The organism is Thioalkalivibrio sp. AKL8 (genome assembly GCF_000380525.1).
GTDB lineage: Bacteria > Pseudomonadota > Gammaproteobacteria > Ectothiorhodospirales > Ectothiorhodospiraceae > Thioalkalivibrio > Thioalkalivibrio versutus.
This window is the reverse complement of the sequence record NZ_AQYF01000004.1, coordinates 56,469-112,192: the sequence shown is the minus strand read 5'-3', so window position 1 is coordinate 112,192 and position 55,724 is coordinate 56,469. Positions and strand designations below refer to the sequence as shown.

Here is a 55,724-nt window from a genome sequence, read left to right as displayed (position 1 = left end):
CGGCCGCGGGCAGCGGGCCTATCGTGGCTCCGACCTGCAGTACAACCTGGATCTGACCCTGGAAGAGGCCGTGTTCGGCACTGAGGTGAAGGTCCGTATCCCGACCACCGTCAGCTGCGAGGCCTGTGATGGCTCGGGCGCCGAGCCGGGGACCTCGCCGGAGACCTGCCCGACCTGTAATGGGGTCGGCCAGGTGCGCATCCAGCAGGGCTTCTTTTCGGTGCAGCAGACCTGCCCGCGTTGCGAGGGCGCGGGCAAGGTCGTCTCCAGCCCCTGCAAGTCCTGCCACGGCAAGGGTCGAGTGCAGGAGCAGAACACCCTGGACGTGAAGATCCCGGCCGGGGTGGACAGCGGTGACCGCATCCGCCTGGGAGGCCAGGGCGAGGCCGGCATGAACGGCGGCCCGCCGGGTGATCTGTACGTGCAGGTGCGGGTCAAGCCGCACAAGTTGTTCCGGCGCGAGGGCTCGGATCTGCACTGCGAGGTGCCGGTGTCGTTCGCCACGGCCGCTCTGGGCGGCGATTTGGAAGTGCCGTCGCTGGATGGCCGGGTCAAGCTGAAGGTCCCCGCGGAGACCCAGACCGGCAAGCAGTTCCGGGTCGGTGGCAAGGGCGTGAAGTCCGTGCATGGCGGCGGGGTCGGTGACCTGATCTGCCGCGTGGTGGTGGAGACGCCGATCAACCTGACCAAGGAGCAGAAACAGCTCCTGCGCCAGTTCGAGGAGTCCACCCAGGCTGGTGGTACCAAGCACAGCCCGCAGGCTCACTCCTGGCTGGACGGCGTTAAGGGGTTCTTCGAGGACCTGAACTTCTGGTCCAAGTAGTCCCGCAGGGCAAGGACGATGCTTCGCACAGGCGCCGGTTTTCACCGGGGCCTGTTGCGTTGGGGGCGTGCTCAGCCCTCCATGAAGCCCTTCGCTCTGCGGACTCGACTTTCGTGCTACCCAACACGGGGTTCACGGAGGACAACGCTGTGCAGGAAGACGGGATGGGCGGCCGCATGAGCGTCGCAGGGGCCGCGCTTCCCTGCGCGGCCGTCAGCGCGGTTCCTCACACCCCTGGGTCGGCTGTGAGTCGCCCTTGACCTGCCCGGCGCCGTGTCCTCTGCGCGTTCTGTGGGAGAAGCCGGAGTCCGCGAGATGGGGGCTCAGGTCGAGGTGAAATCGAAGGTGGGGGCGGGCATCGGTGCCTGCAGGAAGTAGCCCTGAACGAGGTTCACGTTCAGGCTGTAGAGCACGGCGAGCACGCTGGCGTCCTCGACATAGGGCACGATGACCTGCTTGCCCTTGGCATGCGCGGCATCGGTATGTTCGCGGATCAACTGCTGGTTCTCCTCGCTCTCGGCCAGGTTCTTCACGTAGGACGGGTCCAGCTTGATGTGATCCGCCTCCAGGTGCTGCAGGAGCTGGAACGGGTTCAGGCCGCTGCCGAAGTCGTCGATACACAGATGGCCGTGCATTTCCTGCAGCCCGCGGGCGACGTGGATCGCCGGCTTCAGGTGGGTAACTACGGTGGGTTCCTTCAGCTCGACGACCACGTTGTCGGCGGGGATGCGCATGCCGTGCAGGTCGTCGTGCAGCCAGCTGACCACGGAGGGGTCGCCCAGGGAGCCGTTGGTCAGTTTGAGGAAGAACTGGGTGGTCGGGTCTTTCTTCAGCTGTTCCGTCAGCATCTGTAGCGCAGTCTTCAGGACCCAGCGGTCGATGGGTGCCGCCATCTCGGTGCGCTCGGCACTGGGCAGGAAGGCATCCGGCTCGTGGATATGCCCCTCGGCGTCACGCAGGCGCACGAACACCGAGTAGCGCGGGCGATCGGCACCGTGCAGGTTCACGATCGGCTGATACAGCAGTTCCAGGCGGTCGTGTTCCAGGGCGTCCTGAATGCGCAGCTTCCACTGCTGGTCGTTTTGCGCCTGGGTCATCTCGCCCTCTGCGGGACGGAAGAAGCGGTGGTTTCCGCCCCCGGCCTCCACGGCCTCTTGCAGGGCGCGGTCGGCGTGGGTCAACAGTTCTTCGGTATCCACCGCCGTCTCGTCGGCGATCACGATGCCGGCCGACAGGCTGCAGTTGGTCGAGGCGTTGCCGAGTTCGAAGACACGTCCGGTGACTGCTTCCATCAGACCGTGGATGCGGGCCTCCACCTCGTTGCGCCGGGTGTCGGGGACCACGATCCCGAAGTGCTCGGCCTCCAGGCGTGCGGCGATGGCCGGGTCGGGAAAGTGATCCTCGATCAGCTTGCCAATATCGGCAAGCAGCAGATCGCTCGCGGACATACCGACGTTGGCCCGGATCTCGGGGAAACGGTCCACCGCAAGGGTGACCAGGGCGAAGGGCTTTTCCGATTGCGCGGCCTGGCTCTGCGCGGTCTCGATCATCCCGGAGAAGTGCTGGCGGTTGTAGAGCCCGGTGACCAGGTCACGCTGGGAGAGGTAGTCGATCTTCTCGGCCAGCTCCGGGTCCTCCTGGGCCGAGTCCAGCAGCACCTGGGTGCAGGCCTCCCCCTCGACGCTGGCGGTGGACAGACGCAGGTTGGCCTCGAACGGCGTGCCGTCAAACGCCTGCAGCTGGAAGGCCTGATGGGTCTGGTCACCTTCCTCGCCACTCTGGAAGCGGCGCAGCAGGCCCTTCAGTTCGTCGCGGCTTTCCGGGGCGATCAGGTCCATCAGCGGCAGGCCTTCCACTTCCTCCGGATCGGCAATCCCGAAGCGCTCGCGCCAGGACGCGTTGGCATAGATGTGCATGCCCTCGTGGACGTAGGCGATGGCGTCGCGCGAGTTGTCCAGCAACAGTTGGCAGCGGCGTTCGGACTCCTGCAGCGATGCGTCCATGCGCCCCATCCGCTGGCGCAGCTGGAACTGCTCGGCAGCGCGCACCGCAAGGATGCCGGCCAGTTCGTGCAGTTCGTGATCGACGACGGCATAGGCGCCGGCCTCGTAGTCATCTATGCGCGCGGGTTCGGGGCGCTCGGTCATGATGACCAGCGGGGTACGTCGACCGGATGCGTGCAGCGCCGCGTCGACGTGTTCCCGGGTCAGGGCCAGGCCGGGTTCGATCAGGACGATCACGTCGAAGCGCCGGCCCTCCAGCGCCTCGGCCAGGGCGTCGCTACCGGATACCTGCTCCGGGCGGATCGCGCTGCCGCGGGTCCGGATACTGCTGATGACCTCTTCAGCCCGGTTCGGGTTGCTGGTCACGAAGAGCGTGCGAATCGTTTCGTTCATGGGGCTAGTCGTCGCGGTTGCGGGTGGTGAATGGCGGTCCGTCGTCATCCGCGAGGGCCGGTCCGTCGGCGGTGTCGGGTGTCTCGCCAGCCGGTTGGCGGACCTCCAGGGCGGTCATGCGGCACCCGACCTCGGTAAACAGCGTAGTGCCCGTGCGCTCACTGTCCAGTTCCAGAACACGGGCGCGCCTGTTCAGCCAGCAGACGACACGTTGTTCATGATCGAACACCTGCGCTGGCAGGAACAGTACCGCCCCGTCGGCATCGGTGCGCTGCGGGGCGAACAGTCCTGATTGCGGGACGCCCGCCGCCATGCCATTGCGGAAATCCTGAATCTGCATGGGCAGGCAGCGATCGGCGAGAAATTCCACGCCGATGCTGATCAGGCTGCCGGCCTGGTCGTCGAAGCGAATCCAGCGCAGGACCCCGATGGTCCAGCGATGACCATCCACGGCCCGCAAGCCGACGAGATCCCCGATCAGCAAGGGCTGTTGGGGGCTGTCCAGGCGCAGACGCACGCCGCCGGCGCCGATGTCGTCCACCTGCCAGTGTTCCGGGGGGTGACGCTTGGTGATCGGCCCCGTGGGTTCATCGCGGGCGGCGATCTCGAGCCCGCGCCCGACATCCTCCCAGGCGGTCGCGGCGGTATTCGGCGAGTCGTCCGCAAGTGGCTGCAGGTCGCGTTCGCGGTCGGAACGGTGCGGGCTGTCTACCAGGGCGAGATCCGAACCGCGCCGCGCGGCCTTCGACATTTCGAACACGCTGACGCCGCGGTCGCGTTCGTGCAGGGATTTCAGGCCGGTCTCCGGCGCTTCCGCTGCCCCGGTGGTCTCGGACCCACGCCGGCTGCCCATCTCCATCAGCAGGAAATCATGGATACGTTCCAGGCCCATCACGCAGATCCGCTGCAGGTCGCTGGCGCTTTCGCGACTGTGACGGCGGGTCGGCAGGTTCGACCACAGGCGCAACAAGTGTTCGGCCAGCGGCTGTCCCTCGCCGCGGCCGCGCGGTTCCAGGTCGTCGGGGCGTTCACGAAGGGCGTCCAGCGCCGGCGTCAGCTCAATGAAGCAGGCGGGTTCGGTCGCCGGCGTCCCGCGCAGGGCCAGGCCCGGGGCGTGGTCGCGGTCGAGATCGCAGCGCAGCACGGGAAGGTCGGGGTGTTGTTCCGGGTCGGGGGCGGGGGTGCAGGCAAGGGGCAGGGTGTTGGCCCAGCGAGCCAGCAAGTCCATTTCGCCCATCTTCATCGCATTGGGGTCGGTGCTGCCCAGTATCATCAGCCGTGCGCTCATGGCTTCGACGCGGTCCACCTCCAGCGGGCCGAAGCGCTTGTCGGTGGCGGGCCGCTCGTCGGCGATTCCCTGCTCACGCGCCAGGCGCAGCACATCGAACAGCCGCTGCCAGTGGCCCGGCGGCACGGACTGGTACAGCCGCCAGTGGTGCATGCTCAGGGTCCCAAGCAGTGCGACTGCGGCCTGCAGGGGCGCCGTCAGGCGTTTCGCGTGGCGGTTGTCGTGCGCGTCCGCGCGTTCGCGGACCACCAGCAGCTCCGCGTTGAGGAGGGCGCGCACAGCGGCGCTGTAAACATCGGCACGCTTGCGGCTGCGGTTCCCCAGCGGCAGGGGCCGCTGGCGCAGCAGTCGCTCCATGGCCGGGAGTAGCGGCAGGAGATGATCTTCCAGTATTGCGACCAGCGTGGCTCGGGTTCCGGGGCGAAGTACGATCGCGTTCAGCCCGTCGAGGGCCTCGCGGATGCGCTGGATGCCGAGCTCCGGCTCGCTGCCGGGCAGCTCCGCACACCAGGCGTCCAGTGCTTGCGGGGTCTGGTGGGGGAAGCTGTCGGGACCGGCCGGTTGGGTGGGCAGCTCGGGCAGGGCTTGCAGCATGGGCGTGTCCAGTGGTTGCTGGGCCGGTTGCAGGATTCTGGCGCTACTTTAGCAGCAAACCGCGCAATCGGTGTGGGTGCCGGTGGGGCTCATTCATGCGCGGGAAACGGTGTCTGCAGGGTCTTGCCGGGTTCTCCGGCGATCTCGCGCGCCAGTCGCGGGACCAGGTAGCCCGGCAGGCGGGCGTGCAGGGCGCGGTAGAGTTCGCGCGCGCGGGCGTCCGGTACCTCGAAGTGGGCTGTGCCGCGGGTGCGGTCGAGCTGGTGCAGGTAGTAGGGCAGCACGCCCAGGCGGAAGCCGGCCTCCTGGAGTTCAATCAGGGTCTCGGTGTCGTCGTTGATGCCGGCCAGCAGTACTGCCTGGTTGAGGAGCGTGACCCCGGCGGCGCGCAGGCGATCGATCGCGGCATCGGCCGGTGCGGCGAACTCGCGCGGGTGATTCGCGTGCAGCACCAGGATGTGCTGCAGACGGCCCTTGCCGAGCCAGGCCAGCAGGCGGCCGTCGACCCGTTCCGGCAGCACCACCGGCAGGCGTGTGTGGATGCGCAGGCGCTCGAGGTGCGGGATGTTTCCGAGCCGGTCCGTTAGCCGTTCCAGGCGGGTATCCGACAGGCTCAGCGGGTCGCCGCCGCTGAGGATGACCTCGCGGATGTCCGGATGCGCGGCAATGTAGTTCAGCGCGGGTTCCCAGTCGTCCCGGGCCGGATTGTGGTCGGCATAGTCGAACTCGCGGCGGAAGCAGTAACGGCAGTGGATGGCGCAGGCCCCGGTGGTCAGCAGCAGGGCGCGGCCGTGGTACTTGTGCACCACGCCGGGGGCGGCCAGCGCGTCGTGGTCGCCGACCGGGTCACTGACGAACCCCGGGGACTCGATGGCCTCGCGCGCGTCTGGCAGGGCCTGCAACAGCAGGGGATCCCGCGGGTCGCCGGGATGGATGCGGGCCAGGTAGCTCTCCGGGATGCGGGTGCGAAACAGCCGGTGCCCGGCCTGCATGCCCGGCAGGGCCTCGGGCGGCAGTCCCAGGCGTGCGGCCAGGGTCTCGGGATCGGCGATCGCGCGCGCCAGCGCCTGCTGCCAGGCCGGCGTGGATGCCGGCTCGGGTGGCTGGGTTCCGCGCGGCTCGCGCGTTATCATGACGGGCTTTGTGGGCATGAATCGTTTCCGGACGGGGCGGCATGTCCGCGCCACGCATCATCGAGGGACAGCGCGCAATGGCAACCTACAGTACCAACGAATTCAAGGCCGGTCTCAAGCTCCTGCTGGATGGTGACCCGCAGGCCATCGTGGAGAACGAGTTCGTCAAGCCGGGCAAGGGCCAGGCCTTCAGCCGGGTCAAGCTGCGCAATCTGCGTACCGGCCGGGTGCTGGAGAAGACCTTCAAGTCCGGCGAGTCGGTGGAGGCCGCCGACGTGATGGATACCGAGATGCAGTATCTCTACAACGATGGCGAGTTCTGGCACTTCATGGTGCCGGACACCTTCGAGCAGTATGCCGTCGGGGAGGCCGCACTGGGTGATTCCGGGCAGTGGCTGAAGGAACAGGATATTTGCACCGTGACCCTGTGGAACGGCGAGCCGCTGTCGGTGGTGCCGCCGTCCTTCACCGAGCTGAAGATCACCCAGTGCGATCCGGGCCTGCGCGGTGACACCGCGCAGGGCGGCACCAAGCCGGCCACGCTGGAGAGCGGCGCGGTGGTCAAGGTCCCGTTGTTCGTCGAAGAGGGCGAGACGGTGAAGGTGGATACCCGCAACGGCGAGTACGTCTCGCGCGTGTGAGCCGCACCCCGGCAGGCGCTGCGACATGACCGACTGGCGTCCGGGTGCGGCGCCGGCCCGCGCGGCGCGCGCCCGCCTCCTGGCCGGGTTGCGGGCGTTCTTCGCGGCCCGCGGGGTGCTCGAGGTCGAGACCCCGATCCTGAGCCGGGGCGCGCCGCAAGATCCAATGCTGGAGAGCTGGGAGGCGCAGGCCCCCGGCGGCGAGCGCGGCTACCTGCAGACCTCGCCGGAGTACCCGATGAAGCGCCTGCTGGCGGACGGCGCCCCGGATATCTACCAGATCGCACGGGTGTTCCGCGGGGGTGAATCCGGCCCGCGGCACAACCCCGAATTCACTCTGCTGGAGTGGTATCGCCTGGGCCTGGATCACCATGCACTGGCGCGCGAGGTGGTGGCCCTGATCGCGGATCAGGCCGCGCAGTCTCCCGACTGGCACGCGCCCCGGGGGTGCGAGGCGATCGCCTATGCCGATCTGTTTCGCTCGACTTTGGGGGTGGACCCGGCGGAGACGAATGCCGCGGAGCTGGAACGGGTCGCGGGGGACCACGGGCTGGTCATCCGCGGCGGGCTGGATCGGGATGGCTGGCTGGATGCCCTGATCAGCCTGGTGATCGCGCCGGGCTTCCCGCCGGACCGGCTGACAATCCTGTTCGACTACCCCGAGAGCCAGGCCGTCCTCGCGCGCCCCTGCGCGGACCGGCCGGGCTATGCCGCCCGTTTCGAGCTCTACTGGGGCGACCTGGAGCTGGCCAACGGCTATCACGAGCTGACCGACCCCGCAGTGTTTCGCCAGCGCCGCGAGCGGGACATCGCTCAGCGCCGCGCGCGCGGCCAGCCCCTTCCGCCCGTGGACGATCACCTGGAGGCGGCGCTGGAGTCGGGTCTGCCGGACTGCGCGGGCGTGGCCCTGGGCGTGGACCGGCTGCTGATGCGTCTGTTGGGGGTGTCGCGTATCGATCAGGTGATCGATTTCCCCTGGGCGTGACGAAGCCCATCCGGAGGGCTTGTCGCGGCCGGGATGGCGGCACACTATAGGGGCCGTTGCCGAAGGCTCTCATGCAGGATGGCTGGTCTCAATGTCCCCTTGTCGTTTTTCGCGTCGCCCCGGGCCCCGGTCCGGACCTTCCTGGTGTTTCGTATCCGTCGCTCTGATCCTCTTGTTGTGGCTGGCACCGCTGGCCGCACAGGCCCAGTTCGAGCATCTCCCGGGACCGCTGCAGCGGGCGATCGAGAACCAGCGTCTGCCGCCGGCAAATGTGGGCCTGTGGGTGCAGCGGATGTCCGATGGCGCGGTCCTCGCGCGCCTGAATGCCGATCAGCCGTACAACCCGGCCTCCACCATCAAGCTGGCCACCTCGCTGGCGGCCTTGCACGAGCTGGGGCCGGAGTACACCTGGACCACCGAGGTGTGGGCCACGCGTCCGGTGCGCGACGGTGTATTGCGCGGCGATCTGGTGATCCGTGGGACCGGCGACCCCGGCATGGTCAGCGAGGAGCACTGGCGCATGCTGGGGCAGTTGCGTCAGATCGGGCTGCGGCGCATCGAGGGCAACGTCATCCTCGACGCCTCGCATTTCGAACTGCCTCCGGGCCATCCGGCCGCATTCAATGACCAGCCGCTGCGGGCCTACAACCAGCTGCCCTATGCCCTGCACGTAAACGCCAACGCCCAGCGCTTCCGTGTGCGGCCGGAGCGGCATGGGAACGGGATTGACGTGACCGTGGATCCGCCGCTGCCGGGGCTGACGATCGAGAATCGCCTGCAGCCGTCGCGTGGCAGCTGCGGGGCCTGGCAACGGGGCATTCGCTTTGACGCCGATCCCGAGGCGCAACGCGTGACCTTGTCCGGCGAGTACCCGGTTAACTGCGGGGACTACGAACTGCTGAGGACGGTCCTGACGCCGGAGGCCAATCACGCCGAGATGTTCCGTCTGCACTGGGCGCAGTGGGGCGGTGAGCTGACCGGCGACATTCGCCCCGGCGTGCTGCCGGTGCTGTACGACGAACCGATCCTGCGTCATACCTCGCGGCCGCTGGCGGATCTGATCCGGGTCTCCAACAAGTGGAGCTCCAACGTGATGACCCGCCACCTGCTGCTGACCCTGGGGGCGCGTCACTTCACCCCGCCGGCCACGCTGGAGAAGGGGCAGCAGGCCCTGCTGGAGTCGCTGCGCGGGTTGGGGGTCGAGGTGGGTGGCATGGTGGTCGACAACGGGTCGGGGCTCAGCCGCGACACCCGCATGACCGCGCGCCAGCTGGGCCAGATCCTCGAGGGCGGATGGCAGCACTCTCACCGTCCGGAATTCCAGTCCTCCCTGGCCCTGGCCGGGCTGGACGGGACCCTGCGCAATCGCTTCCGCAACGGCAGCCAGCGCGACCTGCGCGGGCAGATGCACCTGAAGACGGGGCACCTCAACGAGGTCTCTGCGGTCGCCGGCTACGTGCGCACGCAAGGTGGGGACGACCTGGCCGTGGTGGTGCTGGTCAACGACCCCCGCGCGCATCAGGGCCTCGGCCGGAACCTGCAGGATGCCGTCCTGGAGTGGGCCCACCGCCTTTGACGCCCGGCGTTTATCCACCACGAAGCGCGCACGAAGGGTTAGGTTCGCGCGCTTCGTGGTCAGAGGGCCTTGATTGACCTCAGGGTGAGTCGAGCTTCCAGTTGGACATGATCGGGAGGCGCGAGACATCGACCTCCAGGGCCGTCAGCCAGTGCGCGACCATGCGGTTGGAGTTGTTGCGCAGGGTGTAGGCCTCGGGGTGTTCGACAAAGGCCATGTCCCATTCTGTCGATACCTTGCGGTCATCGTGGCCCGCCTGCCAGATTCCCTCCAGCGCCTCGCGCAGTGCCGTAACCCTGGCCCCGGGGACCGTCAGCAGATGCAGTTCCTCCAGCGGCACGCGCAACTGGGTTGCCGTCGCGTCCTCCAGGTCGGAGCCGGTCAGGGATTGCCGGCCGAGGCCCGCCCGTGTGGGCAGGAACAGCCCGGCCAGCCCCTGCAGGGGGTTGATTCGCCGCTCGACGTAAAACGACCAGTCGCCGTAGGAATAGCGCAGCCAGGCGTCCGGGGTCGCGGTCGGCAGGACCAGACTGGAGTGATGGCCGTGGTCCAGGAGTGCCACAGTGACCGGGTCTTCCGGTTCGGCCGGCGGCTGCAGGGTGACTGCGGCGCAGCCTTGCAGGAGCCACAGGGCGATTACGGCCAGCATCAGATGCTCGAGGCGGAACGTGCCTCGGCCGCGCGGCCTGCAAATGCTGGAATGGCGCACGGGTTGGTCAGTGGTGCTCGAGCTTGCCCAGCTCCGAGAGGATCGAGAGCACCAGCGACTCGCCCTGGGCGTCCATGCCGCGGCACAGCACATCCGGGTCACGCTCGCCGTCCACCAGGCGCTTGGTGATGCCACCCAGACGCGCCATGTCGCCCCCGGCCCGGCTCATCTGTTCGGCCATCTGCGACAGCCAGTGCAGCGACTGGGCGTCTCCGTGGGCCGCGCCGTGGATCATCTGGGCCAGCCCCGGTGCGGCCTGCGCCGGATCGCCGCTTTGCTCGGGGTCCGGCAGGGTGGAGGGATCCTGCAGGCCGGCCAGGATCGCCGTCAGGATCACCGTGTCCTCGTCGTCCAGCCCCTGCAGCAGGGACGTGTCGCGTTCGCCTTCGAGCACGCGGCGGATGCGCAGGATCAGCTCGCCCCAGCCGGCCTCGTGGGCCTGGTTCAGCACTGGCTCCAGTTCGCGGCGGGTCTCCGGGTTCTGGGTGGCCTGCACCACCAGGTTGATCAGGCCGGCCTGGGCCTGGCGGATCTGCTGGGCATGTTGCGGTTCGATCATGGTGGGTCTGACTCTTGGTTGTACGGCGGATTGAAACGGCTTCCGGGGGCCTTCCTGCGTGGTTCCGGTGTCCCTGTTGTGGCGAGGTTAGCATGCCCGGCAGTGCGTTCGGCGAGGGCCTGCGGCACAATGGCGGCTCCATTTGCAGAGGATGTCGTGGTGGAAGAACAGACAGCAGTGGGGTTGTGGGTGGCCCTCGGGATCCTGGCTATCGTGGTTGCCGCCCTCGTGGGTTTCTGGGTGGGCCGCGTCACCAGTGACGAGCGCAAGCTGATCCGCGAGCTGGAAGAGGAACTCGACCGGCGCATGCAGGAACTGACCCGCTACCGCAGCCAGGTCAACGACCATTTCGATCGCACGGCCACGCTGTTCGCGACCATGGCGGGTTCCTACCGCGACCTCTACCACCACCTGGCGCAGAGCGCGGAGGAACTGGCGGACAAGCCGACCCGTGATCGCCTCGAGGACCGGGCCGGGCAGTTGCTGTCGCACATGACGCGCCGAGACTACGGTGCCGGTCCCGGCGAGGCGGCCGGCGGCGCCAACGAATCGGACGCCCAGGACGACGAGCCGACCCCCAAGAGTTCCGAGGGCGAGGCACGCAAGCCGGACGAACGCCCGCGCCCCGACTGACCCGTGACCGCGGAGTCGGTTTGGGATCACCGCGGCGCACAGGAAGGGACGAAGAAAACCTGAAAAGCATCACCAGGTCGGTGTAAAGACTGGATGATGGGCAAGACCGCAACGGAGGCGCAAGACGCTTCCGTCACCGCATTCCTTCCGATCTCCCCGCCTTCATGCGCTTCGTGATGAAAGGCCCTTTGCCCTGGAGCGTGCGCACCGCGCGGGGGTGTGCCCGACGCGGTGCGGGGTGGGATCAGAGGGCGGAGATCTGCGCCCGGATCTGGTTGTCCAGATTCTGGATCCAGTTGTTGTAGTTCGGGTGGATATTGCCGTCCGCGTAGTTCAGGTTGGTGCTGTCCTTGTAGCGAATGCTGTATTCACCCGCCGCATAGGGGATCTCCACTTCGGCGACGTGGTCGCGCAGCGCAAGTCGCCCTTCGAGCAGCCCCGGTTCCACTTCTTCCATGCGCCAGCCCAGCGCCGTTCCGGCGGTGCGGATGGCGCGTTCCATCTGTTCGGCGCTGGGGCGTTTACCCGCAACATCGGTGACCGTGGTATCGCTGACGTTGTGCACGGGGACCGTGCCGCGGCAGCCGGCCAGCGCGATCAGGCTGGCAAACAGGATGACCAGCAACGTCCTGGTATTCATGGCGTTTTCCTTCTGGGATGGGTGCGTCGAGAGTGTAGACACGCGTGCCGTTGGTTTCCAAGGGCGCGGCCCGGAGCGGCACGCCGGGGCCTTCAGCGCACCAGGCCCCGCGAGCGCAACAGCCCCAGCGGGCGCATCCCGCGGCGCAGCAGGTGGCCGGCGACCATGGCGATGATGCGCAGGGTGTCCGCGGTCGCGCGGTAATGGCTGGGGCGGTGGTTCTCCGGGTAGATACAGCGTACCGGGACCACCCGCACCGGGAATCCCAGCCGCTCGGCGACGATCAGGGCCTCGCTTTCGAACACGAAGCCGCGCGCCCGGTGATGACGCAGCTCGAGGCGTCGCAACAGCGCCGCGGGATACAGGCGGAACCCCGACTGCGAATCCTGCAGCGGTTGCCCCGAGGCCCAGGCAATCCAGAAGTCCGCCATGCGGTTGCCGAACAGGCGCAGCGGCGGGGTATGTTCGCGGCCCTTGAGTCGGGCCCCCAGGATTAGCCGCTCGGGGGTCTCGCGCCAGGCGGCGATGAGGGCCGGGATCTCCGTGGTGTCGTGCTGGCCGTCGGCGTCCAGGGTCACCACGGCGTCGGCCCCGGTGGCCAGGGCATGCTGCATCCCGGCCCACAACGCGGCCGCCTTGCCGCCATTCTCGGGTTGCCGAAGGACCTCCGCCTGGTCCTCGATCAGGCTTGCGGTCGCATCCTCGGAGCCGTCGTCCACCACGATCACCCGGTCCACGTGGGCGCGGGCGCCGGCGACGACGTCTTCGATGGTGGCGGCCTCGTTGTGGGCCGGGATCAGGGCAACGACGTGGCTCATGGCGGGGTCAGGCGAGGGCGCCGTTGACGCCGATCACCTGACCGGACACGTAGCTGGCGCCCTCGCTGGCGAGGAAGCCGACCACACTCGCGACCTCCGCGGGCTGGCCGGCACGGCGCATGGGTACGATGGTGCGGATGCGGTCGGCATCGAAGCTCGAATCGCTCATCGGGCTTTCGATGATGCCGGGGGCGACCGCGTTGGCGGTAATCCCGCGCGAGGCGACCTCCTGGGCCAGCGAGCGAATGGCACCATGGAGCCCGGCCTTGGCCGCTGCATAGTTGGTCTGGCCGCGGTTGCCGATCTGCCCGGCGACGGAGGAGATCGCCACGACCCGGCCCCAGCGGGTGGTGATCATCGGCAGCAGCAGTGGCTGGGTGACGTTGTAGAACCCGTTCAGTCCGACGTCGATCGGTCGGTCCCACTGTTCGCGGCGCATTCCGGCCAGCGGCGCATCGTCATGGATGCCTGCGTTATGCACCAGGATCTGCACCGGTTGCTCGGCCGCCAGGGGCTCCAGGGCCTCGCGGCAGGCCCCCTCGTCGGTGATGTCGAACACCAGCACGCGGGCCTGGCCGCCGTCGGCGCGGATGGCCGCGGCTGTTGCTTCGGCCGCGTCGGCATTGCGATGGGCGTGCAGGATCACCTCATGGCCAGCCGCGGCCAGGGCTTGGGCAATGGCGGCGCCGATGGCACCGCTGGCTCCGGTAATCAGGGCGCGTGCAGTCACGGGGTCTTTTCCTCGTCGGCGGGTTGCAGGATCACCGTCGCGCGGGCGTTCAGCACCGGCTGGTCGCCGGCGGTGACCCGCAGGTCGTAGATCGAGCTGTGGGTATCCGACAGGATGCGTTCGGCGTGGATCTCGAGCGGGTCGTCGAGGCCGTCGAGACGTTGGACCTGCAGTTGCAGGTTGCGCACGGCCGCCAGGTAGCCGGCCCGGGGCGGGCCGCCATCCGCCAGCAGTGCCCCGTGCACGGCCATGCCCTGGGCGCCGTATTCCAGTGCCCCCAGGGCATGCAGGCCGCCTTCCCCGCGCAGCGGGTTGGCCGGATCCCGGTGGCTGTCGGCACGACAGTGGATGGCGTCGTCGGACCAGGCCTCTACCGAATCCAGCAGGCACATCGCCCCGGCGTGCGGCAGCAGCCGGCAGATGGCGTCGTGATCCAGGGTTTCGGGTCGCGATGGCATGCGCGGGATCTTCCTGATCCGGGCGATTGTTCAGGGCTCGATGCGGATGCTCAGCGACCGGCCCAACGGGGCGTCAAGCGTAACATGGCCGGCCGTGCCCCGGGCCAGTTGCTCCAGCAGCGGCAGGGCGCGTGCCGCCGGGTTGCTCTCGCGCAGGGCCTCCAGTTCGTCTGCCACGCAGCGATCGGCGGTGGCGGGTCCCTTGAGGTCCATCTGCAGCCGCCAGGTGGCGCCCTCCACCGGCCCCAGGCGCAGGGCGACCGCGAACGCATGGTGGATCGGGCGCACGCGGATGAATGTCTCCATCGACGGTACGTCGTAGCAGGTGAGCAGCACCTCGCCACCCTCGCACTGTTGCAGCGTCGCGGCCTCCAGCAAGCCGGCGGCCACCGTGGCGTTGTAGCCGGATACGGCGGTCGCCGGAGCGGGGTTGCGGGTGGCGATCGACCAGTTACCGGCCGGGGCGTTGTGCACCGAATTGTGGAACTGGACCGGCGAAACCACCGGCTCCGGCTGGGTGAGCGCGTCGCAGATGCGATCGATGATGTCCATGTCGCCGGAGGACGAGGCGAACACGCTGCGCAGTTGGCTGCGATCGCTGTCGGTTGTGGCCTCTTCCGCCACCTTCAGGGCCAGGCGGATCGTGGTCGTGGTGCGTCGACGCTCGTTGGCGGGGAGCAGCCGCACGGGTGGGATATTGATCGCGTCGCCCGCCAGAGGCGCCGTGCCGGCGAGGATGGCGCGGGCGGTCTCGAAGTCGTCCAGTCCCGGGCCCAGCAGTCCGACCGCATGCAGACCGATGGTGTTCATTGCGGTGCCTCCAGCAGCAGGCTGCAGTTGTTTCCGCCGAACCCGAAGGCGTTGACCAGGACCCGCCGAACCGGGCGGTCCTCGGTCTCTGCCCGTGCATCCAGGCCCAGTTCCGGGTCCGGGTGCCGTAGCCCGGCGGTCGCCGGCACGAAGCCGCCGGCCAGGCTGGCCAGTGCCTGCGCGACCCCCACCGCGCCGGCGGCCCCGAGGGTATGCCCGGTCAGGCCCTTGCTGCCCACCGCGCGCGGGGTCGGGCCCAGGCGGTGGATCAGGGCGCGGGCCTCGGAACGGTCGTTGGCCGGGGTCGCGGTGGCATGCATCAGCACATAGTCGATCTCGTCGCCTTGCCGCCCTGCACGGTCCAGGGCTTGCTGTAGTGCCGTCGCGGCCCCCAGGCCTTCCGGGTGCGGGGCGGACATGTGGTGGGCATCGCTGGATTCGCCGTAACCGGTCAGCCGTGCGCCGTGGGCATTCGCGGAGGGGCGCTCCAGCAGGAAGAAGCCGGCGGCCTCGCCGATGGAGATCCCGGTCCGGTCGCGATCCAGTGGGGTGCAGGGCTGTGCGGCGACCAGCTGCAGGGCGTTGAAGCCGTACAGCGTCATGCCGCACAGGCTGTCGACGCCGCCGACCACGGCGGCGTCGCACAGTCCCGCCGCGATGTAGCGCCGGGCATCGGCAAAGACCTTGGCGCTGGACGAGCAGGCAGTGGAGACCACCATGGCGGGGCCGGACAGGCCGAGGCGGGTGGCAACAAAGTCGGCTAGCGAGAACATGTTCTGGGTGTGCTGGTAATCGTAGTCCGGTGGCAGGGCCCCGGTCTGCGGGTCACGACGGTGGTACGCGGCCTCGGTGGCGGCGATCCCGGAGGTGCTGGTGCCCAGCAAAACGGCTACCCGATCGGCCCCGTGGCGCTCCACTGCAGCCGCCACCGCATCGATGAAGCCGTCCTGGCGCAGCCCCAGTTCGGCCAGCTGGTTGTTGCGGCACTGGAACGGGGCCAGGGCACCCTCGAGGGCGATGGCTTCCACACCCGGCACGCGGCCGACGTAGGTGTCCAGGTTGACGCGCTCCAGGTCGCAGGCACGCAGTCCGCTGGTGCCGCTGCGCAGGGCCTCGGCGTTGGCGGCGATCCCGGTGCCGGCGGCACTCGTCAGGGTGTGGGCAGTGATGACCAGGGGGTCCATGGACGGGCGTATCTGCGGGTTGTGGCCGGAGGGGTTTCCGGGTGGATTGGGCCAGTTCGGCGTTGCTTCAGGCAGTTTGCCGGCGGCTGGCCTCGGGGGCCAGCAGGGCCGCTGCGAGGAAGGAAAATACCACGCCCAGCACCACCGTGAGGCCCATGGCCTGCAAGACCGGAAGACTGGACAGGGCCAACAGACCGAACACCACCAGCGTGGACAGTGCGCATACGCTGACCGAGCGCAGGTTGCGCAGGCGCGCTGCGGCATCCCGCAGCGGGCGGCTGAAGAACACGGCGTAATCCAGGCACAGCCCGGTGATCAGCAGCATCGCGATCAGGTGGAACAGCGACAGCTGGATGCCCAGCAGGATCAGTGTGGCCAGGGTCAGCAGCAACCCGGTGCCAACCGCGGTCAGGATACGCAGGCTGCGTCCCGGCGCCCGGGTGACGGCCAGCAGCAGGAGGGCCACCGCGACCATTCCCAGCGCGAGCCGTTGCAGGGCCTCGACGCGAAAGCCGATCACCAGTTCTTCGGAGGCGCGGAAGAAGTCGATGTGGCGGATACCCACCCCGTCCAGTTCCGGCACGCTGGCCAGAGGCGCGTCCGTGGCCCAGCGGGTCAGGGCATCGGGGTCATGGGCGCCCTGCAAACGCACCCAGGCGACCCAGCCAGTGCCGTCATCGCGGGGCTGGAGCAGGGGTTCCAGGGCATTGCGCAAAGGCCCGTCGGGAAGGCCCTCGGGTTCCAGCAGGTCTTGCTGGCGGGCCGTCTGGATGTCGTTCACGAATGGCTCGAAGGCCCCGTCGCGAAACCCCAGCCCTGCGCTCGCCACCTCCAGGCGTTCGCGCAGGGTATCGGGTTCCGGTAACGCCGCCTGGCGTTCGCGCTGCAGTGCCCGGCTGGGCAGGACGTTCGCGGCATGGCTGAAGCCGTCCAGGGCCCCGGTCTCGCGCAGGGCCTCCAGGCCCGGCGTCAGCGCCTCGCTGCCGCGCAGGGTCTGTTCCGGCGTGTCGCCGCTGACCAGCAGGGCATGGCGGACGTCCGGCAGCCCCAGGGCGCTGCGCAGGTCCTGATCGAGCGCAACCTGGTCCTCCGGTACCGGGTGCAGGGCGGACAGGCGATCCTCCCAGGGGAAGGGGTCGGCACTCGCGACCACGGCGATCGCGGCCAGGGCCAGCAGGGCGAGGCCCCAGCGCGCGATGGCAGGGGGCTGGGCGAGACCCGTGGGCAGGGGCAGGCGCAGCGGCGGCAGGCCCTCGCGCTGCAAGCGGGTGGGGACCAGCGTGGGCAGGATCCAGCGGGTGACCACGGCGGCCACGGCCACGCCAGTCAATACGAACAGCCCGAGCTGGGCCATGCCGGAGAACCCGGTCATTGCCATCAGGGCATACACCAGTACCGTGCTGCCGGCCCCCAGGGCAATGGCGGGCCACAGCTCGCGCGCGACCTGCGGGAGGCGCCCGCCGTCGGCCCGTTCGCCGCCGGACGGTTCACCATCGCCTCGTTGTGCATGGGCGAACAGGTGCAGCGGGTAGTCGAGGGCAATGCCCAGCACGGTGATGCCGAAGGCCAGCGCGATCCCGTGCAGGTGTCCGAAGACCAGCGTAACCACGGCCGCGGCGATCAGGATGCCGCTTGCCAGGGGCACGGCCGCCAGCCAGACCGGGTGCGGATGGCGGAACACCGCCAGCAGCAGGAGGGCCAGCGCGACGCTGGCGCCTGCGGTGATCCAGGTCACCTCGCCGCGGATGGTGGCGCGGGAGTCCACCGCGATCACCGCCGGGCCGGCAATCTGCAGCTGCAGATTCGGTTCGTCGATGGCGCTGAAGGCCGCGTGCGTGCGTTCGATCAGGGCGGCCTGGGCATCCAGGTCCATGCCGTCGGCCGTGCTCCGCAGCACCAGCAGGGCCCGTCCCCGGTCGGGGGTGACCCAGACGCCTTCGGCGCCGGTCGTCGCCTGGCCACCGCTGGCGGCGAGCTGCTCCAGGACGACCCGGGCCTCCGCGGTGGGGTCACGCGGGATCAGTTCCCGCGGCAGTTCCGGGACGGCGCTGGCGAGGTCGTCGCGGCGGGCCTCCAGGTGTTCGCTCAGGCGGTCCTGGCTGAAGTGTTCGGCATCGACCCGGGGGCTTAGCAGGTAGCGATGCTCGATCAGGAAATCCAGCGCCGGGTCGTCGGGGTCGAGGCGGCCGTTGTGGATGCCGGCAACATCGGGGGCATCTTCCAGGGCCGCGACCAGTGCATCGCTGGCTGCCGCCCGCTCGCGGGCCTCGCCACCGGCGATGGCCAGCAGCAGCATGCGTCCGGCGGGGCCGGCCCCGGGGTCCAGGGCGATCCCGTCCGCGCTGACCGGGTCCGGGGCAAAGCCCTGGAGGTCGGTGACCAGTTCGCCGCGCAGGGTCAGCGTCAGCGTGGCCAGGAGCAGGGCGGCCAGCCAGAGCGTCAGGGCAACGCGGGAGGGGTGGCGGCGCAGCAAGGACTAGTCCGCGTACTGTGGCGGTTCGAAACGCATGCGGCTGTGGTGACCGCCAGCCTCGATGGTGACCAGTTCGTGCAGTTCGCCGTCGGCGCCTTTCAGGGTCAGTTCGGGGACCATGCGGCGCAGGGCACGATCCCGCGGGACGAGCGCGAGGGTCCAGGCGTCGATGTCCCCCGTGACGCCGATCTCGAAGTCGGCCTCCAGGGTCTCGCGGTCGCCGGTCAGCAGGGCGCGGAACAACCCGGCCAGGGTGGCCAGGGCGGGCTGTTCGTTGAGGTCGATCTCGCGGCTGGTGCCGCGGCGTTCCAGGGTTAGGGTGTCGCCCTCGATGTGCACGGTCTCGCCACGCGGGCCGTCGACCTGGCGGGTAAGGGTATCGGGAGGCTCGAAGGCCAGGGAGCCCGAGCGGGTCTCCGGAAATTCCAGCATCGGATCGTCGCGGCGCTCTTCGAACGCGAGGGTCGCCGCGCGCTCGGTGGTCAGGGCTTCGAGCAGGGCGCCGAGGGTGTCGTTGGCCAGGGCCGAAACAGGGACGAGCAGGCCCAAGGCCAGGATCAGCGTGATGCCGGACTGGCGGATACGCGGGCCAAAGCCGTGGCCTCGCCTATTTGGATGGATCGTCCCAGAAGTCATAGAAATTGAACCAGTTGTAAGGGGCCTCGCGCACCCGCGCCTCGAGGCGATCGGCGTAGCGCTGTACCCAGTGTGCCAGGGCTGCATCGCGCTGCCCGCGCGGGGCCTCGATGGTCTCGGCGAAAGGTTCAAAGAAGATATCGTAGCGGTTGCCCCCGCGATAGAGCCCGAAGCACAGGATCACCGGGACCTTGAGCACCGCGGCCAGCAGCAGCGGGCCTTGCGGGAACAGAGCCGTGTCGCCGAGGAAGTTGCAGGCGACCATCTTGTCGCTCTCGGCCACGCGGTCGCCCAGGGTGGCAATCAGCTCGCCGCGATCGAGGCACTCGCGGGCCTGGATCAGGGTCTCGGTACGCCCCAGGGGGATCACCGACGCGGCGACCTCGGGGTTCAGGGCCTCCAGGAACTGGGTGATGCTCTGGTTGTGGTCGTTGTACATCAGGACCCGCACGGGAAAGTCGTATTTGCCGACCGCCAGCGCGCGCAGGGCCTCGAAGCTGCCCAGATGGGCGCCGAGCAGGATCGCGCCACGGCCGCTGTCCACGTGTTCCAGGAAGGCCTCGCGGTTGTGTACCCGGATATCCAGGCAGGCGTCCTGGCCGGCGAGCAGGAAGACCCGGTCCAGGATCACCGCGGCGAAGCTGTGCAGGTGTCGCGCCAGGTCGGCCAGGCGCGGCTCGCGTTCGAGGACGCGGCGCAGGTAATTGCGGCTGTGGCGGCGCGATTGCGGGGCGAACAGCAGGAAATAGGCGGTGATTGGATACAGCAGGGCGCGGCTGGCGCGACGGCCCATATTCAGGGCCACCCACAGGATGATGCGCAGGGCCAGAGGCGAGCCCCGTTCCGCCTGCTGGAACCAGGCGCGGCTCATGGGGATGGGGTGTCGTGGATCGTGACCAGCTGGCCGGAACAGAAGGTGACCGGCGATTCGCCTTCGGCCGCGACGACACGGAAGGCCTGGCGGCCGCCGCGCCCGGGTGGGTCGATCTCGATGCGGAATGCCGTCTCGGGCCCCAGGGGGGCGAGGAACTTGACCTGGGGCAGGGCCTCGACCGGCCCGAGGCCGTGGGCACGGGCCACCGCGGCGACCTGGTCGAGAATCACCACGCCGGGCACGACCGGGTGCCCGGGGAAGTGTCCGGGCAGGGACGGGTGCTCGGCGCCAATGCGGCGGACGGCGGACTGGACGGCAGGCGGCTGCATGACGGCCGGCGGTTCAGGCGCACTGGCCGTGGTGGGCGAGCAGGTCCAGCAGCACCTGGCGTGGCAGCTTGCCGGTGGCCGAGCGTGGCAGATGCTCGACCCGCACCAGCGGGCGCGGCAGGAACAGCGGGTCCATGCATTCCGACAGGGCCGCCTGGATATCGGCCTCGCTGCGCTCCGGCGCGACAACCAGCGCCGCCAGGCGGGTCACGCCCCGGGTGTCGGCCTCGGGATCCGGCGGGATGAACACGCCGTCGAGAACGCCGGGGATCGCGTTCAGCCGCCGGTTCAGGTCGGCCAGCGAGGCGCGCTTGCCGGCAATGTTGAGTTGATCGGCCAGGCGCCCCTCCATGCGGAAATGGCCCGCATCCCGGACCTCGATATGGTCCGGCAGCGGCACCGGTTCGGGGTGTTGCGGACCTTGAACCCGGGCGCGCCCGTCGTCCCCGGCATGGATGCGCACCCCGGTATAGGTGGTCCAGTCGGCCTCGCGCGTGGTCCGGCGAGTGGCGATGGCCCCCGCCTCGGTGCAGCCGTAGATCTCGTCCAGACGACAGCCGAACACGCGCTCGGCCTGGCCGGCGGTTTCCGGGTCCAGTGGCGCGGTGGCACACAGGATGCGCGCCGGTGACGGCCATTCGAGGCCGGCGCGCAGGCAGGCCTTCAGGTGAAAGGGTGTGGTGACCAGAACGGCCGGGGCACAATCGGTCAGTGCCGCGCGTACGTCGCCGGGGTAGAACGGACGTCCGGCCAGCAGGGCGGTGGGGCCCAGCAGGGCATACAGGACGGTCGACTCCAGACCGTACATATGCTGCGGCGGGACCGTGCCAACCAGAGCGGGCGCCGGGGCGCCCGTCAACGCAAACGCCTTCAGCGCCTGGGAGCTGACCGCATGCAGGGCCTCCCAGCTGCGTGCATGCGCCGTGGGGGCGCCGGTGCTGCCGGAGGAAAAGGCCAGCACGGCGGTCTGGGTGCCGGGGATCTCCGGGATCGGACCCGTGGCCTCGCCGGCCTCGCCGCAGGCGGACACCCGCAGGATCGGGATCGCAATCTCGGCGTCCGGACCGTCCACCAGCGCGACGGCGTCCGGGTACTGACTGGCGATCTCGGCCAGGGTGGTGCGCCCGCGATTCGGGGGCAGCAGGTTCATCTGGCCGCGCAGCAGGATCGCGGCGAAGGCCACCGCGAAATGGTAGCGGTCCTGGCACAGGTTGAAGGCCGCCCGGGTCGATGGCATCCGCTCGGCCAGTGCCTGCACATCGGCGAGAAAGGCCGCGCGCGGGATCCACCGTTCGCCGATGCGCGCCAGCGGTGCGGGGGTGTCGGCGATCAGGGGTCGCAGGTTCGGTCGGGTGTCCGTCACGGGTGCCTCAGCATCCGGTGGTGGTCGACCCGCGCCAGTTCCACGAGGTAGGCCAGGAAGCCGTTACGGGGCTCGTCGCGCAGCAGCCAGCGGCGCAATGGGTACTCCAGCAGGAACAACCCGGCGAGCAGCAGATAGTTGATCCCGTTGGCGAACAGCGCCCAGGTGGTCGCGGATGCGAACAGCGCAAGCCACGCGGAGACGATCGCCAGGGCGCCGCAAAGTACGGCCCAGGTGACGGTCAGGTTGCGGGTGTAGCGATGCACCGCGGGGGTGTCGGAGGCCCCCATGGCCAGGGCGTAACGCGTGATCAACGGAGTGGAACGGGCGCGCAGCGAGCGGGCGAACAGGAGCGACAGCAGCCCCATGATCAGTACCGGGAGGGCATAGAGCACCCAGTTGGCCACCCCGCCGAGTAGCAGCACCGCAATGCCCAGGGCCAGGATGACAGCCAGTACGCCGCGACCGGTGATGGCCAGCGAGCCCCAGACCGTCACCAGGATCAGGGTCGCCAGGATGACCAGCGGCAACAGGGGGATCTCGAGCATGACGCCGAGGATGACCGCGACCGGGTAGCTCAGGGCCACGCTGGCGGCGAGCGGGGTGTTCACGACGCGGCCCGGTTCGCCTCGATGTGGGAGCTCAGGGCGCGCAGGGAGGCGAAGATCTGGCGGTTGTTCTCGTCGTCCGAGCGGATTTGAACGCCGTAGGCACGCGAGATCGCGAGCGCCAGCTCCAGGGCATCGATGGAGTCGAGCCCCAGGCCTTCCCGGAACAGTGCATCCTCGGGTTCGATGTCCTCCGGCGCGACATCTTCCAGGTTAAGACTGTCCACGATCAGTTGGCCGACTTCCTGTTCGAACGCTGTTTGCGATGCCACGTGTTCCCCCTGTGGAAAAATGAGTGGTGTTTTGTGACGGCGTGCGAACTTTCGATTTGCACTGCGGTCTTCCTGCCCGGCGCCGATGATACCGACACCACGGGGCCCGTGGTACCCTCGCGACCAGCCCGGGGCGTCGTTCTGGGGCCGCGGTCGGGTAAGTGGAGACGTGACTTGAGACAACCGGGACAGGAAGCCGCAACCGACGGCCGCTGCCAGGTGTTGGTGATTGGAGGCGGGCCTGCCGGTTCCACCGTGGCGGCCCGGCTGGCGCAGAAGGGCCGTGACGTGGTGCTGCTGGAGAAGGCCCGGCACCCGCGTTTCCACATCGGCGAGTCCCTGCTGCCGATGAACATGCCGCTGTTCGAGGAGCTCGGTATTGCCGAGGCGGTGCAGACCATCGGCATCCCCAAGCACGGGGCCGAGTTCACCATTCCCGAGGCCCCCGACACGCCACGCACCTACTACTTCGAACGCGCCCTGAACGACGACACACCCGCCTCCGCCTATGAGGTGCGGCGCTCGGAATTCGATCACCTGCTGCTGGAGAACAGTGCGCGTCTGGGCGTCCGGGTTCTGGAAGAGGTGACGGTCTCCGACGTTGCCCTCGCCGACCCGGCCAGGGGCGGGACCCAGCAGGTCACCGCCCGCGACGCGGCCGGCAACACCCTGGCGTTCGAAGCCGATTTCGTGGTGGACGCCTCCGGCCGTGATACCTTCCTGGCCCGCCGCCTGGATCTCAAGGCGCGCAATCCCGAACACAACAGCGCCGCGATCTTCGGACACTTCAATCACGTGCCACGCCGCCCCGGACGCGATGCCGGCAACATCAGCATCTACTGGTTCCAGCATGGCTGGATCTGGATGATCCCGCTGCGCGACGGGGCGATGAGCGTCGGGGCGGTCTGCTTCCCGGAATACCTGAAGACCCGCCGGACCAAGCCCGAGGCCTTCCTGTGGGAGACGCTGAAGCTCTGCCCACCCGCCTTCGAGCGGATGCAGGGGGCGGAGCTGGCGGGCCCGGTCAATGCCACCGGCAATTTCTCCTACCGCTCCAGCCGCGCCCACGGTCCGGGCTACCTGCTGGTGGGCGATGCCTTCACCTTTGTCGATCCGGTGTTTTCCAGTGGGGTGTATATCGCCATGTCGGGGGGCTTCCGCGCCGCCGACGCCGTGGACCGCTGCCTGGAGCACCCGGCGCGTGCCGGTCGCTACCTGCGCGCCTTCGAGCGCGATGTGCGCCGTGGCGTGCGCCGCTTCTCCTGGCTGATCTACCGCTTCAACAGCCCGGTGATGCGCAAGCTGTTCATGGGGCCGCGCAACACCCTGGGCATGGAGCAGGCGGTGATCTCGCTGCTCGCCGGCGATGTCTATCGCAACACCCGGGTACAGTGGTCACTGCGCGCCTTCAAGGCGGTCTACTACACCCAGATGGCACTGAACCTGCCGCGCGCCCTGGGCTTCTGGGCGCGGCGCCGGCGCAACGCGCGGCTGCATTTCACCGGCGGCACGACGCCCGAAGACGAGGCCTGACTCGGCCGCCATGGGAACGACGCGGGTAGGACTTCGGCGCATCGGCCCGGATGGCCTGGCCACCTTCGCGCTTTCCAATCTGCTGATCCTGGCGACCGGCGGCCTGTCCTGGCTGCTGCTGTGGACCCATGCCCTGCGCTGGTCGCGACGGCTTCGCTGCCCCGGAAGGGGCCGCTGCATCCTCGTGCTGGGGCAGCAACTGGAGGCCGGAGTGCCGGGTCCGGGGTACCGCCTGCGTCTGTTGCGCGCGGCGCGTCTGGCGCGGCGCAACCCCGAGGCCCGGATCCTCGTGCTGGGCGGGCAGACGTCCCCGGAGGGTCCGACCGAGGCCGCCGCAGGTGCTGCATTTCTGCGCCGCCGCGGCATTGCCTCCGAGCGCATCCAGACGGAGGATGCCTCCCGGCACACCCTGGAGAACCTGCGCAACGCCCGCGACCTGCTGGCGCGGGAGCCGCATGACGACGAGCCGCTGGTGCTGATTACCAGCCGTTTCCATCTCGCCCGGTCGGCGGCGATGGCACGTGGCATGGGGTTGCACGTCTGCCCCTGTCCGGCCGAGCTGGGCTCGCGGGTATCGGCGGCCCGGTTGGCACGCGAGGCCTGGATGCTCCACTGGTATCACGTGGGCCGGGGCTTCGCCCGCCTGATCCGCCACCGCGGCATGCTCGAACGCATCAGCTGATTGCTCACCTCAAAGCACCTGAAGTGGCGCCGAAGGTCAAAGGCGATCAACAGGAAGACGCGAAGATCGGAAGATAAACAGGGATTGATGGGCGCTGACCGGAGGAAACCGCCTTGGGCATAGCCCGGCGCTCAGTCAGACTCGACACCCAACCCTTCCTGTCTTCCCATCTTCCTGTAAATGCTTTTTGGGTCTTTTCCGCGCGCCCTGTGGTGACAGGCCCTTACATCGCGCGGATGCGTTCGCGCTGGGCGGCGAGCTGGTCGCGGGTGGCGTGCATCTCGGCGACGCGGTCGCGCTCCTTCTGCACCACCTCGGCCGGGGCCCGGTCGACGAAGCTCGCGTTGGACAGCCGCTTCTCGCTCTGCTCGAGGTTCTTGTCGAGCTTGGCGATCTCCTTGTCCAGGCGTGCCAGCTCGGCATCCTTGTCGATCAGGCCGGCCAGCGGGATCAGCAGCTGCATGTCGTCGACCAGGGCCATCGCGGATTCCGGCGCCTCGTCGGCGGCGTTCAGCCAGGTGACGCTCTCGGGCTTGGCGATGAACTCCAGCAGGCCGCGGTGGCGCGCATAGCGCTCCTGGTCGGCGTCGTTCCAGTTCTTCACCAGCACCGGCAGCGGTTTGCCCGGGGCGATGTCCATCTCCGCGCGGATGCGGCGCAGCCCGGTGATGAAGTCCTTCACCCAGTCGAGCTCGGCCGTGGCGGTGGCGTCATTGGGGAAGCCGTCCTGCGCCGGCCAGCGGCACTGCACCAGGAACTCGACGTCGTCGCCGATCCCGGCGTGCGGCTTCACACTGGTCCAGATCGACTCGGTGATGAACGGCATTACCGGGTGCAGCAGGCGCAGCAGGGCCTCGAGCACGGTAACCAGCGTATTGCGGGTGGCGCGCTTGACCGCCTCCGGCGTGGCCGCGTCGTTCAGGACCGGCTTGGTCAGCTCCAGGTACCAGTCGCAGTAGTCGTGCCAGGTGAACTCGTAGAGCGTCTGCGCGGCGAGGTCGAAGCGGTAGGCGTCGAGCTGCTGCGTGGCGGTCGCGGCGGTGGCGGCCAGGCGGTCGAGGATCCAGCGATCGGCCAGGGTGCGGTGCTCCGCCGTGTCGGTGGCGGCTGAGCAGTCGTGGCCCTCGACGTTCATCAGCACGAAGCGCGAGGCGTTCCACAGCTTGTTGCAGAAGTTGCGGTAGCCCTCGATGCGGCCGAGGTCGAACTTGATGTCGCGCCCGGTGGTGGCGAGTGCCGCGAGGGTGAAGCGCAGGGCATCGGTGCCGAAGGCGGGGAAGCCGTCGGGGAAGGCCTTGCGTGTGGTCTTCTCGATCTTCTTCGCCATCTGCGGCTGCATCAGGCCGCGGGTGCGCTTGGCCACCAGATCGTCGGCGCTGATGCCGTCGATGAGATCGATCGGGTCGATCACGTTGCCCTTGGACTTGGACATCTTCTGGCCTTCCGAGTCGCGGATCAGGCCGGTGACGTACACCTCGCGGAAGGGCACATCCCCCATGAAGTGTTCGCCCATCATGATCATGCGGGCGACCCAGAAGAAGATGATGTCGAAGCCGGTGACCAGCACGCTGGTCGGGTAGAAATCCTTCAGTTCCTGCGTCTGCTCGGGCCAGCCGAGGGTGGAGAACGGCCACAGCGCCGAACTGAACCAGGTGTCCAGCACGTCCTCGTCCTGTTCCAGCGCCACCTCGGTGCCCAGGCCGTGCTTCTCGCGCACCTCGTCCTCGGAGCGGCCGACAAACACATTGCCGTCTTTGTCGTACCAGGCCGGGATGCGGTGGCCCCACCAGATCTGGCGCGAGATGCACCAGTCCTCGATGTTGCGCATCCACTCGAAGTAGGTCTTCGACCAGTTCTCCGGCACGAAGCGGATGCGGCCGTCCTCCACCGCCTTGATGGCCGGTTCGGCCAGCGGGGCGGCCTTCACGTACCACTGGTCGGTCAGGTAGGGCTCGACCACGGTGCCGGAGCGGTCGCCGCGCGGGACCATCAGCTTGTGGTCGTCGATCTTTTCGAGCAGTCCTTCCGTATCCAGGTCGTCGACAACCTTCTGCCGGGCCTGGTAGCGGTCCAGCCCGCGATAGGCGGCCGGCACGTTGTCGTTCATGCAGGCGTCGATGGTCAGGATGTTGATCACCGGCAGGTCGTGGCGCTGCCCCATCGCGTAGTCGTTGAAGTCGTGCGCCGGGGTGATCTTCACGCAGCCGGAGCCGAACTCGGCCTCGACGTAGTCGTCGGCGATGATCGGGATTTCGCGCCCGACCAGCGGCAGCCGGATGGTCTTGCCGATCAGGTGCTGGTAGCGCTCGTCCTCCGGATGCACCGCGACGGCGGTGTCGCCCAGCATGGTCTCCGGGCGGGTGGTCGCGACGGTCAGATGGCCAGAGCCGTCGGCCAGCGGATAGCGGAAGTGCCACAGGTGGCCGACCTCTTCCTCGGACAGGACCTCGAGATCGGAGAGCGCGGTGTGCAGCACCGGGTCCCAGTTGACCAGGCGCTTGCCGCGATAGATCAGGCCCTCCTCGTGCAGACGCACGAAGACCTCGCGCACCGCGTCGGACAGCCCGTCGTCCATGGTGAAGCGCTCGCGCGACCAGTCCATGGAGTCGCCCAGGCGGCGCATCTGGCGGGTGATGGTGCCGCCGGATTCGGCCTTCCAGTCCCAGACTGCCTCGAGGAATTTCTCGCGCCCGAGGTCGTGGCGGCCCTTGCCGTCGGCGGCCAGCTGGCGTTCGACGACCATCTGGGTGGCGATCCCGGCGTGGTCGGTGCCGCCCTGCCACAGGGTGCGGTCGCCGTGCATCCGCCGATAGCGGATGAGGGTGTCCATCAGGGTGTGCTGGAAGGCATGCCCCATGTGCAGGGTGCCGGTCACGTTCGGTGGCGGCAGCAGGATGCAGTAGTTGGCCTCGCCCGTCGCCGGCGGCGCGAAGACGTTCGCGCCCTCCCAGCGGTCGTACTGGGTCTGTTCGATGCTTTTCGGGTCGAAGCTCTTGTCCATGATCGCGGGCGCGCTCGGGTCGGAGTGTAGGGAAAGCCGCGCATTATAACGGCGCGGCGCGCTGGCCGCCCGGGGGATATGCCGTTGGCCGGCTGTCTGTCGTGCAGGCTGGTCCTGGTTCGTCGTCCGGAGTTTACGGTGGCTTCGGTCCGCATGCTGTCCGGCGCTGACTCGCCAGCGCGCCTCGAAGGGTACTTTCTTGCTTGCCCAAGAAAGTACCCTTCGAGGCGCACCCGGATTTTGCCCGGGAACCTCGCTCCGGGCGCGCTGGGCCGGCGGCGCTGAACTCGCTACGCTGCGCTTCGCTCAGACATCCAGCGTCTTCTCCCGGCCCATCACGCCCTCCGCGAGGGGCTCCATACGGGAGAAGAAGGTCAAAACAGGCGGTATCCCGCAGGGTGAGGTTGAGCGCAGCGAAACGCACCGTTCCCCACGCCGTGCGAAACCCTGATGCGATTCGCTGCGCTCATCACATCCTACGCCCCCCGGCGCCCGCTTCGCGGGCGCGGCACGCCATGGCCGCAGGCCGAGCGTGCCCAGATGCCGGAACAGCCCGCCTCCATCCAATGGCACAGGCCTTCGGACCGCCGTTGTCTTGACATACCTCCCCGTTGTCGTCGCGCCGAGTGGAGAGGCTTTTCGCGGGACGATTCTAAATAGACACGGGGCGCTGGATGTTTGAGCGGAGCCGCAGGCGCAGCGAGTTCAGCGCCGCCCGCGAAAAGCCTCGGAGCGAGGGAAACCCCGGCCCGCGCAGCGGGCCGGGGTCGCGGCAGTCGGGCGTGTTTCTTGGGTACTTCTTTGCACGAGCAAAGAAGTACCTCGCGGTGCGCTCGCGAGAGAGCGCGTGGCAGGCGGCGGACCGGAGGCACCGTAAACACCGGATGGCGAACCGGGACCAGCCACAACAAGGCAGGCGGTGGACCGGAGGCAATGTAGACACCTGAGGCCGAACAGCGCCCGGGCCCGACGCTGCGAGGACCCTGGTCAGGTGGTGGCGATGTGGTCGAGCAGGGCGCGGTAGCCGGTGCGGTAGTCGGGATACTGGAGGCGATAGCCACTGGCATGCAGGCGCTTGTTGCAGCAGCGCTTGCCGGAGACTTCGCCCTCGGGCATCGGCGGTGTGCCGGGCGGGTCGATCTCCATCGCCTGCGCCAGCCAGGCGAGCAGCTCGTGGCGCAGGGCGGGCTCGTCATCCACGCCCAGATAAATCGGTTCGGGGTCATCCAGATGGAACAAGTGGGTCAGCAGGCCCACGCAGTCATCGCGGTGGATGCGGTTGGTCCAGACCGGCGCTTCGTGCTGACCACGCACGCCCTCGCGCACCTTGCGCAGGTGGTACTCGCGGCCCGGGCCATAAATGCCGCCAAAGCGCACGACCACGCCGGGAAACGGACTGTCGGCCAGCAACTGCTCGGCTTCCCGCAGGGCGCGCCCGGAGAACCGGGTGGGTTCGGTGGGGCTGGTCTCGTCCACCCAGCGGCCGTCGTCGGCGCCGTAGACCGAGGTGCTGGAGACGAATACAACGCGGCGCGGCCGCTGGCGGGCCCGTTCCAGGGCGGTCAGGGTGTTGCGCAGGCCGTCAACATAGGCGCGACGATAGGCGGGCTCGGTGAACTCGCCCGGGGTGGCGATGAAATAAACCGTGTCGAGCGCCGGCGGCAGCTCCGGCAGGCCGTCCGCGACGCCGAAGTCGCCGGCCAGGGGCTGGATCGGCTTGGGGATGTGCTCCGGCCGGCGGCGCAGGCCCCAGACGGAGTGTCCGCCGTGGGCAAGTTGCTGGCCAACGGCACCGCCGAGATCGCCGCAGCCCATGATCAGGATGTTGGCCATTGTTCCCTCCGGGATCGTGATACGCACGCTACCGATTTCGCTGGCGAAAGACCAGTGCCAAAGTGAGGGTTCGACCGTGGGCGATAGCTCGGGCATGCTGGCTGGAACGCAGATGAACGGGAGATGGGGCTTGGGCAAGGCGAGCCGAAAGAAGGTCGATACGTGTGCCTGCGGGTCCGGGCAGGACCGTGCCGCCTGCTGTGGGCCGTATCTGGATGGTACGGCCTCGGCCCCCACGGCGGAGGCGCTGATGCGCTCGCGTTATGCCGCGTTTGTGGAAGGGCGTGAGGACTATCTGCTGGCGACCTGGGCGGCCGCGACACGCCCGGCATCCATGGAGCTGGCCCCGGAACAGCGCTGGCTGGGGCTCGCGATACGTGCGACCGAGGCGGGTGGGCCGGACGACGAGACAGGCTGGGTCGAGTTCATTGCCCGGTCACGGGTGCGCGGTCAGGGCGTACGCCTGCACGAGCGCAGTCGTTTTCGCCGCGAAGACGGGCGCTGGGTGTATGTCGACGGGGAGTTTCCGGGCGCATGACAGCCGCTTCGGATGCGGTCGCGTCACCGGTCCATCCGGCATTGCTGGATCGGGTGCTGGAGTGCCTGCGCATGCAGTCGGACGGGGTGACCGAGCACGCCCTGATCACGCAGTTGCGCGACGCGGGCGTGGAGCCGTTTGCCGGGGCCCGGCTGCAGGAGCCCTTGAGCCTGTTTCAGGCGCACTTTGTGCTGTTCCACTGCCTCTACCGGCTGCGCGACCGCCTTGCGGAGGGCGGCGAAGGCTTGCGTATCCACTGCCTGGATATCGGGATCGAGCCGGTGCGGGAGGGAGGCGCGGTGGATGGGCTTCTGGCGACGCATGATCCACTGCGCGCCTATTACCTCGACCTGGCGCAGCTGGAAACCATGGATGCGGCGACGGTGGAGGCGCTTCTGGGTGAGTTCTGGTCGCAGCTGGGGCGTGACCAGCAACGCGAGCAGGCGCTGGAGGTGCTGGAGCTTGCGGACCCGGTGGATGCGGATACGATCCGCCGACAGTATCGCCGGATGGCGCAGCGCCACCACCCGGACCGGGGTGGCGACACGGCCAAACTGCAGCGGATCAACGCGGCCCGCTGGGTCCTGCTGGTCCGGGGCTGAGGTTCAGTCGTCCGAGTCCGACATGGTGGTGACGAAGGCCTGTTCCACGGTGAAGGTACCCACGCCCTTGTAGTTGGTCTGGGTCCAGCCGTGTTCGGTGAGCCACTCGCTCATCTCGCGGTTCATCGCCGGGTTGCCGCACAGCATCACACGGTCGTGTTCCGGATCCGCGGGCGGCAGATCCAGGATCTGGCTCAGCTCGCCGGAGCGGAACATGTCGGCGCCACGCTGGTTGTTGTCGTAGGGCTGCTGCGCGATCGGGCAGGCGAAGTCGTGGTTCTCGCGGGTCACGGTCGGCACGTAGCGCAGGCGGTCGCTGATGCGCGACTCGATCTCCTGGCGGTAGGCCAGTTCCTCGACGGTACGCACGCTGTGTACCAGCACTGCATTGTCGAAGTGCTCGAACAGCTCCGGGCTGCGGATCAGCGAGATGAACGGGGCGAGCCCCGTGCCGGTGGCCAGCATGTACAGGGTGCGACCCGGCTGCACGTAGTCGAAGGTGAGCGAGCCGGTGACCTTGGTGTTGATCCAGATTGAATCACCCGGTCCAGCCTCGGCCAGGCGGCTGGTCAGGGCGCCATCCGGCACGTGGATGCTCAGGAATTCCAGTTCCTCGGCCTCGGGTTCGGAGACGATCGAATACGCACGCGGAATCAGCTTGCCCTCGGGGCGCAGCCCCAGGGTCACGAATTGCCCGTTCTTGAATTCCAGACCCTCCGGGCGCGTGGTGGTGAAGCTGAAGGTCTTGTCCGACCAGCGGTGCGTGGAGGTGATGCGTTGTTCCGAATAAGGCATAAGTGCGTGGTTTTCCGATTATTGTTCGGTCCTACGCTAGCAAGTCCGCGCACCGGAAGCGAAAGCGCCGGCAAAAACCAAGGAAAACACTCGGAAATGGGTATCGCTCGTCAGCGGACGTTGCTGTCGATGAGCGTGAGGTGTTGCTCCAGCGGGGCCGGTTCCGACAGGTAGAAGCCCTGCACGAAGTCCAGGCCGATCTCGCGCAGGCGGTCCATGGTCGCGGCTGATTCGACACACTCGGCGATGGTGCGCAGGCCGAGGACATGACCCACGCGGTGAATGGCCGTGACCATGGCCGAGTCCACCGCGTTGTGGGCAATATCGCGCACGAAGCTGCCGTCGATCTTGATGAAGTCCACCGGCAGGTTCTTCAAGTACCCGAATGACGACAGACCGCTGCCGAAGTCGTCCAGGGAGAAACGACAACCCATGTAGCGCAGGGTGCGGATCAGGCTCTGGGCGCGTTCGTGGTGGCTGATGGCCGCGGTCTCGGTGATCTCGAAGATGATGCAGCGCGGCGGGATCGCGTAGTGCTGCAGGCGCTCGGTGACGAACTCCAGCATGCTCTCCTGCGCCAGCGACTGGCCCGAGAGGTTGATCGCCAGAGTGGGGTCGCAGTGGGATGAGTTCTCGCGCGGCGCACGATGCCGGGCGAGCATGGCGAAGGCGTTGTCGATGATGTGTCGGTCGATATCCGGCATCAGGTGGTAGCGCTCCGCGGCCGGGATGAAGCTGCCCGGCGGGATCAGCCGGCCATCCTCGTCGCGCAGGCGCATCAACACCTCGACATGGGCAAGGTCCGGGGCGACCGGACCCAGCGGGTGGACGGCCTGGCCGAACAGCGCGAAGCGCCCCTCCTCCAGCGCCGAGCGGATGCGGCCGACCCATTCCATCTCCCCGCGTCGGCGGCGCAGGGCCTGGTCGCTGGGCTGCCAGACGTAGACCTGGTTGCGGCCGTTTTCCTTGGCGGCGTAGCAGGCGGAGTCCGCCTGGCTGAGGATCTCGGGCAGGGTCTGTTCCGGGCCGCTGACCGGCACCAGACCGATGCTGACGCCGACATCGAAACGCCGGCCCTCCCATGCGAAGCGCAGGGACTGCACGGTCTCCAGCATCTTCCGGGCAATCGCCTCGGCGCGTTCGGGCGGGCAGTGGCACAGCAGCACGCCGAATTCGTCGCCACCCAGCCGAGCCAGGGTGTCGTTCTCGCGGATCAGGTGCCGCAGGCGCTCGGAGAGTTCCCGCAGGAGCTCGTCGCCGGCCTGGTGACCGCAGGTGTCGTTGATGATCTTGAACTGGTCGAGGTCCATGTAGAACACCGCATGCGGCGTCTCGCCCTCCTCCTGAATGTGCAGGGCCTGGTCCAGCCGCCGCTCGAATTCGCGGCGGTTGCACAGGCCGGTGAGGTCGTCATGGGTCGCCTGATGGTTGAGCTGCTGGGTCATCTGCCACAGCTCGGTGTGGTCGTGCAGCACGACCACCACACCCTGGGCCTCGCGGTTCGGGCGTTGCAGGGGCGAGGCCAGCATGCGTACCACGCGGGTTTCGCCGTCGGCGCGATGCAGTATGCGTTCGGGCGATTCCACGGTACCGCCCAGGTTCAGGCAGTGTTCCACCGGGCGGAGCACGCTGGCCCCCGTCCGGGTGTCTTCCAGGTCCAGCAGTTCGTCCACCAGGCGGCCCTGGGCGCTGGTGGCATCCAGCCCCAGCAGTACCTGGGCGGCGGGGTTCAGGTAGGTCAGGCGCCCGTGGGTGTCTGCGGTGATGACCCCGTCGCTGATTGATTGCAGCGTGGTTAGCAGGCGGTCCCGTTCGGCACCCGTGGCGGCCTCCGCGGCCCGCAGCGAGGTGACGTCCCAGGCCACGCCGAGCACGCCTGGGCGGCTGGATTCCCCATCGGTCAGCGGCATCCATGAGACGCGTAGATAGGTGTCGCCAATACGGACCTCGTCGTCGAAGCTATCCCCCCTCAGAGCGCGTTCCACGCCATCGATCACGTTGGGCTGGTCGGCGTAGACTTCCCGGGCGTCGCGGCCCAGGACATCGCCTGGCTTTAATCCCAGGGTCCGGAGGCCGGCTCCCTCCGATAGCGTGAAGCAGCCTTCAGCATCTAGCGCGAACAGGATCAGCGGGGCATGGCGAATGGTCGCGCCCAGCTGGGTCTCCAGGCTCTTCAGCGCCTGCTCCGACTGACGCTCGCGGGTGATGTCGCGCACGGTCGCGAAGACCTCGAGCTCGCCGTCCGTGCGAATCGCGTTGATGTGCACCTCGGCCGGAAATTCGCCACCGTCACGATGCCGGTAGCGGCTCTCGAAGTGCGCGGGGAGGCGCTGTTCGGGGTTGGAGTGGGCCTGGTCCACGTCGTCCTGAGTGGCCTGCAGGTCCAGCTCGGTGATGTGCACGCCGCCGGTCAGTTCGGCGCTGGTATAGCCCAGCAGTTCGCAGGCAGCGTAGTTGGCCGCGACGATCCCGCCCTTGCGGTCGAGGACCAGATGAGCCTCGGGCGCCTGTTCGAAGATCCGCTGATAGCGCGTGGTGTCCGGGTGATCGGGCATGGCGGCGGGCTGAACCTTTGGTGGCGGGCCGGGCCCCGCGTCGGGGCGTGATTCGGCACCGGAGTGTCGCCGGTTGCGCCGGCACTGGCAACCTTGGGAGGTGCGGATTTGCCTCTTCCGGGGCGGTTTCTGCTTGCCCGGCTTACCCGGGCGCTTGGGTGAGCCGGGACAGGTTTTCCGTGGACAGGGGCGCGCTGTGCGGGGGGTTGCGCAGTTGTTCGCGCGCCCAGGCGGCGTGTTCGCGCACCAGCTCGGAAGGGTGCTCGGCGCGGGCGGCCAGGGCTGCGTCCGCCTCGGGTGTGGCCGGACCGTTGCCGAGGGCCACAGCGAGGTTGCGTAGCCACTGGGCATGGCCGATTCGGCGAATGGCCATGCCCTCGGTGCGGGCGAGGAAGGTTGCCTCGTCCCAGGCGAACAGCTCGACCAGGCTGGCGCTATCCAGACCGTGGCGGGCGATGAAGTCGGGTTCCGCCGTGACCTCGGCAAAGCGGTTCCAGGGGCAGACCAGCTGGCAGTCGTCGCAGCCGTAGATGCGGTTGCCGATCAGCGGGCGCAGGTCCTCGGGGATCGCACCCTTCAGTTCGATGGTCAGGTAGGAGATGCAGCGGCGGGCGTCCAGGTCGTATGGCCCGCGGAACGCCCGGGTCGGGCAGACATCGAGACAGGCGGTGCACTGGCCGCAGTGCTCGTCCACGGGTTCATCCAGTGGCAGTGGCAGGTCGGTAAACAGCTCCCCGAGGAAGAACCAGGAGCCGCTCTCGCGCGCCAGCAGATTGGTGTTCTTGCCAATCCAGCCCAGCCCGGCGCGGGCGGCCAGGGCCTTTTCCAGGATCGGGGCGCTGTCGGTGAAGGCGCGATAGCCGAACGGCCCGACCTCCGCCTCGATCCGGCGCGCGAGGGTGGTCAGGCGCTTGCGCAGCAGCTTGTGGTAGTCGCGGCCCAGGGCATAGCGCGAGACATAGGCGTGATCGCGTTCGGCCAGCTGGATCGCCGGGCGTCGGGTGGCCGGCGGGAAGTAGTCCATGCGCACGCTGATGATGCGCTGCACGCCGGGCACCAGGGCATCCGGGGCGTGGCGCAGGGGGGCGCGGACGGCCATCCAGTCCATGTCGCCGTGCGAGCCCTGGGCCAGCCAGTCGTCCAGATGCTGGCGATCCGCCTCGGGCACCTCGGCGGGGGCGATGCGCACGGCCTGGAAGCCGAGCTCGCGACCCCAGTCGCGGATGCGTTCGGCGAGTTCGGCAGATTGGCGTGGATCGAGGCGCTGAGGCACGATTTCGGCTTCCGCGACGGAGGTGATGGCGTGAATCATGAACCCGACCCACAAGCATTGACCAGCGCACTGTTCGATAACGTGGGCATGCGCGCCCTGGATGCCGCCGGTCTGGCCCTGCCTGGGATGGCGCCGGGCGAGCTGATGGAGCGTGCCGGGCAGGCCCTGCTGGCGGTGGTGCGCCGCGACTGGCCGCAGGCCCGTCGCATCGGGATCCTGTGCGGGCCCGGCAACAACGGCGGAGACGGCTACGTGCTCGCGCGGCGGGCCGCCGAGGCCGGGCTGGAGGTCCGGGTTCATGGCGGCCCTTCGCGGGCGCGCCCCGAGTCCGATGGTCGTCAGGCCCACCGGCGCTGGCAGGCGGGCGGCGGCGAGGTCCATGCCCTGGAAAGTTTCGACCCGGCGGCCGCGGCCCTGTGGGTGGATTGCCTGTTCGGGATCGGCCTGGAGCGGCCGCTGACCGATGCCTACGGCGCGGTGATCGAGTCGCTGAACGCGAGTGGGCGGCCGGTGCTGGCGGCCGATGTGCCCTCGGGCGTGGATATCGATCGCGGCCGGGTCCTGGGGGAGGCGGTCCGGGCCAATCACACCCTGACCATGATCGCCGACAAGCTGGGCCTGCATACCGGGGCCGCGGTCGACCGGGTCGGCCAGGTGGAGGTGGCCCCGCTCGATCTCCCTGCCTCGGTGGCCCATGGCATCGCGCCGGTTGCGCGTCGGGTCGGGCCAGAGGACTGGCGGCAGCGTCTGCCGGTACGGCGCCCGGGGGCGCACAAGGGCGACTGTGGGCATGTGCTGATCGTGGGCGGCGCGCCCGGCTACTCGGGGGCCGCGCGGCTGGCGGCGACGGCCGCCCTGCGCGCCGGGGCCGGCCGTGTGACCCTGGCCACGCACCCCGAGCATGCGGCCTGGGCGAACCTGGAGCGACCCGAGTTGATGGTGCGTGGCGTGGCGGACGCCAGCGAGTTGCAGGCCCTGATGCGTCGCGTCGATGTCGTCGCGGTGGGACCGGGATTGGGACAGGACGCCTGGGGTCGTGGCCTGTGGCTGGCGGTGGCGGATGCCGACCTGCCCCGGGTGGTGGATGCCGATGCCCTGAACCTGCTGGCCGAGGCCCCGCGCCGGGGCGAGGACTGGGTGCTGACCCCGCACCCAGGCGAGGCCGCCCGTCTGCAGGGGCAGGACGTGGCCACTATCGAGGCCGATCGCCCCGGGCAGGTGCGGGCGCTGGCCGCGCGCCTGGGTGGAGTGGTGTTGTTGAAGGGGGCGGGCACGCTGGTCGCCAGTTCGGGTGCGGAGCCGCTGGCCTGTGTCACCGGCGGCCACCCGGGTATGGCCACCGCCGGCAGCGGGGACGTGCTGACCGGCATCATCGCCGCGCTGCGCGGGCAGGGCGCGGATGCGCGCAGCGCCGCGGAGATCGGGGCCGCCTGGCACTGCGCCGCAGCCTGCATCGCGCGTGATCGCCTGGGCGGGGCGCGCGGGATGCTGGCCGGGGATCTGGCCGAAGCCCTGCCGGCCGCGGCCGGGGGTGGGGCATGACGGTAGCAGCGGCCCCTTTGATCCTCCCGCACCTGGAGGCGACCGAGGCGGCCGGGGCCGCGCTGGCGGCGCTCGACGCCCCGCATATCGTGTTCCTGGAGGGTGATTTGGGTGTCGGCAAGACCACCTGGGTTCGGGGTCTGCTGCGCCGGCTCGGGCATGAAGGCGCGGTCCGCAGTCCGACCTACACCCTGGTGGAGCCGTATGCGCTGGCGGGGCGCGAGGTCCTGCACTTCGACCTTTACCGCCTGGGTGATCCCGAAGAACTCGAGTACCTGGGGGTGCGCGAGGCCTTCGGGGGCGATGTCCTGTGGCTGGTGGAGTGGCCGGAGCGCGGTGCGGGCTGGCTGCCGGCGCCGGATCTGGTGGTGCGCCTGGCGCATCGCGAGGGCACAGCCGAAGGCCGGGAGCTGTGGCTGGAGGGGCCGCTGGCGGCGGCCTACCACCGGGTGCTTCGGGATCAGGAGATCGTGACAGGGTGACACGCCGGGGCTGCCCCGGAGTTGGCCCGCCACGCGCACAATGCGCGATATCTCGCTCATAAAGAAAGAAAATTGCTATTGCTTTTCCAGAAAAAGCGTCCACAATGTAGTCAGAACCCCTGATTACAAAGGGAAACGCCGTGGGCCAATCAACATCGCCGGATCTGCGCCGCCGCCAGCTGCTGCGCGCCATGACTGCCCTCGGGCTGGTCGGGATGCCTTTGCCGGCCCTGGCTCGCACGGATGTCCGGCGCGTGCGCATGTCCGTGGATGGCGGAACCACCCGTCTGGTCTTCGACATGGACGGCGAGGCGGAATACTCCATGTTTCACCTGCAGTCTCCCGACCGCCTGGTGGTGGATCTGGAGAACGCGCGTGCCGTGGAAGACCTGACCATCAGTGATAACCCGCGCTCGGCGATCAAGGCCGTGCGCCATGCCGCACGCAATGGCTCCGATCTGCGCGTGGTGTTCGACCTGCGCAAACCGGTGGAGCCGAGCAGTTTCGTGCTGATGCCGGCACAGGGTGCGCCGCACCGCCTGGTCCTGGATCTGACCAGCGGCGAGGCACCCGCCGCGCCGCGCTCGGCGGAGAACAACGGCTCCCGCCGTGGGCGCTCGCAGGAGGACCTGCGCGATGTCGTGGTCGCCATCGATGCCGGCCATGGTGGGCATGATCCGGGTGCCATCGGCCCCGCCGGCACCCGCGAGAAGGACGTGGTCCTGCAGATCTCGAAGCGTCTGGCCGAACGCGTGAACAGCGAGCACGGCATGAAGGCCGTGATGACCCGCAGTGGCGACTATTTCCTGCCCCTGCGCGAGCGCATCGAGCGGGCGCGCAAGGCGGACGCCGATATCTTCGTGTCCATCCACGCCGACGCGATCGCCAATCGCAGTGTCCAGGGTTCGTCGGTGTACATGCTGTCCGAGCGCGGGGCCTCCAGCGAGGCTGCGCGGTTCCTGGCCCAGCGCGAGAACCAGGCGGATCTGAGCCTGGGCGGGGTGCCGATCAACGGCAAGGACGATTCCCTGACCAACGTGCTGCTGGATCTGGCCCAGAGCGGGAGCCTGGAGGCCAGCAACACCCTGGCCGAGCGGATGATCGCGGAGCTCCACCGGGTGGGCAAGGTGCGCAAGCCGGAGGTGGAGCGCGCGAACTTTGCGGTCCTGCGCTCGCCGGACGTGCCGTCGGTCCTGGTCGAGGCGGCCTTCATCTCCAATCCCTCTGAGGAGCGCAAGCTGCGCAGCACGACCTTCCAGAACTCGCTGGCGGACGCCCTGCTGACCGGGCTGCGGTCGTACTTCTCCACCCATGCCCGTCCGGGCACGCTGATCGCCGACGGCCAGCCGGACCAGCACATTATCCGCCCGGGCGAGACCCTCTCCGGGATTGCCGATCGCTATCGCCTGTCGCTGGCGGACCTGCGTTCGGCCAACGATGTCCGCGATGACCGCATTTACGCCGGCCAGGTCCTGCGTATCCCCCGCGACTCCTGAGCCCGGGACCTCCGGGCAGCCCGTCACGTCTTGCAGGCGTTGTTCGGCCGCCGGCTAGGCACTCCGGCGCTGCCCCGGTTAGGCTAGGCACCCGGTTCTCGTCTCTCCCAGGTGTCGCGCGTGGCGATCGCAAAGCTCTCCGAACAACTGATCAACCAGATCGCCGCCGGCGAGGTGATCGAGCGTCCGGCCTCGGTGGTCAAGGAGCTGCTGGAGAACGCCCTGGATGCCGGGGCGACGCGGGTGGATGTGCGCCTGGAGCAGGGCGGCGTCCGCCTGATCCAGATCAGCGACAACGGCAGCGGCATCTATCGCGACGAGATGCCGCTGGCCCTTTCGCGCCATGCCACCAGCAAGATTGCCTGCATGGATGACCTCGAGGCGCTGCATACCCTGGGCTTTCGCGGCGAGGCCCTGCCCTCGATCGCCTCCGTCTCGCGGCTGTCGCTGACCTCCATGGTGGCGGACGAGCGCAACGGCTGGCGCCTGACCGGGGACGGCTCCGATATCTTCCGCGAGGCCGCCCCGGCGTCGCATCCGGTGGGCACGACCGTCGAGGTCCGCGACCTGTTCTTCAACGTCCCGGCGCGGCGCAAGTTCGTGCGTACCGAACGCACCGAATACAACCACTGCGAGAACGTGATCCGCACTCAGGCGGCCGCCTGTCCCGAGGTCGCCTTCAGCCTGCGCCACAATGACCGCGTCACCCTGGACCTGCCGGCGGCCGACGACCCCGGCGAGCGGGTGAGGGCGCTGCTGGGCGATGCCTTCCTGGAGCATGCGACCCCGGTGGACGAACAGCGCGCCGGGCTGGCGCTGTCCGGCTGGCTGGGCTCGCCGACCCAGTCGCGGGCGCAGCCCGATCAGCAGTTCTTCTTCGTCAACGGCCGTGCGATCCGCGACCGCGTGCTGGCCGCGGCCGTGCGCAAGGCCTATCAGGACGTGCTCTACCACGGGCGGCATCCGATGTTCGTGCTGGACCTGGAACTGGATCCGACCCAGGTGGATGTGAACGCGCATCCGACCAAGCAGGAGGTGCGCTTTCGCGAGTCGCGCATGGTTCACGACTTCATCTTCCACAGCCTGCACAAGGCGCTTGCCGCGTTGCGTCCGGGGGATTCCGGGCATGCCGCGGCGGTACCCGACATGGGTGCGCCGGCCCCCGCCGGTCGCCCCATGCCCATGCCGGCGCAGGCGGATCGCCCGCTGTCCGGGCTGGGTGTGCCGGGTGCGGGCGGTGGGTACGCGCCCCCTCGCGAACCGCGACTTGAGCCGGTCGGGCGCGATCCAGGCTTTGGTGCGGCCTGGGCCGAGTTCCGCGGGACATCTGCGGTGGCCGAGGCGCGGCCCGCCGCTTATGACACCCCGATGCCATCCGCCACGTCCGGTGCGCCCGCAGCGGACCCGGACGGCATGCCGCCCCTGGGGTTTGCCCTGGGGCAGGTAGCCGAGACCTTCATCCTGGCCGAGAGCCCCCGCGGCCTGATCGTGGTGGACATGCACGCGGCCCACGAGCGCATCACCTATGAACGTCTCAAGCGCGAATGGGAGGGGGCACGGGTGACCTCGCAGCCGCTGCTGGTGCCGGAGACCCTGGACGTCACCCCGGCCGAGGCCGAACTGGCCGAGGAACGCGCGGACCTGCTTGGGGAACTCGGCTTCGAGCTCGACCGCGCCGGCCCCGAGACGCTGACTCTGCGCGCGGCGCCCGCGCTGCTGCGCGGCCAGGACACCGCGCAGATCGTGCGCGATGTCCTGGCGGACCTCGCGGCCGACGGCTACAGCCATCGGGCCGAGGGGGCGATGAACGCGGTACTGGGAACGATCGCCTGCCACGGTTCCGTGCGTTCGGGGCGGCGCCTGACCCTGCCCGAGATGAACCAGTTACTGCGCGACATGGAGGCCACCGAGCGCTCCGGCCAGTGCAACCACGGGCGCCCGACCTGGGTGGAGCTGGACCACTCGGCGCTGGACCGGCTGTTCCTGCGAGGACGCTGATGGCCGGACTGGATGGGGGCCGGCCGCCGGTCATCCTGCTGGCCGGTCCCACCGCGAGCGGCAAGACCGCGCTGTCGCTGGCGCTGGCCGAGGCCCTGGACGCGGAGATCGTCAGCGTGGATTCCGCGCTGGTCTATCGCGGCATGGATATCGGCACCGCCAAGCCGGACGCCGCCGAGCGTGCCCGCGCCCCGCATCACCTGCTGGATATCCGCGACCCGGAGGACACCTACAACGCCTCCGACTTTGCCCGCGATGCCCGCGCCGCGATCGATGCCATTCATGCCCGCGGCCGGGTCGCCCTGCTGGCGGGCGGCACGCTGCTCTACCTGCGCGCCCTGCTGGACGGCTTCGATCCGATCCCGCCGGTCCCGGATGCGGTCCGCGAGTCCGTGCGTGCCCGTCTGGAACACGAGGGTGCCGTGGCCCTCCATGCCGAGCTGGCCACCGTGGACCCCGAGGCCGCCGCGCGCATCCACCCGAACGACCCGCAACGCATCCTGCGCGCCCTGGAGGTGTACGCGGCCAGTGGCCAGCCATTGTCGGGCTTCCAGAGTGGCGCGGCCGCGACGGTCCCGGCGGGCTGGGTGTCGCTGGCCCTGTGGCCGGCGGATCGCGAGCGCCTGCGCATCCGCATCGCCGACCGCTTCGATGCGATGTTGGAGGCCGGCTTCGTCGACGAACTGATGACCCTGACCCGTCGCCCCGGCCTGACCGCGGAGCACCCGTCGCAGCGGGCGGTGGGGTATCGCCAGGGCTGGCAGTGGCTGGCCGGCGAATGCGACTTTGCGACCTTTCGCGAGCGGGCCATCGCCGCGACCCGCCAGCTCGCAAAACGCCAGCTCACCGGGCTGCGGCGCTTCCCCCTGCATGCCCGGTTGAACGCCGAGGACGCGGATTTGTCGCAGGCTTTGCGGGCCATCCAGGCTGCACGGATAGCGGCCCCCGCAGCGGCGACGTCCGAATAACGCCCGGTGTACGCCTGGAGCGGCGCCGCGAAGCCGGTATGCTACGCTTCAACCTGACCGTGCGGCGGGCCGACCTCGAGCCGCCGGCGCGGGTCGCGAACCAATAATAACGATCAAGGAACGCACCGATGGCCAAAGGGCAAATGTTGCAGGAACCCTTCCTGAATGCGCTGCGTCGGGACCGGATCCCGGTCTCCATCTACCTGGTGAACGGGATCAAGCTGCAGGGGCAGATCGAATCCTTCGACCAGTTCGTGGTGCTGCTGCGCAGTACGGTCTCGCAGATGGTGTACAAGCACGCCATCTCCACGATCGTGCCGGCCCGTCAGGTGAACATGAATCTCGAGGGCGAGGCAGCGGCCCCCGCCTCCGCCGAGGCCGAGTCCTGAACATGAGTGGAGGTCTCCCCGAGGGAGCCGCTGATTATTGGGCACGTTCGCGCTCGAGTCGCTTTTGTGTGCGAACAAGGCGCGGCGACTGCCGTGCAGTCACTCTGCACAAGGGAGCCGCAACGCTGTGCGTGCCCAAAAGCGGCCGAGCCCCTTCGGGGTTGGTGTCCCCTGTTCCCCGATCCTGCGTTGCGGCCCTTGCCGGTAGAACCACTACCGGCTGCGCACCGCGCCTTGTTTCGGAAAACAGGGGACACCAACGCGAACGTGTCCAACAATCAGCGGCTCCCTGGCTTGTTTGAGCGTCCGGAGAGTGCCGGCGACGAGCGCGTCGGCAATGGTGCGGTCCTGGTCGCGCTGAATGTCGGGGACAACCCCGATATCGAGGCCCAGGTCCAGGAATTCGACGAGCTCGTGCGCTCCGCCGGGGCCGAGATCATGGCGGTGGTGCGCGGCTCGCGCGACCGGCCGCACCCCAAGCTGTTCGTCGGTGCCGGCAAGGCCGACGAGATCCGCGATGCGGTGGAGGCGTCGGGTGCCGACGTGGTGATCTTCAATCACGCCCTGTCGCCCAGCCAGGAACGCAACCTCGAGGCCCACCTGAAGGCCCGGGTGCTGGATCGCTCCGGCTTGATCCTCGATATCTTCGCCCAGCGCGCCCGCTCCCACGAGGGCAAGCTGCAGGTGGAGCTGGCCCAGTTGCGCCATATGTCCACGCGCCTGGTGCGTGGCTGGACCCACCTCGAGCGGCAAAAGGGCGGGATCGGCCTGCGCGGTCCGGGGGAAACCCAGCTGGAGACCGACCGCCGCCTGCTGGCCGGGCGCATCAAGCACATCGAGCGGCGTCTGGAGAAGGTCGAACGCACCCGCGAACAGGGCCGTCAGGCGCGCCTGCGCAACGAGATCCCCACGGTCTCGCTGGTGGGCTACACCAACGCCGGCAAGTCGACCCTGTTCAATCGCCTCACGCATTCCGACGTCTACCAGGCGGATCAGCTGTTCGCGACTCTGGACCCGACCCTGCGCCGTCTGGACCTGGCCCCGCACCAGTCGCTGATCCTGGCCGACACCGTCGGCTTCGTGCGCGACCTGCCGCACGAGCTGGTCGCCGCGTTCAAGGCGACCCTGACCGAGACCCGCGAGGCGGCGCTACTGCTGCACGTGATCGACGCCGCCGACCCGGAGCGCGAGGCGCGCATCCGGCAGGTCGAGGAGGTGCTCGAGGAGATCGGTGCCGAGGACGTCCCCTGCTGGCGGGTGTACAACAAGATCGACCAGCTGGAGAACCCGGCCGAGGACCCGGACGACCGTTTCGGCATGGCGGACGATGCCTTCTGGCTGTCGGCGCATACCGGCGAGGGTGTGGAGCGCCTGGAGCAGCGCCTGGCCGAGACCTTCACCGAGTCCATGACCCAGGGCTGGGTCGAGCTCCCGGCCTCGGCCGGGCGCCTGCGCGCCCAGCTCTACGAGGAGAAGGCCGTGGAGGCCGAGCAGACCACGCCGGACGGGTCGATCCAGTTGCGCCTGCATGTGCCGAAACGGCGTTTCGAGCAGCTCTTCCGCGCGGCCGGGCTGGACCCCGAAACCGTCCGCCTGCAATCGGAAGCACCGGGGGCGGCGGCCGCCGACCACTGAAGCCGGCCGCGGCTCGCTTGCGCACGAAAAAGGCCCCGGGTTCAACCGGGGCCTTTTTCGTGGTGTCGATGTCGTCGCGGTTCAGGCGTCGCTCTGGGCGATCGCCTCTCCGTCGGCGCTGGCCAGGTACAGGGTCAGGGTCTCTCCGGCTCGGATGCCGTCGCCGTTCAGCCCGTTCCAGCGTCGCAGGTCGCCGATGCTGACCTGGTGGCGGCGCGCGATGGTCGACAGCGAGTCGCCGGGGCGAACCTCGTACTCGACGCGCTGGCCGTCGGGCCCACGGTCGGGATCGGCGCGCACCACCTTCAGGGTGTCGCCCGGGCGGAGGATCGCGTCCGGGTCCAGGTCGTTGGCGGCGCGCAGGGCGCCGATGGACATGCCGGTGCGCTGGCTGATGTGCCACAGGCTGTCGCCAGCCTGCACCTGATAGTCCTCCGCTAACTGGCCGTTGTCGCCGGCCACCTGCAGCGGAGCCTCTTCGCTCGGGGCGGAGGCCGGCAGGCGCAGGGTCTGACCGGCGCGGATCATGTCGTCGTCGAGGTTGTTCATGTCGCGCAGCACGGCGACGCGGGTGCCGGCGCGCTGGGCAATCTGGCCGAGGTTGTCGCCCGAGCGCACGGTGTATTCGCGGAACCGGAGCAGCGGTTCATCGTTGCGGGTCTCCAGTGCCGCCTCGAGGGTGGGCAGCGCCTCGCGCGGGACGAACAGGTGCTGGGCGCCGCCGGGGTGGGTGGCATGGCGGTGGTAGCCGGGGTTGAGCTGTTTGAGGGTCTCGGTATCCAGGTCGGCGAGCTCCGCGATTAGCGAGAAATCCGCCTGCTGGCCGGGTTCGATCATCTCCAGCGCGGGTTCGTTGGCGATGGGCGCGATGGCGATGTTGTGGGCATCGGGGTCCAGGAACAGGTGGCGCAGGGCCAGCAGTCGCGGGATGTACGCGGTCGGCTCGGACGGCAGGTCCAGGCTCCAGTAGTCAGTGGGCTCGCCGCGGGCGGCATTGCGGTCGATCGCGCGCTGGATGTTGCCCTGGCCGTAGTTGTAAGCGGCCAGGGCCAGGTACCAGTCGTCGAAGCGTCGATGCAGCGCCTGGAGGTAGTCCAGCGCGGCGAGGGTGGATTTGTAGACGTCGCGGCGGCCGTCGTACCAGTGATCGCGCGACAGATCGAAATAGTCGCCGGTGGCCGGCATGAACTGCCAGATCCCCGCCGCGCGGCTGCGCGAGGTCGCCTGGGCGACGAAGCCGCTCTCCACGATCGGCAGCAGCAGGAGCTCGGCGGGCATGTCGCGCGCCTCGATCTCGGACAGGATGAAGTAGGCGAACGGCTCCGCGCGCCGGGTGCTGTACTCGATGATCCGTGGATGGTCACGGTAGTGCCTGATATAGCGATCCACGCGCTCGTGGTCCAGCGCGTCGTTGAAGCCGAAGCCCAGGCGCGCGCGCTCCCACAGGTCGTCGGTCTCGGCGGCACGTTGCGCGGCGTCGCGCTGCTGGCGTTCCATCGCGGCCTGCACGTCCTCGGTCGTGCGCGGTTCCACGATCGGCCGATCCGCCGCCGAGGTGTCCAGCGTGCGCTCGGAGTCGTGTAGGCTACAGGCAGAGGCGAAGATCGCCGTCAGGCCGAGAATCAGGGCGGTGGTCAGTCGTGTGCGGAGGCGTGGTGTCATGGCGCTGGAGGATAAACCAGAGATGGGGGATCACCAAGACCCATTCCTGACTTGGTTGGCGCACTGGTATGCCCAGCCGCAGGGGCGGAGGGTCCGCGAGCGCTTTCTGGAACGCATTCGGCGCTATGGCGATCCGGGCCCCGGGGGGCTGGCGGTGGAGCTGGCGCCGGTGCCGATCCTGGAGGACAGCGATGCCCTGCAGGCCCCGCTGATCCGGATCGCCTCGGCGCGCCCGGCGCTGCGCATGGACCCCGAGGCCTGGCCGCTGGAGTCCGGCTGTGCCGGGCGCATCGTGCTCGCCCATCCCTGCGCCCAGAGCGAGCAACCGGCGGCGGTGGTGGCCGAGGCGGCCCGGGTGCTGGAGCCCGAGGGACGGGTGTTTCTGCTGGAAGGCAACCGCCTGCAACGCGGTGGGCGCAACGGGGTGCGCGCCTCGCCTCTGCCCGAAGGCCTGCGGCGGCGCCAATATCGCGAGTTGCTGGAGGCGGCGGATCTCGAGGTGCTGGATCAGTGGAGCCTGAGCCTGCTCCCACCGGGGCTGCCCGCCGCCTGGCAGAAACGCCTGGCCACCATGGATGCCTGGACCCTGCGCGGTCTGCCGCCGCTGGCCAGCATGATTCTGACCGTGGCCCACAAGCGGGTGAACATGCCCCTGCGTCCGGAGCCGCGTTTCCGCTTCGCTATGCCCAACCCCGCGATGCGTCCGGGGCTGGTATCCTCGCGCTCCTCTCATTCTGGAGCCCGCCGAACGCATGGCTGACGAACGCGTGTACATCTATACCGACGGGGCCTGCCGTGGAAACCCCGGGCCGGGCGGTTGGGGCGCGATCCTGCGCTTCGACGGGCGCGAGCGCGAGCTCTACGGGGCCGAGGCCGAGACCACCAATAACCGCATGGAGATGACCGCGGCCATCCGCGCGCTGGAGACCCTGAAGCGCCCCTGCAAGGTGGAGCTGGTCACGGATTCCAAATACGTGAAGCAGGGCGTGACCGAGTGGATGCCCGGCTGGAAGCGGCGCAACTGGAAGTCCGCCAGTGGCTCGCCGGTGAAAAACCGTGATCTCTGGGAGGAGCTGGATGCACAGGCCCAACGCCACGACATCGAGTGGTACTGGGTAAGGGGCCACAGCGGTCACCCGGAGAACGAGCGCGCCGACGAACTGGCCAATGCGGGCATTGATGCCCTGCTGGCCGGCGAACCGATCGAGAATTGAAGGAAACCACGATGCGTCAGATCGTGCTGGATACCGAGACCACGGGCCTGGACCCCTCCGACGGCCACCGCATTATCGAGATCGGCTGCCTGGAGCTGGACAACCGCCGCCCCACCGGGCGCAAGCTGCACGAGTTTCTGCAACCGGATCGCGAGATCGACGCCGGCGCGATCGCGGTGCACGGGATCACCAACGAGTTTCTGGCCGACAAGCCTCGATTTGCCGATGTCGTCGATGACTTTGTCGACTTCATTCGTGGGGCCGAACTGATCATTCACAACGCGCCCTTCGATGTCGGCTTCATCAACAACGAGCTGCGCCTGTTGGGCGATGTGGCGCCGGCGTCCGAGGTGGCCGAGGTCAGCACCGTGCTGGATTCGCTGGTGATGGCGCGGCGTATGCACCCGGGGGCGCGCAATTCCCTGGATGCCCTGTGCAAGCGCTACGAGGTGGACGGCTCCGGGCGCACCCTGCACGGGGCGCTGCTCGATGCCGAGCTGCTCGCGGATGTCTATCTGGCGATGACCGGCGGGCAGGTGGCGCTCACCCTGGATTCCGGAGGCGACGGCGATGCCGCGGCCGGCCCGGTCAAGGCGCGGCGCTCGGGCAAGCCGCTGCCGGTGATCGAGCCGACGCCCGAGGAGCAGGCGGCGCACGAGGCGCTGCTGCAGACGCTGGACGAGGCGGCCGGCGGCACCTGCCGCTGGCGCGCCAACGCCTGATCCTGGCGCCCGACGCGGGCTCTGCTTCTGCGTTTCGGTGCCTTCGGCCCGTCACCCTGCCTTGTTGTGGCTGGCCATAGTTCGTCCTTCGGTGTTTACGGTGGCTTTGCTCCGCTTACTGCCATGCGCTGACTCGCCAGCGCGCCGCGAGGTACTTTCTTGCTTGCCCAAGAAAGTACCCAAAGAAGGGCACCCGGATTCCGCCCGGGGACCTTGCTCCAGGGCCCTCGGGCCGGCGGCGCTGAACTCGCTTCGCCTGCGGCTCCGCTCAGACATCCAGCGCCTTCTTCCGGCCCATCACGCCCTCCGCGAGGGGCTCCATACGGGAGGAGAAGGTCAAAACAGACCGTATCCCGTAGGGTGCGGTTGAGCGCAGCGAAACGCACCATCTCCCACGCCGCGCGAAACCCGGATGCGATTCGCTGCGCTCATCACATCCTACGCCCCCCGGCGCCCGCTTCGCGGGTGCGGCACGCAACGGCCAAAGGCCGAGCGTGCCGAAGATGTCCGAAAGCCTAGCCATCATCCATTAGCCATAGCGCCGGGATAGCCGTTGTTTGGACCTACCTCCCCGTTGTCGTCGCGCCGAGTGGAGAGGCTTTTTCGCGGGACGATTCTAAATAGACACGGGGCGCTGGATGTCTGAGCGACGGGCGGCGTAGCGAGTTCAGCGCCGCCCGCGAAAAGCCTCGGAGCGAGGGAAACCCCGGCCCGCGCAGCGGGCCGGGGTCGCGGCAGTCGGGCGTGTTTCTTGGGTACTTCTTTGCACGAGCAAAGAAGTACCTCGCGGTGCGCTGGCGAGTCAGCGCTCGGCAGGCGGCCGGACGAAGCCCCCGTAAACACCAGAGGACGAACCCGGGCCAGCCAAGTTGGCAGGCGGCCCGACGAAGGCATGTAAACACTGGATGCTGAACCAGGCCCAGCCCCCCTGGCAGATGGCAGGAAGAGGGCACCGTACACATCCCGGGATGAGGAGGCGCGGCCGGCGCGAGCCGGAATGGGGATGGTGGGCGGGGCGTGGCGGCGTTAGCCGTGCTTCAGGATCCGTGCCCGCTCGCGTTCCCAGTCCTTGTCCTTCTTGTCGGCGCGCTTGTCGTATTCCTTCTTGCCCTTGGCGAGGCCGATCTCGAGCTTGGCTCGCCCGCGCTTCCAGTACAGAGCCATGGGCACCAGGGTGTAGCCCTTGCGCTCCACCGCGCCGACCAGGCGGTTGATCTCCGCGCGATGCAGCAGCAGCTTGCGCGTGCGGCTGGGATCCGGATTGATATGGGTGGAGGCGGTCGGCAACGGGGTGATGTGGGCCCCGAACAGGAAGGCCTCGCCGTTGCGCAGCAGCACGTAGGCCTCGCTCAGCTGCGCGCGGCCCGCGCGCATTGATTTGACCTCCCAGCCCTCGAGCTCCATCCCCGCCTCCAGGCGGTCCTCGATGAAGAATTCGTGGCGCGCCTTGCGGTTGAGGGCGATGGTGCTGGACGGTTCCTTGGCTTGTTTCTTGTTCTTTCCCATAACCCGGGCAGTGTACTGCAGGCGGGCGGCCGAAGCAGTCGGAATGTCCGGGCGCGCGGGGTGAAAGTTGAGCCGGGCGACCCGCTGCCCCACAATTCCGGCGGACCCGGCGATGCGCTTGCGCGACCGGCCCTGGCCGCTGCCGGGGGCGGCGGCCCGCGGGAGCGCCCCCCGTCTCCGTTCAACAAGGAGCCACCGATGCCAGCCACGACCTCGATCCACGGGCAATGGACGACCCGTCTGGCCTTTATTCTCGCGGCCACGGGTTCGGCCGTTGGCCTGGGCAATATCTGGCGTTTCCCCTATATCGCCGGTGAGAACGGGGGTGGCGCCTTTGTACTGGTTTATCTCGGCTGCATCCTGTTGATCGGCCTGCCGGTGATGATGGCGGAGATCCTGCTGGGCCGGCGCGGGCGGCAGAGCCCGATCAATACCATGTCGGCCCTGGCGCGCGAGGAGGGCCTGACGCGCGCGTGGGGCATGATCGGCTGGATCGGGGTGCTGGCCGGTTTCCTGATCCTGTCGTTCTACAGCGTGGTCGCGGGCTGGTCGCTGTCGTATGTCTTCAAATCGGGGACCGGCGGCTTTCTCGGGCTGGATGCAGATGGCTCGGAGTCGATGTTCGGCAACATGCTGGCGGACCCGGAGGCCCTGCTGGCCTGGCACACCATCTTCATGGTGATGACGGCGATGGTGGTCGCGCGCGGGGTGCAGTCCGGCCTGGAGAAGGCGGTGACCATTCTGATGCCGCTGCTGTTCGTGATGCTGGTGGTGATGGTCGGCTATGCGATGGTCGAGGGGCAGTTCCTCGCCGGACTGGAGTTCCTGCTGTATCCGGACTTCTCCGCGCTGTCCGCCAACGCGGTTCTGCTGGCGATGGGCCAGGCCTTCTTTACGCTCAGCCTGGGCATGGGCGCGATCATGATCTACGGCAGCTATCTGCAGAGCGATGCGTCCATCGCGCGCACCTCCGCGGCGGTGGTCGGGGCGGACACCCTGGTCGCGATCATGGCCGGGCTGGCGATCTTCCCCATCGTGCTCGGGGCCGGGCTGTCGGCCGAGCAGGGGCCGGGGCTGATCTTTGTGACCCTGCCGCTGGCCTTTGCCGACATGCCGGGCGGGCTGTATTTCGGCACCATGTTCTTCGTGTTGCTGGTGTTTGCGGCCTGGACCTCGGCGATCTCCATCATCGAGCCGGCGGTCGCCTTCCTGGTCGAGAACATGGGGCTGACCCGGGTGATGGCGACCGCGATGATCGCCATCGGGGCCTGGTTCCTGGGCATCGGCGCATTGCTGTCGCTGAACGTCTGGTCCGACTACACCCTGTTCGACATGGGCATCCTGGACCTGCTGGATTACGTGACGGCCAACATCCTGCTGCCGCTGGGTGGGTTCCTGATCGCGATCTTCGTGGGCTGGCGCATGACCGAGCGCTCGGTGCAGTCCGAGCTGCGCCTCAAGCACCCGGTCCTGTACCAGGTCTGGTACTTTCTGGTGCGTTTCGTCGCGCCGGTCGCGATCCTGTTTGTGTTCCTGCGCGCCGTGGAGTTGATCTGATGGCCTCGAAGATTCGCCGCTACGCGGACGTGCCCTACAGCCGTGAACAGATGTTCAATCTGGTGAATGACGTAGACGCCTATCCGCAGTTCCTGCCCGGCTGCCGCAGTGCCTCCGCGCGCCCGCGTGGCGAGCACGAGGTGGAGGGCACGATCGAGCTGGCCAAGGGGGCGCTGCACAAGTCGTTCACCACCCGGAACACGCTCAAGCGCCCGGAAAGCATCGACATGCGCCTGGTCTCCGGGCCGTTCCGACGCCTGCACGGGACCTGGAGCTTTACCGAGGTCGAGGGCGGCAAGACCCGCATCGCCCTGGAGCTGGAGTTCGAGTTTGCCAACCGGCTCATGGCCTTTGCGATTGGCCCGGTGTTCACTCAGATTGCCAATTCGCTGGTGGATGCCTTTGTCCAGCGCGCGCGCGAGGTCCACGGTGACGGATAGCCACGTGGCACCGGCCGCAGAGGGCGGCATGATCCGGGTGGAGATTGCCTACGCGCGGCCCGACCGGCAGGTGATCCTGCCGCTGGTGGTGCCCGAGGGCACGACGGTCGATACCGCGCTGCGCCAGTCGGAGATTGAACTGCAGTTTCCCGAGATCGATCTGGACAACGCCAAGGTCGGGATCTTCGGCAAGATCACCCGTAGGGACACCGTGCTGCGCCCACGCGACCGCATCGAGGTTTATCGCCCGCTGATCGCGGATCCGAAGGAGGTGCGGCGCCAGCGTGCCGACAAGGGGCGCAAGAAAAAGCCGGGCAAGGGTGACGCCGGCGCCGCCGACGACAAGCCGAAGGAGGCGCCGGCCGACAACGCGAAGGAGTAGCAGGGGCTTGCGGCGGCGAAATATGCCGCCGCGCGCGGGTGTCAGTCGTTGTCTCTGTCGACCGGATGCTCGTCCAGCGCCACCGGCTGCGGGATGTCGGCATCCACATGGCTGACTACGCCGTTGTCGAAATGCACGGTCACTCGCTGGCGTTCGGTGGAGCCGAAGCCTGGACGGCGATAGTAGACGTAGTCCCAGCGGTCATCGGCCCGGAAGGCGGGCTCCAGCTGGGGCGACCCCATCAGGAAGCGGACCTGCTGCGGGGTCATGCCGGGCTGGATCTGGGCCACCTGTACGGGGTCGATCACATTGCCCTGCTGGACATCCAGACGGAACTGGTTGAGGCCACCGCAGGCGCTCAGCAGGCTTGCGGCCACGGCGATAGAAATGAGAATCTTGATCATCTGAGCGGGCGGTCCTCGGCGTCTGGTGGGCCGTGAACGCGCATGGTACACCAAAGCGTCCCGCCTCTCTCAAGCGGACGGGACCGGGAAAACGGGCAATGGAAACGAGTAATCTCAAGAAGGCCGGGCTCAAGGTCACGCTGCCGCGGATGAAGATCCTCGAGATCCTCGAGAACTCGGAAACCCGTCACCTGACGGCCGAGGCGATCTATCGCGAGCTGCTCGATTCCGGCGAGGAAATCGGTCTGGCCACGGTGTATCGCGTGCTGACGCAGTTCGAGGCGGCCGGGCTGGTTTGCCGCCTGCACCTGGAGGGCAACCAGGCGGTGTTCGAGCTGGAGCGGGGCGGGCACCATGACCATATCGTCTGCAACCAGTGCGGGCGGGTGGAGGAGTTCTTCGACGAGACCATCGAGCGGCGTCAGCGCGAGGTGGCGCAGCACCACGGCTTTGCCATCAAGGACCACGCGCTGGTCCTGTACGGCGACTGCACCGACAGCGCTTGCCCCCACCGCCCCGCCTGACCACGCGCTTCCCGTAGCCGCTGTCCCAGTCGCGCCCATGCGTCACACACGGCGTGTGATGCCTGCCCGCTTGCGGGCTATTGTTCGCCCAGGAGTGGCTGGTCCCGGTTCGGCGATCGGTGTTTACGGGGGCTTCGTCCGGCCGCCTGCCATGCGCTGACTCGCCAGCGCGCCGCGAGGTACTTTCTTGCTTGCCCAAGAAAGTACCCAAAGAAGGGCACCCGGATTTCGCCCGGGAACCTCGCTCCGGACGCGCTGGGCCGGCGGCGCTGAACTCGCTGCGCCTGCGGCTTCGCTCAGACATCCAGCGCCTTCTTCCGGCCCATCACGCCCTCCGCGAGGGGCTCCATACGGGAGGTGAAAGTCAAAACCGACCGTATCCCCACGCTTCCGCCTAACCATAGGCATCGCCACCCGAAAGCCCCCGGCACCCGCTCCGCGGGTGCGGCACGCAACGGCCAAAGGCCGAGCGTGCCGAAGATGTCCGAAAGCCTAGCCATCATCCACTGGCAGTAACGTTGGGATAGCCGTTGTTTGGACCTGCCTCCCCGTTGTCGTCGCGCCGAGTGGAGAGGCTTTTCGCGGGATTCAAGGCGCTGGATGTCTGAGCGGAGCGCAGCGTAGCGAGTTCAGCGCCGCCCGCGAAAAGCCTCGGAGCGAGGGAAACCCCGGCCCGCGCAGCGGGCCGGGGTCGCGGCAGTCGGGCGTGTTTCTTGGGTACTTCTTTGCACGAGCAAAGAAGTACCTCGCGGTGCGCTGGCGAGTCAGCGCCTGGCAGGCGGCCGGACGAAGGCACGTAAACACCAGAGGACAAACCATGGCCAGCCACAACCAGGCAGGCGGCGGACCGAAGCCAGCGAAAACACCAGATGTCGAACCATGACCAGACTCAACCCGGCGGTTGATGGGCCGAGTCCGACCACTGGGGTAGGCGGTCGGGTGAAGCCTTGGTCAGGCGGGCGCGTCGAGCTGCGCCGCGAAATGCGCCGGCGCAAAGCCGTCCTGCTGGCGCAGGTAGTCGGCCAGTTGTGCCGCAAAGTCGGTCGGGACCGAGTCCCGCACGGCCGGTATCTCGCGCAGCTGGTCCCAGCGGGCCGCAAGGCGCGGAAAGGCCTCGGTCTCCCAGGGGCTGTCCGGATCCTCCAGCAGCGCATAGCGCATCAGGATCGGGGCCAGGGTGGCATCAATCAGCGAGAAGCCGGGCGCGGCCAGGCGGTCGTCTTGCGTCATCTGCTGTTCCAGGCGCTCCAGCCCGCGTGCGGCGGTGTGGCGCGCCAGCTCGAAGGCATCCTCGGTGGTCGCGGTCATCCAGTGGTACTGGGCAAAGGTCTGTTCCGAGAGGTACTCGATCCAGGCCCGGGTCCGCGCCTGTTCCAGCGGGTCGGTCGGCATCAGCGCGGGCGGGGTAATGGCATCGATATATTCGTTGATCACGGCCGACTCGAACAGCACCGTATCGTGGTCGACGATCAACAGCGGAACCTTGCCCAGGGGCGAGCGTTCGCGGAACCAGTCCGGCGGGTTGGCCAGATCGATCAGGCTCAGCTCGAACGGCGCCTCCTTGTATTTCAGTGTGATCACGCTACGCTGAACGAACGGACAGATGGCGAAACTGATCAGGTGCAGATGCGGCAGATTCATGGTGGTCTTCGGCGTCCGCAGGTGGGGCGGGGCCCCGATCCGGGTCGCCGGTTCCTCGCTATTAAAGGGGGCGCATTGTCTCCCCTCGTGATGTCGCGGGAAAGCCTTGGGCAAGGGTAGCGGCCACAACGGGGCGCCCGGCGCCGGGCTGCGGATCGACAAATGGCTTTGGGCCGCCCGTTTTTACAAGACGCGCGGCCTTGCCAGCGAGGCGGTCGGCGGCGGCAAGGTCCACGTGAACGGCGAGCGCTGCAAGCCGGCGCGTCGGGTGCACACCGGTGATCGCCTGACCATCCACCGCGGCCCGCAGGTCTGGGAGCTGGATGTGGTCCATTTGAGCGATCAGCGACGGCCGGCGCGCGAAGCCCAGGCGCTGTACACCGAGACCGAAGAAAGCCAGGCCCGGCGCGCGGCCGAAAGCGAACGCCGGCGCGCCGAGCGCGCGGTCGCGGACAGCGCCCCCAGCCGGCGCCCGGACAAGCGCGCGCGGCGCAAGATCCGCCGCTTTATTCGCCAGGACGGCAGCGACAGGAGTGAATCCGAGTGAACAACCCCGAAGGCTCGAGTGGCCCGCCCGTCACACCCCGGCTGGCGGTGGATATGGTCATCCGCCACTCGGCGCAGCCCGGTCGTGTGCTGGTGATCGAGCGCCACAACCCCCCGCACGGCTGGGCCCTGCCGGGCGGCTTCGTCGACGTCGGTGAGTCCACCGAGGATGCCGCGGTACGCGAGGCGCGCGAAGAGACCGGGCTGGAGGTCGAGCTGGAGGCGTTGCTGGGGGTGTATTCCGACCCGCAGCGCGACCCGCGCGGGCACACCGTCAGCGCGGTCTACATCGCGCGGGGCCGGGGCGAGGCCAGGGCCGGGGATGACGCTGCCGACTGCGCCTGGCTGGACCCGGAAGACCCGGGCCAGGTGCTGGTCTTCGACCACCGACGCATCCTCGACGACTATCGGCGCTGGCGCCTGACCGGCGAAACCGCCGCCCCGCGTCCGGTACAAAAAACGGGATGAATCCGGCCAAGCTGTTACCATACGGCGCTTTCGACCACCGATACGGTATCGCGTGACAAAGGCTGACCCCGCAACCCCGTCCCGGCCCGACAGCGAGCTGCCGGAACCGCGCGTCTACGAGCGTGCGGAGCACGGCATCTCGCGCGCGGCGATCGACGACAACGCCCTGAAGGTGCTTTATCGGCTGCGCGAGGCCGGTTATCGCGCCTGCCTGGTGGGCGGCGGCGTGCGCGACCTGCTGCTGGGCCGCGAGCCGAAGGACTTCGATGTCGCCACCGACGCCACCCCCGAGCAGGTGCGTGGCCTGTTCCGCAACTGCCGCCTGATCGGGCGCCGCTTTCGCCTGGCGCATGTGCTCTTCGGACGCGAGATGATCGAGGTGGCGACCTTCCGCGCGCCGCATGACGACGAGTCCGAGGACGAAGGCCAGGTCGCGCTGAGCGAGGAAGGTCGTATCCTGCGCGACAATCGCTACGGCACCATCGAGCAGGATGCGGTGCGCCGCGACTTCACCATCAACGCCCTGTATTACGACATCGAGGATTTCTCGGTGCTGGATTACACCGGTGGGTTCGAGGACCTGCGCGCGGGCGAGCTGCGCCTGATCGGCGACGACGTCGAGACGCGCCTGCGCGAAGACCCCGTGCGTATGCTGCGTGCGGTTCGCTTCGCCGCCAAGCTGGGTCTGACCATCGCGCCGGAGGTCGAGGCCGGCATCCTTGATCTCGCCTCGCTGATGCAGACGGTAGCCCCGGCGCGGCTGTTCGACGAGGTGATCAAGCTGTTCCACAGCGGTGCGGCGGT

At 68.5% G+C, this 55,724-nt stretch carries 56 protein-coding genes (2 of these 56 cut by a window edge); 26 read left to right on the top strand and 30 right to left on the bottom strand.

Annotation, left to right across the window (positions count from 1 at the left end; genetic code table 11):
- On the top strand, window positions 1-823 hold the 3' portion of the coding sequence (gene dnaJ / locus G335_RS0102600; RefSeq protein WP_018145345.1) for a molecular chaperone DnaJ. The gene continues 326 nt to the left of window position 1, outside the view; the window shows 823 of its 1,149 coding nt (coding positions 327-1,149); its start codon lies beyond the left edge, outside the window; its stop codon occupies window positions 821-823.
- A gap of 323 nt (window positions 824-1,146) precedes the next feature.
- Here dnaJ and G335_RS0102595 read toward each other — a convergent pair whose 3' ends face one another.
- From G335_RS0102595 to epmB, 3 genes are all read right to left on the bottom strand, one after another.
- Window positions 1,147-3,219, bottom strand: a complete 2,073-nt coding sequence (locus tag G335_RS0102595) for an EAL domain-containing protein (RefSeq protein ID WP_018175852.1) — start codon at window positions 3,217-3,219, stop codon at window positions 1,147-1,149.
- Between the two features lie 4 nt (window positions 3,220-3,223).
- Complete coding sequence (locus tag G335_RS0102590) at window positions 3,224-5,101, bottom strand: hypothetical protein (RefSeq protein WP_018175851.1); 1,878 nt, start codon at window positions 5,099-5,101, stop codon at window positions 3,224-3,226.
- An 89-nt stretch (window positions 5,102-5,190) separates the two neighbouring features.
- Window positions 5,191-6,234, bottom strand: a complete 1,044-nt coding sequence (gene epmB, locus G335_RS0102585; RefSeq protein ID WP_018175850.1) for an EF-P beta-lysylation protein EpmB — start codon at window positions 6,232-6,234, stop codon at window positions 5,191-5,193.
- A gap of 77 nt (window positions 6,235-6,311) precedes the next feature.
- Between epmB and efp the strand changes: the two genes are divergently transcribed.
- The 3 genes from efp to dacB all read left to right on the top strand — a co-directional run bounded on the left by efp (window position 6,312) and on the right by dacB (window position 9,436).
- Complete coding sequence (efp, locus tag G335_RS0102580) at window positions 6,312-6,875, top strand: elongation factor P (protein WP_026182087.1); 564 nt, start codon at window positions 6,312-6,314, stop codon at window positions 6,873-6,875.
- Window positions 6,876-6,900: 25 nt separating this feature from the next.
- A complete protein-coding gene (gene epmA, locus G335_RS0102575; RefSeq protein ID WP_018175849.1) occupies window positions 6,901-7,860 on the top strand; it encodes an EF-P lysine aminoacylase EpmA in 960 nt (319 codons plus the stop codon).
- A gap of 175 nt (window positions 7,861-8,035) precedes the next feature.
- Window positions 8,036-9,436, top strand: coding sequence for a D-alanyl-D-alanine carboxypeptidase/D-alanyl-D-alanine-endopeptidase (dacB, locus tag G335_RS0102570; protein ID WP_018175848.1), 1,401 nt, complete (start codon window positions 8,036-8,038; stop codon window positions 9,434-9,436).
- A gap of 79 nt (window positions 9,437-9,515) precedes the next feature.
- Here dacB and G335_RS0102565 read toward each other — a convergent pair whose 3' ends face one another.
- Entirely contained in the window at window positions 9,516-10,085 is a 570-nt protein-coding gene (locus G335_RS0102565) for a hypothetical protein (protein WP_018175847.1), read from the bottom strand.
- A 67-nt stretch (window positions 10,086-10,152) separates the two neighbouring features.
- Window positions 10,153-10,704 (bottom strand): hypothetical protein, encoded by a 552-nt coding sequence (locus G335_RS0102560; RefSeq protein WP_018145353.1) that lies wholly within the window; start codon window positions 10,702-10,704, stop codon window positions 10,153-10,155.
- Between the two features lie 159 nt (window positions 10,705-10,863).
- On the opposite strand from G335_RS0102560, the gene G335_RS0102555 reads away from it, so the two are divergent.
- Window positions 10,864-11,337 (top strand): YhcB family protein, encoded by a 474-nt coding sequence (locus tag G335_RS0102555; protein ID WP_018145354.1) that lies wholly within the window; start codon window positions 10,864-10,866, stop codon window positions 11,335-11,337.
- A gap of 244 nt (window positions 11,338-11,581) precedes the next feature.
- On the opposite strand, the gene G335_RS0102550 is transcribed toward G335_RS0102555, so the two are convergent.
- From G335_RS0102550 to G335_RS0102490, 13 genes are all read right to left on the bottom strand, one after another.
- Window positions 11,582-11,977: a hypothetical protein gene (locus G335_RS0102550; RefSeq protein ID WP_018175845.1), complete on the bottom strand. Its 396-nt coding sequence runs from the start codon at window positions 11,975-11,977 to the stop codon at window positions 11,582-11,584.
- A 92-nt stretch (window positions 11,978-12,069) separates the two neighbouring features.
- Window positions 12,070-12,795, bottom strand: coding sequence for a glycosyltransferase family 2 protein (locus tag G335_RS0102545; RefSeq protein ID WP_018175844.1), 726 nt, complete (start codon window positions 12,793-12,795; stop codon window positions 12,070-12,072).
- A 7-nt stretch (window positions 12,796-12,802) separates the two neighbouring features.
- Window positions 12,803-13,525, bottom strand: coding sequence for a 3-oxoacyl-ACP reductase FabG (gene fabG / locus G335_RS0102540; protein WP_018175843.1), 723 nt, complete (start codon window positions 13,523-13,525; stop codon window positions 12,803-12,805).
- Window positions 13,522-13,983, bottom strand: coding sequence for a hypothetical protein (locus G335_RS0102535; protein WP_018175842.1), 462 nt, complete (start codon window positions 13,981-13,983; stop codon window positions 13,522-13,524). The genes fabG and G335_RS0102535 overlap by 4 nt, the downstream gene beginning before the upstream one ends.
- A 30-nt stretch (window positions 13,984-14,013) precedes the next feature.
- Window positions 14,014-14,793 carry a beta-ketoacyl synthase chain length factor gene (locus G335_RS0102530; RefSeq protein WP_018169141.1) on the bottom strand — a complete coding sequence of 260 codons (780 nt, stop codon included), beginning with the start codon at window positions 14,791-14,793 and terminating at the stop codon, window positions 14,014-14,016.
- Window positions 14,790-15,977 (bottom strand): beta-ketoacyl-[acyl-carrier-protein] synthase family protein, encoded by a 1,188-nt coding sequence (locus G335_RS0102525; RefSeq protein ID WP_018175841.1) that lies wholly within the window; start codon window positions 15,975-15,977, stop codon window positions 14,790-14,792. The genes G335_RS0102530 and G335_RS0102525 overlap by 4 nt, the downstream gene beginning before the upstream one ends.
- A gap of 67 nt (window positions 15,978-16,044) precedes the next feature.
- Window positions 16,045-18,450 carry an MMPL family transporter gene (locus G335_RS0102520; protein WP_018175840.1) on the bottom strand — a complete coding sequence of 802 codons (2,406 nt, stop codon included), beginning with the start codon at window positions 18,448-18,450 and terminating at the stop codon, window positions 16,045-16,047.
- 3 nt (window positions 18,451-18,453) lie between these two features.
- Complete coding sequence (locus G335_RS0102515) at window positions 18,454-18,999, bottom strand: LolA-related protein (protein ID WP_018175839.1); 546 nt, start codon at window positions 18,997-18,999, stop codon at window positions 18,454-18,456.
- A 58-nt stretch (window positions 19,000-19,057) separates the two neighbouring features.
- Window positions 19,058-19,957, bottom strand: a complete 900-nt coding sequence (locus G335_RS0102510; protein ID WP_018175838.1) for a lipid A biosynthesis acyltransferase — start codon at window positions 19,955-19,957, stop codon at window positions 19,058-19,060.
- A complete protein-coding gene (locus G335_RS0102505; RefSeq protein ID WP_017940635.1) occupies window positions 19,954-20,289 on the bottom strand; it encodes a hypothetical protein in 336 nt (111 codons plus the stop codon). The genes G335_RS0102510 and G335_RS0102505 overlap by 4 nt, the downstream gene beginning before the upstream one ends.
- 13 nt (window positions 20,290-20,302) lie before the next feature.
- Window positions 20,303-21,652 carry an AMP-binding protein gene (locus G335_RS0102500; RefSeq protein ID WP_018175837.1) on the bottom strand — a complete coding sequence of 450 codons (1,350 nt, stop codon included), beginning with the start codon at window positions 21,650-21,652 and terminating at the stop codon, window positions 20,303-20,305.
- Complete coding sequence (locus tag G335_RS0102495) at window positions 21,649-22,263, bottom strand: hypothetical protein (protein WP_018175836.1); 615 nt, start codon at window positions 22,261-22,263, stop codon at window positions 21,649-21,651. Before G335_RS0102495 ends, G335_RS0102500 begins: the two co-directional genes overlap by 4 nt.
- On the bottom strand, window positions 22,260-22,532 hold the full coding sequence (locus tag G335_RS0102490; protein WP_017940632.1) for a phosphopantetheine-binding protein: 273 nt from the start codon (window positions 22,530-22,532) through the stop codon (window positions 22,260-22,262). The genes G335_RS0102495 and G335_RS0102490 overlap by 4 nt, the downstream gene beginning before the upstream one ends.
- Before the next feature lie 219 nt (window positions 22,533-22,751).
- On the opposite strand from G335_RS0102490, the gene G335_RS0102485 reads away from it, so the two are divergent.
- On the top strand, window positions 22,752-24,065 hold the full coding sequence (locus G335_RS0102485; protein WP_018175835.1) for an NAD(P)/FAD-dependent oxidoreductase: 1,314 nt from the start codon (window positions 22,752-22,754) through the stop codon (window positions 24,063-24,065).
- Between the two features lie 10 nt (window positions 24,066-24,075).
- Window positions 24,076-24,747, top strand: coding sequence for a YdcF family protein (locus G335_RS0102480; protein WP_017940630.1), 672 nt, complete (start codon window positions 24,076-24,078; stop codon window positions 24,745-24,747).
- 223 nt (window positions 24,748-24,970) lie between these two features.
- Here the strand turns inward: G335_RS0102480 and G335_RS0102475 are convergent, their stop codons facing one another.
- The 3 genes from G335_RS0102475 to G335_RS0102470 form a co-directional block, all read right to left on the bottom strand.
- Window positions 24,971-27,748, bottom strand: coding sequence for a valine--tRNA ligase (locus G335_RS0102475; RefSeq protein WP_018175834.1), 2,778 nt, complete (start codon window positions 27,746-27,748; stop codon window positions 24,971-24,973).
- 306 nt (window positions 27,749-28,054) lie between these two features.
- On the bottom strand, window positions 28,055-28,300 hold the full coding sequence (locus tag G335_RS14310) for a hypothetical protein (protein WP_369773003.1): 246 nt from the start codon (window positions 28,298-28,300) through the stop codon (window positions 28,055-28,057).
- A 435-nt stretch (window positions 28,301-28,735) separates the two neighbouring features.
- Window positions 28,736-29,581 carry an SDR family oxidoreductase gene (locus G335_RS0102470; RefSeq protein ID WP_018175833.1) on the bottom strand — a complete coding sequence of 282 codons (846 nt, stop codon included), beginning with the start codon at window positions 29,579-29,581 and terminating at the stop codon, window positions 28,736-28,738.
- Window positions 29,582-29,711: 130 nt separating this feature from the next.
- On the opposite strand from G335_RS0102470, the gene G335_RS0102465 reads away from it, so the two are divergent.
- Both G335_RS0102465 and G335_RS0102460 read left to right on the top strand, forming a co-directional pair.
- Entirely contained in the window at window positions 29,712-30,119 is a 408-nt protein-coding gene (locus tag G335_RS0102465) for a YchJ family protein (protein WP_018175832.1), read from the top strand.
- On the top strand, window positions 30,116-30,721 hold the full coding sequence (locus G335_RS0102460) for a DNA-J related domain-containing protein (RefSeq protein ID WP_026304752.1): 606 nt from the start codon (window positions 30,116-30,118) through the stop codon (window positions 30,719-30,721). Before G335_RS0102465 ends, G335_RS0102460 begins: the two co-directional genes overlap by 4 nt.
- Before the next feature lie 3 nt (window positions 30,722-30,724).
- On the opposite strand, the gene G335_RS0102455 is transcribed toward G335_RS0102460, so the two are convergent.
- From G335_RS0102455 to queG, 3 genes are all read right to left on the bottom strand, one after another.
- The gene (locus G335_RS0102455; protein ID WP_018175830.1) at window positions 30,725-31,516 is read right to left on the bottom strand and encodes a ferredoxin--NADP reductase; all 792 of its coding nucleotides are present in this window, start codon (window positions 31,514-31,516) and stop codon (window positions 30,725-30,727) included.
- 110 nt (window positions 31,517-31,626) lie between these two features.
- Complete coding sequence (locus tag G335_RS0102450; RefSeq protein WP_018175829.1) at window positions 31,627-34,071, bottom strand: EAL domain-containing protein; 2,445 nt, start codon at window positions 34,069-34,071, stop codon at window positions 31,627-31,629.
- A 142-nt stretch (window positions 34,072-34,213) separates the two neighbouring features.
- The gene (gene queG / locus G335_RS0102445; RefSeq protein WP_018145378.1) at window positions 34,214-35,383 is read right to left on the bottom strand and encodes a tRNA epoxyqueuosine(34) reductase QueG; all 1,170 of its coding nucleotides are present in this window, start codon (window positions 35,381-35,383) and stop codon (window positions 34,214-34,216) included.
- A gap of 18 nt (window positions 35,384-35,401) precedes the next feature.
- Between queG and G335_RS0102440 the strand changes: the two genes are divergently transcribed.
- From G335_RS0102440 to hflX, 7 genes are all read left to right on the top strand, one after another.
- Window positions 35,402-36,886: a bifunctional ADP-dependent NAD(P)H-hydrate dehydratase/NAD(P)H-hydrate epimerase gene (locus G335_RS0102440; RefSeq protein WP_018175828.1), complete on the top strand. Its 1,485-nt coding sequence runs from the start codon at window positions 35,402-35,404 to the stop codon at window positions 36,884-36,886.
- Window positions 36,883-37,368 carry a tRNA (adenosine(37)-N6)-threonylcarbamoyltransferase complex ATPase subunit type 1 TsaE gene (tsaE, locus tag G335_RS0102435; protein ID WP_026304751.1) on the top strand — a complete coding sequence of 162 codons (486 nt, stop codon included), beginning with the start codon at window positions 36,883-36,885 and terminating at the stop codon, window positions 37,366-37,368. Before G335_RS0102440 ends, tsaE begins: the two co-directional genes overlap by 4 nt.
- Window positions 37,369-37,559: 191 nt before the next feature.
- Complete coding sequence (locus G335_RS0102430) at window positions 37,560-38,864, top strand: N-acetylmuramoyl-L-alanine amidase (protein WP_051069926.1); 1,305 nt, start codon at window positions 37,560-37,562, stop codon at window positions 38,862-38,864.
- Window positions 38,865-38,984: 120 nt separating this feature from the next.
- Window positions 38,985-40,862, top strand: a complete 1,878-nt coding sequence (mutL, locus tag G335_RS0102425; protein WP_026304750.1) for a DNA mismatch repair endonuclease MutL — start codon at window positions 38,985-38,987, stop codon at window positions 40,860-40,862.
- A complete protein-coding gene (miaA, locus tag G335_RS0102420) occupies window positions 40,862-41,830 on the top strand; it encodes a tRNA (adenosine(37)-N6)-dimethylallyltransferase MiaA (protein WP_018175825.1) in 969 nt (322 codons plus the stop codon). The genes mutL and miaA overlap by 1 nt, the downstream gene beginning before the upstream one ends.
- Before the next feature lie 128 nt (window positions 41,831-41,958).
- A complete protein-coding gene (gene hfq / locus G335_RS0102415; RefSeq protein WP_018175824.1) occupies window positions 41,959-42,219 on the top strand; it encodes an RNA chaperone Hfq in 261 nt (86 codons plus the stop codon).
- Between the two features lie 294 nt (window positions 42,220-42,513).
- A complete protein-coding gene (hflX, locus tag G335_RS0102410; protein ID WP_018175823.1) occupies window positions 42,514-43,854 on the top strand; it encodes a ribosome rescue GTPase HflX in 1,341 nt (446 codons plus the stop codon).
- A gap of 81 nt (window positions 43,855-43,935) precedes the next feature.
- On the opposite strand, the gene G335_RS0102405 is transcribed toward hflX, so the two are convergent.
- Complete coding sequence (locus G335_RS0102405; RefSeq protein ID WP_018175822.1) at window positions 43,936-45,516, bottom strand: LysM peptidoglycan-binding domain-containing protein; 1,581 nt, start codon at window positions 45,514-45,516, stop codon at window positions 43,936-43,938.
- Between G335_RS0102405 and G335_RS0102400 the strand changes: the two genes are divergently transcribed.
- The 3 genes from G335_RS0102400 to dnaQ are packed head-to-tail and all read left to right on the top strand — an operon-like array spanning window position 45,515 to window position 47,452.
- A complete protein-coding gene (locus G335_RS0102400; RefSeq protein WP_018168067.1) occupies window positions 45,515-46,276 on the top strand; it encodes a hypothetical protein in 762 nt (253 codons plus the stop codon). The genes G335_RS0102405 and G335_RS0102400 overlap by 2 nt on opposite strands.
- Complete coding sequence (gene rnhA, locus G335_RS0102395; RefSeq protein ID WP_018145389.1) at window positions 46,269-46,730, top strand: ribonuclease HI; 462 nt, start codon at window positions 46,269-46,271, stop codon at window positions 46,728-46,730. Before G335_RS0102400 ends, rnhA begins: the two co-directional genes overlap by 8 nt.
- An 11-nt stretch (window positions 46,731-46,741) precedes the next feature.
- Complete coding sequence (gene dnaQ / locus G335_RS0102390) at window positions 46,742-47,452, top strand: DNA polymerase III subunit epsilon (RefSeq protein WP_018168068.1); 711 nt, start codon at window positions 46,742-46,744, stop codon at window positions 47,450-47,452.
- Between the two features lie 268 nt (window positions 47,453-47,720).
- Here dnaQ and G335_RS14305 read toward each other — a convergent pair whose 3' ends face one another.
- Both G335_RS14305 and smpB read right to left on the bottom strand, forming a co-directional pair.
- Entirely contained in the window at window positions 47,721-47,978 is a 258-nt protein-coding gene (locus G335_RS14305) for a hypothetical protein (protein ID WP_081621399.1), read from the bottom strand.
- 500 nt (window positions 47,979-48,478) lie between these two features.
- Entirely contained in the window at window positions 48,479-48,958 is a 480-nt protein-coding gene (smpB, locus tag G335_RS0102385; RefSeq protein WP_018168069.1) for an SsrA-binding protein SmpB, read from the bottom strand.
- A gap of 198 nt (window positions 48,959-49,156) precedes the next feature.
- Between smpB and G335_RS0102380 the strand changes: the two genes are divergently transcribed.
- Genes G335_RS0102380 through G335_RS0102370 form a run of 3 tightly spaced genes read left to right on the top strand, consistent with a single transcriptional unit; the run spans window position 49,157 to window position 51,337 of the window.
- Entirely contained in the window at window positions 49,157-50,515 is a 1,359-nt protein-coding gene (locus G335_RS0102380; protein WP_018168070.1) for a sodium-dependent transporter, read from the top strand.
- Window positions 50,515-50,955 carry a type II toxin-antitoxin system RatA family toxin gene (locus G335_RS0102375; protein ID WP_018145393.1) on the top strand — a complete coding sequence of 147 codons (441 nt, stop codon included), beginning with the start codon at window positions 50,515-50,517 and terminating at the stop codon, window positions 50,953-50,955. Before G335_RS0102380 ends, G335_RS0102375 begins: the two co-directional genes overlap by 1 nt.
- 28 nt (window positions 50,956-50,983) lie before the next feature.
- Complete coding sequence (locus tag G335_RS0102370) at window positions 50,984-51,337, top strand: RnfH family protein (RefSeq protein WP_018145394.1); 354 nt, start codon at window positions 50,984-50,986, stop codon at window positions 51,335-51,337.
- A 41-nt stretch (window positions 51,338-51,378) separates the two neighbouring features.
- Here the strand turns inward: G335_RS0102370 and G335_RS0102365 are convergent, their stop codons facing one another.
- On the bottom strand, window positions 51,379-51,741 hold the full coding sequence (locus G335_RS0102365; protein ID WP_018145395.1) for an outer membrane protein assembly factor BamE: 363 nt from the start codon (window positions 51,739-51,741) through the stop codon (window positions 51,379-51,381).
- A gap of 98 nt (window positions 51,742-51,839) precedes the next feature.
- Between G335_RS0102365 and fur the strand changes: the two genes are divergently transcribed.
- Complete coding sequence (fur, locus tag G335_RS0102360; RefSeq protein ID WP_018145396.1) at window positions 51,840-52,265, top strand: ferric iron uptake transcriptional regulator; 426 nt, start codon at window positions 51,840-51,842, stop codon at window positions 52,263-52,265.
- Between the two features lie 296 nt (window positions 52,266-52,561).
- Here the strand turns inward: fur and G335_RS14300 are convergent, their stop codons facing one another.
- Complete coding sequence (locus G335_RS14300) at window positions 52,562-52,768, bottom strand: hypothetical protein (protein ID WP_018175820.1); 207 nt, start codon at window positions 52,766-52,768, stop codon at window positions 52,562-52,564.
- 448 nt (window positions 52,769-53,216) lie between these two features.
- Window positions 53,217-53,906 (bottom strand): glutathione S-transferase family protein, encoded by a 690-nt coding sequence (locus G335_RS0102350; RefSeq protein WP_018168072.1) that lies wholly within the window; start codon window positions 53,904-53,906, stop codon window positions 53,217-53,219.
- Window positions 53,907-54,012: 106 nt separating this feature from the next.
- Between G335_RS0102350 and G335_RS0102345 the strand changes: the two genes are divergently transcribed.
- The 3 genes in view from G335_RS0102345 to pcnB are tightly spaced (at most 52 nt apart) and all read left to right on the top strand, a layout consistent with a single transcriptional unit that may run on beyond the window.
- Window positions 54,013-54,453: an RNA-binding S4 domain-containing protein gene (locus G335_RS0102345; RefSeq protein ID WP_018175819.1), complete on the top strand. Its 441-nt coding sequence runs from the start codon at window positions 54,013-54,015 to the stop codon at window positions 54,451-54,453.
- A complete protein-coding gene (locus tag G335_RS0102340) occupies window positions 54,450-54,920 on the top strand; it encodes an NUDIX hydrolase (protein WP_018168074.1) in 471 nt (156 codons plus the stop codon). Before G335_RS0102345 ends, G335_RS0102340 begins: the two co-directional genes overlap by 4 nt.
- A gap of 52 nt (window positions 54,921-54,972) precedes the next feature.
- Window positions 54,973-55,724, top strand: the 5' portion of a protein-coding gene (gene pcnB / locus G335_RS0102335; protein WP_018168075.1) for a polynucleotide adenylyltransferase PcnB. The gene runs 688 nt beyond the window's last position; the window shows 752 of its 1,440 coding nt (coding positions 1-752); the start codon lies at window positions 54,973-54,975; its stop codon lies beyond the right edge, outside the window.

Bases quoted from the DNA above. Each gene is read 5' to 3' on its own strand.
- rnhA (WP_018145389.1), top strand. From the start codon at position 46,269: ATGGCTGACGAACGCGTGTACATCTATACCGACGGGGCCTGCCGTGGA.
- efp (WP_026182087.1), top strand. From the start codon at position 6,312: ATGGCAACCTACAGTACCAACGAATTCAAGGCCGGTCTCAAGCTCCTG.
- G335_RS0102370 (WP_018145394.1), top strand. From the start codon at position 50,984: ATGATCCGGGTGGAGATTGCCTACGCGCGGCCCGACCGGCAGGTGATC.
- smpB (WP_018168069.1), bottom strand. From the start codon at position 48,958: ATGGGAAAGAACAAGAAACAAGCCAAGGAACCGTCCAGCACCATCGCC.
- G335_RS0102405 (WP_018175822.1), bottom strand. From the start codon at position 45,516: ATGACACCACGCCTCCGCACACGACTGACCACCGCCCTGATTCTCGGC.
- G335_RS0102455 (WP_018175830.1), bottom strand. From the start codon at position 31,516: ATGCCTTATTCGGAACAACGCATCACCTCCACGCACCGCTGGTCGGAC.
- G335_RS0102565 (WP_018175847.1), bottom strand. From the start codon at position 10,085: ATGCTGGCCGTAATCGCCCTGTGGCTCCTGCAAGGCTGCGCCGCAGTC.
- G335_RS0102525 (WP_018175841.1), bottom strand. From the start codon at position 15,977: ATGGACCCCCTGGTCATCACTGCCCACACCCTGACGAGTGCCGCCGGC.
- epmB (WP_018175850.1), bottom strand. From the start codon at position 6,234: ATGATAACGCGCGAGCCGCGCGGAACCCAGCCACCCGAGCCGGCATCC.
- G335_RS0102470 (WP_018175833.1), bottom strand. From the start codon at position 29,581: ATGGCCAACATCCTGATCATGGGCTGCGGCGATCTCGGCGGTGCCGTT.
- G335_RS0102380 (WP_018168070.1), top strand. From the start codon at position 49,157: ATGCCAGCCACGACCTCGATCCACGGGCAATGGACGACCCGTCTGGCC.
- tsaE (WP_026304751.1), top strand. From the start codon at position 36,883: ATGACGGTAGCAGCGGCCCCTTTGATCCTCCCGCACCTGGAGGCGACC.
- G335_RS0102375 (WP_018145393.1), top strand. From the start codon at position 50,515: ATGGCCTCGAAGATTCGCCGCTACGCGGACGTGCCCTACAGCCGTGAA.
- G335_RS0102560 (WP_018145353.1), bottom strand. From the start codon at position 10,704: ATGATCGAACCGCAACATGCCCAGCAGATCCGCCAGGCCCAGGCCGGC.
- G335_RS0102595 (WP_018175852.1), bottom strand. From the start codon at position 3,219: ATGAACGAAACGATTCGCACGCTCTTCGTGACCAGCAACCCGAACCGG.
- G335_RS0102475 (WP_018175834.1), bottom strand. From the start codon at position 27,748: ATGGACAAGAGCTTCGACCCGAAAAGCATCGAACAGACCCAGTACGAC.
- G335_RS14300 (WP_018175820.1), bottom strand. From the start codon at position 52,768: ATGATGGCTAGGCTTTCGGACATCTTCGGCACGCTCGGCCTTTGGCCG.
- G335_RS0102545 (WP_018175844.1), bottom strand. From the start codon at position 12,795: ATGAGCCACGTCGTTGCCCTGATCCCGGCCCACAACGAGGCCGCCACC.
- G335_RS0102350 (WP_018168072.1), bottom strand. From the start codon at position 53,906: ATGAATCTGCCGCATCTGCACCTGATCAGTTTCGCCATCTGTCCGTTC.
- epmA (WP_018175849.1), top strand. From the start codon at position 6,901: ATGACCGACTGGCGTCCGGGTGCGGCGCCGGCCCGCGCGGCGCGCGCC.
- G335_RS0102400 (WP_018168067.1), top strand. From the start codon at position 45,515: ATGGCGCTGGAGGATAAACCAGAGATGGGGGATCACCAAGACCCATTC.
- G335_RS0102530 (WP_018169141.1), bottom strand. From the start codon at position 14,793: ATGAACACCATCGGTCTGCATGCGGTCGGACTGCTGGGCCCGGGACTG.
- hfq (WP_018175824.1), top strand. From the start codon at position 41,959: ATGGCCAAAGGGCAAATGTTGCAGGAACCCTTCCTGAATGCGCTGCGT.
- G335_RS0102535 (WP_018175842.1), bottom strand. From the start codon at position 13,983: ATGCCATCGCGACCCGAAACCCTGGATCACGACGCCATCTGCCGGCTG.
- G335_RS0102365 (WP_018145395.1), bottom strand. From the start codon at position 51,741: ATGATCAAGATTCTCATTTCTATCGCCGTGGCCGCAAGCCTGCTGAGC.
- G335_RS0102590 (WP_018175851.1), bottom strand. From the start codon at position 5,101: ATGCTGCAAGCCCTGCCCGAGCTGCCCACCCAACCGGCCGGTCCCGAC.
- G335_RS0102510 (WP_018175838.1), bottom strand. From the start codon at position 19,957: ATGAGCCGCGCCTGGTTCCAGCAGGCGGAACGGGGCTCGCCTCTGGCC.
- miaA (WP_018175825.1), top strand. From the start codon at position 40,862: ATGGCCGGACTGGATGGGGGCCGGCCGCCGGTCATCCTGCTGGCCGGT.
- G335_RS0102505 (WP_017940635.1), bottom strand. From the start codon at position 20,289: ATGCAGCCGCCTGCCGTCCAGTCCGCCGTCCGCCGCATTGGCGCCGAG.
- G335_RS0102450 (WP_018175829.1), bottom strand. From the start codon at position 34,071: ATGCCCGATCACCCGGACACCACGCGCTATCAGCGGATCTTCGAACAG.
- G335_RS0102430 (WP_051069926.1), top strand. From the start codon at position 37,560: ATGACTGCCCTCGGGCTGGTCGGGATGCCTTTGCCGGCCCTGGCTCGC.
- fur (WP_018145396.1), top strand. From the start codon at position 51,840: ATGGAAACGAGTAATCTCAAGAAGGCCGGGCTCAAGGTCACGCTGCCG.
- queG (WP_018145378.1), bottom strand. From the start codon at position 35,383: ATGATTCACGCCATCACCTCCGTCGCGGAAGCCGAAATCGTGCCTCAG.
- G335_RS0102480 (WP_017940630.1), top strand. From the start codon at position 24,076: ATGGGAACGACGCGGGTAGGACTTCGGCGCATCGGCCCGGATGGCCTG.
- G335_RS0102460 (WP_026304752.1), top strand. From the start codon at position 30,116: ATGACAGCCGCTTCGGATGCGGTCGCGTCACCGGTCCATCCGGCATTG.
- G335_RS14305 (WP_081621399.1), bottom strand. From the start codon at position 47,978: ATGATGGCTAGGCTTTCGGACATCTTCGGCACGCTCGGCCTTTGGCCG.
- dnaQ (WP_018168068.1), top strand. From the start codon at position 46,742: ATGCGTCAGATCGTGCTGGATACCGAGACCACGGGCCTGGACCCCTCC.
- G335_RS0102550 (WP_018175845.1), bottom strand. From the start codon at position 11,977: ATGAATACCAGGACGTTGCTGGTCATCCTGTTTGCCAGCCTGATCGCG.